Origin of the sequence: Maritimibacter sp. UBA3975, from assembly GCF_002384975.1 — a bacterium.
In the GTDB taxonomy this organism is placed as follows: Bacteria; Pseudomonadota; Alphaproteobacteria; order Rhodobacterales; family Rhodobacteraceae; genus Maritimibacter.
Genome location: NZ_DGCP01000017.1, coordinates 1 through 56,191, shown reverse-complemented (window position 1 = coordinate 56,191; position 56,191 = coordinate 1). Strand labels below are relative to the sequence as shown.

Genomic DNA, 56,191 nt, shown 5'->3' with positions numbered 1-56,191 from the left:
TGCCTCGACCCGCATCCGGCTTGCCGGGACGCAGGACGTCATCGCGGTTGCCCAGATGGAAGACGGCAGCTTCATCCAGACCGCCAAGACCGTGAAGGTCACCATCGGCGGCTGCGGCGGCTAATCAGCGGAAACAGGAGTAAATACAATGGCATCTGGTGTTAAACCCCGCGTCAAGTCTCCCAAGTCCGCATCCGCGGGCGAGGTCGTGACGCTCAAGACGCTTATCAGCCACCCGATGGAATCGGGCCAGCGCAAGGACAGCGACGGGAACACGATCCCGCGCTCGATCATCAACCGCTTCACCTGCGAATTGAACGGCAACATGGTCGTCGACGTGACGCTGGAACCGGCGATTTCGACCAACCCGTATTTCGAATTCGAAGCGCGTGTCGACGAGGCCGGTGAGTTCAAGTTCACCTGGTACGACGACGACGGCGACGTTTACGAAGAAGCCAAGGCGATCGAGATCGCCTGAGTGAAGCGGTCAGGGAGGAACACAATGAAAATGAAACTGCTTCACGGTATCGCGGCAGCCGCGCTTGCACTTGGTGCAGGCACGGCGATGGCCGACGAGGATGCCGAGCTGGTTATCAACGGCGATCTCGAGATCGTCACCAAGACCGACGCGCCCGCGCACCTTGAGGGTGCGGTGGGCGAGATCATGTCGGGCTGGCGGTTCCGCGACTCGACCACACAGGTCATGCAGATGGATGATTTCGACAATCCCGGCATGATCTTCGTGGACGATGCGCGCGACATGTGGGCGACGGCAGAAGGCTCCGAGGGCAAGTCCTGCATGGATTGCCACGGCGAGCCGGAAGACATGGCCGGCGTCAAGCCGGTCTATCCCAAGTGGAATGAAGCCGCGGGCGAGGTCCGGACGCTGCAAATGCAGATGAACGACTGCCGTGAGAACCGCATGGGTGCGGAGACGTGGAAATACGACGCGGGCGATGCCGTCGCGATGGAGGCACTGCTTGCCTCCGTGTCGCGCGGGATGCCGGTCAACGTCGCCACCGACGGCCCGGGTCAGTCGACCTGGGAGCAGGGAAAGGAGCTTTACTACACCCGCACCGGGCAGCTCGACCTGTCATGCGCGTCGTGTCACGAGCTCAACTACGGCAACATGATCCGCGCCGACCACCTGTCGCAGGGTCAGGTCAACGGGTTCCCGACCTATCGCCTGAAGAACACCAAGCTCAACGGCATCCACAGCCGGTTCAAGGGCTGCGTGCGCGACACGCGTGCCGAGACGTTCAGCGCGGGTTCGCCCGAGTTCGTGGCGCTCGAGATGTATGTCGCTTCGCGCGGCAACGGTCTGTCGGTCGAAGGTCCGTCGGTCCGCAACTGATCCAAGACCCCGCGCGGGAATGCCTCGCGCGGGGTTTTTCACTTCAAACACATTCCGTTTTTCGAATGAAAGGCGGAGCCGCATGGAGAGCCACATGATTTCTCGCCGCGATTTCCTGCAGGTCGGGATGGCCGCAAGCGCGATGGTCGGCGCGTCCGGCTTCGGCAACTGGGCGCGTCTCGCCGCCCAGCAGACGCTGACACAGGATCAACTGCTTGAGTTCGAGACCTTCGGGAACGTCTCGCTGATCCACGTCACCGACATTCACGCGCAGATGAAGCCGATCTATTTCCGCGAGCCGGAGATCAACCTCGGCGTCGGCGCGAACAAGGGGCAGGTGCCGCATGTCACCGGCGCCGAATTCAAGGCGCGCTACGGGATCGAGGATGGCTCCCCGTCGGCTTACGCGTTGACCTACAACGATTTCACGGCGCTCGGGCGCGAATACGGCAAGGTCGGCGGGCTGGACCGCGTGGCCACCGTGGTCAAGGCGATCCGCGCCGCGCGTCCGGATGCGCTGCTGCTCGACGGTGGCGACACATGGCACGGCTCCTACACCTGTTACCGCACCGAGGGGCAGGACATGGTGAACGTGATGAACGCGCTGAAGCCCGACGCGATGACCTTCCACTGGGAGTTCACGCTGGGCTCGGACCGGGTGCGCGAGCTGGTCGAGGGGCTGCCGTTCGCGGCCCTGGGCCAGAACATTTTCGACGCCGAGTGGGACGAACCCGCGGACAGTTTCGAAAGCTACAAGATGTACGAGAGCGGCGGCGTGCAGATCGCCGTCATCGGGCAGGCCTTCCCCTACATGCCGATTGCGAACCCCGGCTGGATGTTCCCGGAATACTCCTTCGGTATTCGTGACGAGCGGATGCAGGAGATGGTGGACGAGGCGCGGGGCGCGGGGGCCGAACTGGTCGTCTGTCTCAGCCACAACGGGTTCGACGTGGACAAGAAGATGGCCGAACGCGTGACCGGCATCGACGTGATCCTGTCGGGTCATACCCATGACGCGCTGCCCGAGCCGGTGCTGATCGGCGAGACGATCATCATCGCGTCGGGTTCCAACGGGAAATTCGTGAGCCGCGTCGACCTCGACGTGCGCGACGGGCGCATGATGGGCTTCCGGCACAAGCTGATCCCGATCTTCTCGGACGTGATCGAGCCGGATGCGGAAATGACCGCGCTGATCGACGAACAGCGTGCGCCCTATGAGGCGGAGCTGTCCGAAGTCATCGGCACGACCGACGTGGAGCTTTACCGGCGCGGCAACTTCAACGGGTCCTGGGACGATCTGATCTGCGATGCGCTTCTGTCCGAACGCGAGGCGGATATCGCCATGTCGCCCGGCGTGCGCTGGGGGCCGAGCCTGCTTCCCGGCGACGACATCACCCGCGAGGATATCTGGAACGTCACGTCGATGAGTTACGGCAAGGCGTATCGCACGGAAATGACGGGCGAATTCATCCACACGATCCTCGAGGACGTGGCCGACAACCTGTTCAACCCGGACCCCTATTACCAACAGGGCGGCGACATGGTGCGCATCGGTGGCATGGGCTACCGCATCGACATCACCAAGCCGCAGGGCAGCCGGATCACCGACATGACGCTGCTCAAGACCGGCGAGGGGATCGACCCCGCGAAGACCTATCAGGTCGCAGGCTGGGCCAGTGTGAACGAGGGCACCGAGGGCCCGCAGATCTGGGACGTGGTGGAGAGCCATGTCCGCAAACAGGGCACCGTGACGCTCGACGCGAATGCGTCGGTCGAAGTGGTGCAGGGATAAGACGCGAAGAGCAGGAGGCAAGTCGATGGACGATCTCAAGACCTCGCGCCGCGGATTTCTGATGAGCAGCGCCGCCGCCGGTGGCGCGCTTCTCACCACGGGCGCGGCACAGGCACAGGGCGGGCCCGATCCGCTCATCACCGAGGTGCAATACTGGGCGAGCGGGCTGGGCGACGGCGTGGATGCCACGCCCTATGGCCTGCCGATCGAATACGAGGCGGACGTGATCCGGCGCAATGTGCCGTGGCTCACGGCCGATCCGATCAGCTCGATCAACTTCACGCCGATCCATGCGCTGGACGGGACGATCACCCCGCAGGGCTGTGCGTTCGAGCGGCACCATTCGGGCGCCATCGAGCTTCGGAAAGAGGATTTCCGTTTGATGATCAATGGTTTGGTGGACAAGCCGCTGGTCTTTACCTACGCCGACCTCGAACGGTTCCCGCGCGAAAACCACGTCTATTTCTGCGAATGTGCCGCGAATACCGGCATGGAATGGGCGGGCGCGCAGCTGAACGGCGCGCAGTTCACGCATGGCATGATTCACAACATGGAATATTCCGGCGTGCCGCTTCGCACCCTGCTGGAAGAGGCCGGGATCGAGGCTGCCGGGGATCTGTCGGACAAGTGGGTCTATGTCGAAGGCGCGGATGCGTCGTCGAATGGCCGCTCGATCCCGATGGAGAAAGCGCTGGACGATGTGCTCGTCGCCTTCAAGGCCAACGGCGAGGCGCTGCGCATGGAGCATGGCTATCCCGTCCGGCTCGTCGTGCCCGGCTGGGAAGGCAACATGTGGGTCAAATGGCTGCGGCGGATCGAGGTCACGGACCACGCCGTCGAAAGCCGCGAGGAGACCTCGAAATACACCGATACGCTGGCCGACGGCACGTCGCGCAAGTGGACCTGGGTGATGGACGCCAAATCGGTCGTCACCAGCCCGAGCCCGCAATCGCCGATCACCCACGGCCCCGGCCCGCTGGTCATCACCGGGCTCGCCTGGTCGGGTCACGGCGCGATTACAGGCGTGGACGTGTCGCTTGACGGTGGGGCGAACTGGCAGAAGGCGCGGCTTGCCAAGGAAGGCGAGTCCAAGGCGCTGACGCGGTTCTACCTCGATATCGACTGGGACGGCTCCGAAATGCTCCTGCAAAGCCGGGCGCATGATGAAACCGGCTATGTCCAGCCCACCAAGGCGCAGTTGCGCGAGGTGCGGGGGCTGAACTCGGTCTATCACAACAACTGCATCCAGACATGGCATGTGAAGGAAAACGGAGAGGCCGAGAATGTCGAAGTTTCCTAAGCTGATCGCGGGCACGGCGCTCGCCACCCTGATCGCGGCGCCAACGCTGGCCGAGCCCTTTGGCCTCGGTCGCGAGGCGCTGCCGGAAGAAATCGCGGCCTGGAACCTCGATATTGCGCCCGATGGCTCGAACCTGCCGGTCGGGTCCGGGTCGGTCGAAGACGGCGAGATGATTTTCTCGGACAACTGCGCGGCGTGCCACGGCGAATTCGCGGAAGGGTCGGGGAACTGGCCCAAGCTCGCCGGTGGTGACGACACGCTGGCCAATGAAGACCCGCTCAAGACGGTGGGGTCCTACTGGCCGTATCTGTCGACCGTCTATGACTATGTCCGCCGGTCGATGCCCTTCGGTGCGGCGCAGACGATCTCGGACGACGATGTCTATGCGATGGTCGCCTATATCCTCTACTCCAACTACCTCGTGGAGGACGATTTCGTCCTGTCGAACGAGAACTTCATGGATGTGGAGATGCCCAACGCCGACGGGTTCATCGTGGATGACCGGGCCGAGACGGAATACCCGCACTGGACCGAGGCGAACGCCTGTTACGAGGACTGCAAGGACGACGTGCAGATCACCATGCGCGCGACCGTGCTGGACGTGACGCCGGAAGAGACCGAGGAAGCCTCGGTCGAAGAGGCCGCGGATGACGGCACGACCGAGATGGTGGCCGCCGAGACCACGGAGGAAGCCGCGCCCGAGATGGCCGCGCCGGACCCGGAACTGGTCGCGGCCGGTGAAAACGTCTTCAAGAAGTGCAAGGCCTGCCACAAGGTCGGCGAGGGCGCCAAGAACGGCACCGGGCCGATGTTGAACGGCGTGATGGGCCATCCGGCCGGACAGGTCGACGGTTTCCGCTATTCCAGCGCGCTCGAAGACGCGGCGGCCGGTGGGCTGGTCTGGGATGAGGAAAGCCTCGCGGCCTTCCTCGCCAAACCGCGCGACTTCATCAAGGGCACCAAGATGTCCTTCGTGGGACTGCGCAAGGACGAGGATATCGCGGCGGTGTCCGCCTATCTCTCGACCTTCAAGTAAGGTCGACGGATCTCGCCAGAATACATGAACCCGCCGGGAGTATCCCGGCGGTCCAACCCGGAGGATCACATGCGTTCCATTCTGATAGCGGCGGCCATGACCGCGCTCGGTGCCTTTGGCGCCCAGGCCGAAAGCCACGGCGCAAGCCTGGCCACCACCTATGACTTCGACGGGAGCTTCGACGACGCGACCTTCGCCGTCGAAAGCGCCATCGTGGGGCAGGGGCTGGTGATCGACTATGTCTCTCACACCGGCGAGATGCTGAACCGCACCGCGGGCGATGTCGGCTCGGACGTGCAGTTGTTCGAAGCGGCGGACGTGTTCCTGTTCTGCTCGGCGGTCCTGAGCCGGAAGGTCATGGAGGCCGACCCGATGAACATCGCCCATTGCCCCTATGGCATCTTCGTGGCGGACCGTGAGGGCACGGTGATGATCGGGTATCGCAACTATCCCGAAGGTCCGATGCAGGAGGTCCAGGCACTTCTGGACGGCATCGTGCAGGAGGCGCTGGGCAACTAGGCCGGGCGTAGCTACGGGAAATTTGTTCTGAAATGCGGGACTGGCGGCGGCGCGCGCAAAACAGGGCGCGCCGCAGGTCACAGATTTCGGAACGATGTTCCGGGATAGTCTGCACTCACAGAAAATACTCATTTTTTTGAATGTATTCTTGTGAACCCTTGGCCGGCCCATTACGTCGGCATTCAAAGACGACATGCACGAGTGAGGCGAACATGGAAGTCATCGAAACGGCCTTTACCCCCTGGGCCTCTCTCATCGGGGGCCTGTTGATCGGTCTGGGCACGGTTCTGCTCATGGCGGTGCGCGGCAATGTGCTGGGCGCGACCGGTATTCTCGCGGGGTTCATGACGCCGTCTTCGTCCTCCGACTGGGCGTGGCGGGCGGTCATCATCGCGGGGATGCTGACGGCACCCATCGCAATCCTGCTGTTCACCGGGGGCTTTCCGGTGATCGAAGTGCCGGTGACGCGGGGGATGATGATCCTGGGCGGTGTCCTGGTGGGGATCGGCGTGACTTACGGGTCGGGCTGCACCTCGGGCCACGGTGTCTGTGGTATCGCGCGGCTGTCGCCGCGGTCGATCACCGCGACCTTGACCTTCCTGCTGACCGGCGGGATCACCGTCTACATCCTGCGCCATGTGATCGGAGGCTGACCCATGCAAAAGCTGCTTATCTACATTTCCGGCCTTCTCTTCGGCCTCGGTGTCTCCATCGGGGGCATGGCGAACCCGGCGAAGGTTCAGAACTTCTTCGACGTTGCCGGGGCGTGGGACCCGTCGCTCATCCTCGTGATGGGCGGGGCGCTTGCCGTTACCGCGCCGGGCTACTGGCTTCTGTTCCAGCGTGGCAAGCCGATGTTCGCCTCCGGTTTCAGCGTGCCGACGAACCGGACGATCGACACCAAGCTCGTCGGTGGCTCTGCCGTCTTCGGCATCGGCTGGGGCATCGCGGGGTTCTGCCCGGGTGCGTCGATCCCGGTGCTGTCGACGTTGAACGCGGACGTGCTGATCTTCACCGCCGCTTTGATCGCGGGCATCCTGATCGCCAAGGGCATGATGAAGGTCACGGCAAGCCGCAAAGGCGCCGCGCAGGCCGCCTGATCCGGACAGCCAGACCGACCCGAAGGGCCACGTCGCAGGACGTGGCCCTTTTCGTGCTGTCAGGTGTTCCCGAAAAAATAAATTCAAAAAAAGGAATATGAGGGTTTACGCATCGGGCCTGCCCGCCTATCTCATCTTCAACGGCTTGAATACGTGCATCGGATACGAATTCAGGGCAAACTGCACCCCGCCGGGCGATCCGCGAGTCACCCGGTCAATCTGGAGGGAGTTATGAAGGACATGAAAGACAGCTATCCCGTGGATACCTCGGTCAAACCGGACGTGAAGGCGTTCTTCGACCCGGCCACCAACACGATCTCGTACATCGTCAAGGACCCGGCCTCCAACGCCTGCGCCATCGTGGACAGTGTGATGGACATCGACTACGCCGCCGGGCGCATCACCTATGACAATGCCGACGAGATCATCGCCTACGTTCAGGAAAACGACCTGAAAGTAGAGTGGCTCATCGAGACCCACGTTCATGCCGACCACCTCTCGGGCGCGCCCTATATCCAGCAGAAGCTGGGCGGGAAGATCGGGATCGGCGAGAATATTACCGTCGTGCAGGACACGTTCGGCAAGGTCTTCAACGAGGGCACCGAGTTTCAGCGGGACGGCTCGCAGTTCGACCGGCTCTTCAAGGAAGGCGACACCTATCAGATCGGGGGCATGACGGCCTTCGCGATGCACACGCCGGGCCACACGCCCGCCTGTATGACGCATGTGGTGGGTAACGCGGCTTTCGTGGGCGACACGCTGTTCATGCCCGACGGCGGCTCGGCCCGGGCGGACTTCCCCGGTGGGGACGCGGGGGTTCTGTACGACTCGATCCAGAAGGTGTTGTCGATGCCGGACGAGACGCGGTTGTTCATGTGCCACGACTACGGCCCCAACGGACGCGACATCGCGTGGGAGACCTCGGTCGCGGAAGAACGCGAGCACAACATCCACGTCGGCGCAGGCAAGACGAAAGAGGATTTCGTCAAGTTCCGCACCGAGCGGGACGCGCAGCTCGACATGCCGCGGCTGATCATTCCGTCCTTGCAGGTGAACATGCGAGCGGGTCAGATGCCCCCGAAGGACGAACAGGGCGACGTGTTCCTGAAGGTCCCGGTCAACAAGCTCTGATCCAGGGCGAAGGGGAGAGGCACGATGGATATGTCGAAACTGGATGACCATGTGACCGTGGCGCCGCAGATCGCGGTGGCGGACGTGGCCGAGATCAAGGCGCTGGGCTACACCGGCCTGATGTGCAACCGCCCGGACGGCGAAGATCCGAGCCAGCCCGCCTGGGCCGAGATCGAGGCGGCCGCGCAGGAGGCGGGTCTCAAGACCTACTTCCTGCCGGTCCAGAGCCGGCCCGAGGCTGAGATTGCCGCCGAAGGGTTCGCCAAGGCGATGGAAGAGAACGACAAGCTCTTTGCCTACTGCCGCAGCGGCACACGCTGTCAGCTTATCTATCAGGCCGCCAAGGCGCGGGCCTGACGGGGCAGGGCCGGGGCGACCCGGCCCGCCGCCACGCAGAACACGAAAACGAAGGGTCAGGGCATGTCGCTTCTGAACACAGGCGACCGGGCGCGTTCCGTCCGGCGGTATTTTCCTATTCTCGAATGGGGTTCGGACTACCGGCGCGATACGCTGGTCTCCGACCTCGTGGCCGCCGTGATCGTCACGATCATGTTGATCCCGCAGTCGCTGGCCTATGCGCTGCTCGCGGGGCTGCCGCCGGAGATGGGGCTTTACGCCTCGATCCTGCCGCTGGTGGCCTATGCCATCTTCGGCACCTCCCGCGCGCTCGCCGTGGGGCCGGTCGCGGTCGTGTCGCTGATGACCGCCGCCGCCATCGGCAAGCTGGGGCTCGCCACGCCCGCCGAATATGCCGCCGCCGCGATCACGCTGGCCTTCCTGTCGGGTCTGATCCTGACGGTGATGGGGGTGTTCCGCCTTGGTTTCCTCGCCAATTTCCTGTCGCATCCGGTGATCGCCGGGTTCATCACCGCCTCGGGCCTGCTTATCGCGACCTCGCAGATGAAGCACATTCTGGGCGTGCCCGCGCATGGCGAGGCTCTGTTCGACAGGCTCGCCACGCTGATATCGCATGTGGGCGACACCAACCTGATCACTCTGGCCGTGGGCGCCGGGTCGATCGCGTTCCTGTTCTGGGTGCGCAAGGGACTGAAACCCCTGCTTCTGAGCTTCGGTTTGAAACCGCGCATGGCCGATATCGTCGCCAAGGCGGGGCCGGTGGCCGCCGTGGCCGTCACGACGCTCGCCTCCTTCGCCTTCGACTTCGCGGGCAAGGGCGTGGACATCGTGGGCGACGTGCCGCAGGGACTGCCGCCGTTCACCATGCCGAACTTCGACCTGGGTCTCATGGGCGACCTGATCGGCCCCGCGATCCTGATCTCGATCATCGGCTTCGTGGAATCGATCTCGGTCGCGCAGACGCTGGCGGCCAAGCGGCGCCAGCGGATCACACCTGACCAGGAGCTTGTGGGTCTGGGTGCCTCGAACATCGCGGCGTCCTTCTCGGGCGGCTACCCGGTGACGGGCGGTTTCGCGCGGTCGGTCGTGAACTTCGATGCCGGCGCCGAGACGCCGGCTGCCGGGGCGTTCACCGCCGTGGGCATCGCGCTCGCCGCGCTGCTGCTCACGCCGCTTCTGTTCTTCCTTCCCACCGCCACGCTGGCAGCGACGATCATCGTCGCGGTGCTGAGCCTTGTCGACTTCAGCATCCTCAAGCGGACTTGGACATACTCCAAGACCGACTTCGCCGCCGTGGCGGCGACCATCCTCCTCACGCTCACCTTCGGGGTCGAGGTCGGGGTGTCGTCGGGCGTGATCCTCTCGATCGTGCTGTTTCTTTACAAGACGTCGCGCCCGCATATCGCGGAAGTGGGGCTTGTTCCGGGGACCGAGCATTTCCGCAATCTCGACCGGCACCGGGTGCTGACGCATCCCGAGCTTCTGACCTTGCGGCTGGATGAGAACCTCTATTTCGCCAACGCGCGTTTCATCGAGGATTACATCCTCGACCGGCTCGCGCAGGGTCAACCGGTGAAGCATGTCGTTCTCATGTGTCCGGCGGTCAACGTGATCGACCTGTCGGCGCTCGAAAGCCTTGAGGAGTTGAACCGGCGCATGGACGACATGGGGATCAAGCTGCACCTGTCAGAGGTGAAGGGTCCGGTCATGGACCGGTTGCAGCGGACCCATTTCCTCGACGAGCTGACCGGACAGGTGTTCCTGTCGCAATACGGGGCGATGATGGCGCTTGGTCCGGTCGACGGGATGAAGCCCAGGCTGGCGGGGGAATGACCCCCGCTGGTCAGGCCGTGGCCGGGGCCGCGCGCAGGGTGACCATCGCGAGGCCCAGCGACAGGGCCGCACAGATCGCGATGGCGCCGAGCATGGGGAGCGCGGTGCCGTCGAAGAACGGCCCCGCCACCACGACGGCCAGCCCGCCCACGAGCATCTGGAGCGTTCCGCCAAGCGAGCTTGCCAGCCCGGCGATGTCGCCGTGATCGTCCAGCGCCATGACCATCGACGTCGGGATCACGAGGCCGAGACCGGCATTGCCGAAAAACAGAAGCGCCGTGATCGCGGCGAGCGTCGCGCCGCCTGCCGTTCCGAGGACGAAGAGCGCCGTCGTGAATCCTGCGAAGACGAAACAACCCCAAAGCATGACGCGCCGCGCGGTGAAGCGCTGACCCAGGGGTCCGGCCAGTTGCGACGCGCCGAAAAATCCGCCCGCGTTGATCGCGAACATGAGCGAGAACTGGGTGGGCGTCAGGTTGAAGGCCTGGACATAGACGAAGGGCGCGAAGGAGATGAAGACAAAGAAGCTCGCCATCCCGAAAGCGCCGATGAAGGTCAGCCCCATGAACGGCCCGGAGCGCAGGAGGATCTTCGCCCCGGCCCAGAGCGCGCGCAGGTTCACCGGCACTCGGCGTTCGGGCGGCAGCGTTTCCGGCTGCATGAGCGCGGCCATGGCGATACAGGCGAGCGTTGCGGCGGCCATGAAGACGAAGACGCCGCGCCAGCCGGTGAGCGCGATAACCCCGGAGCCCGCGAGCGGGGCGAGCAGGGGGGAGACCGAGATCACCAGCATGATGAGCGACATGAGCCGCGTCGCCTCGTGCCCCGTGTACATGTCGCGGATGATCGCGCGGGGGATGACCATCACGGCAGCGCCGCCGACCCCCTGCACGAAGCGCGCGGCGGTCAGCGCCTCGATCGTGCCGGCCAGCGCGGCCCAGACGGAGCCGACCGCGAAAATCGTCAGGCCCACATAGATCGGCAGTTTGCGCCCCACCATGTCGGCCCAGGGACCGTAGATGAGCTGCGACAGGCCGAAGGCGAGGAAATAGAAGATGATCGTGTTCTGCGCCACGCTTTCGGACACGCCGAGGTCATCGGCGATGGTCGGAAGGGCGGGCAGGAACATGTCGATGGCGAAGGGGCCGACCATCGACATGAGGGCAAGGACGATGGCGGTCCGCACGAGGCTCGATTGCATGGTGGGTCTCCGATGATCCGGCCCGGTCCGGGCCCTGTTCGCGGCGATACCCATACGCCTTTGGTCGCGCCCGTCAATGCACAGGTGGCGCGGGCGCTGTGCATCGGCTAAGGGGGCACGAAGGGGACCGGGCATGGACATGACGCAACTCGCCGCGATGGCGGCGCTTCTTTTGGTGATCGGGGCGTTCGCGGGTGTGCTTGCGGGTCTGCTTGGCGTGGGCGGGGGCATCGTGCTGGTGCCTGCGTTTTTCTACGCCTTCGCGGGGCTTGGCTACGAGGGGCCGGAGCTGATGCAGGTCTGCCTTGCGACATCGCTGTCGACCATCATCGTCACCTCGGTCCGGTCGGTCCTGTCGCACAACCGCAAGGGGGCGGTGGACTGGTCGATCCTGCGGGCCTGGGCGCCCGGGATTGCGGTGGGCGCGGTGATCGGGGTGCTGGTCGCCGCCGGTTTGCGCACCGCGACGCTTCAGGCGATCTTCGCCTGCGTGGCCTTCGTGATCGCGCTCTACATGCTGTTTTTCAAAAGCGAATGGCAGGTCGCGCAACAGATGCCCGGCGTGCTTGGCCGGTCGATCCTGTCGCCGCTCGTCGGGTTCCTCTCGGTCCTCATGGGCATCGGTGGCGGCAGTTTCGGCGTGCCGGTCATGTCGCTGCATGGCGTGCCGATTCACCGGGCGGTGGCGACGGCGGCGGGCTTTGGCCTGCTCATCGCGGTGCCCTCGGTCATCGCCTTTCTGTTCGTCGACGTGGTCAATGCGCCGCCCTACACCGTGGGCGCGGTCAATTTCCCGGCCTTCCTGCTGGTGATCGCAATGACGCTCACTACCGCGCCGCTCGGGGTGCGGATCGCGCATGCGATGGACCCCAAGCCGCTCAAACGGGCCTTCGGGGTGTTCCTGTTGCTGGTGGCGGCCAATATGCTGCGCAAGGCGCTGGGCGCCTGAGGCGCGACGACCGGGCGCATGGCACGCGGGGTGGCCCGCGCGCATAGGACAGGCATCAAGGAGTGAGCCCATGAAACCGCCCGACTTCGGCGTTCCGCCCAAGAAACCCGGCCTGTGGCGCCGCACGCCCCCGGCGCTCTTCACCCCGGTCTTCGGTCTGTTCGGACTGGCCGTTGCGTGGCGGCGGGCGGCGGGTGCCTTCGCGATGCCGTATTGGCCCGCGGAGCTGGTGTTCGGCGCGGTCACGCTGCTTTTCGTGTTCGTGCTCGTGGCCTACGGCGCCAAGGTGCTGCGCCGCCCAGGTGTGGTGGTCGAGGATCTGAGGGTCCTGCCGGGTCGTGCGGGGCTTGCCGCGATGGCGCTGTCGGGGATGCTCATGGCGCTGGGCCTGATCCCGATGGGCGAGGCGCTGGCGGCGGTGGTCCTTGCTCTCGCCGTGGCGGTACATGCGATCGTGCTGCTTCTGGTGATCCGGGCGCTCGTGACCGGGCCGCAAGAGGGGCGCGTCGTCACGCCGGTCTGGCATCTGACCTTCGTCGGGTTCATCGTGAGCCCGATTGCCGCGGTGCCGCTGGGCTGGGACATATTCTCGGCGGTGGTGTTCTGGGGGTCGCTGGCGCTGGCCACGGCGATCTGGGGCGCGTCTGTGGCGCAGTTCGCCCGGCGTGACGTGCCGGCGCCGCTGCGCCCGCTGCTGGCGATCCACCTCGCACCGGCGAGCGTGCTGGGCTCGGTCGCGCTGTTGCTGGGATACCAGACGCTTGCGCTGGGGCTGGGGTGCTTTGCCGTCCTGATCCTCGCGGTGCTGCTGTTGCGGTTGCGCTGGGTCCTCGAGACGGGCTTCTCGCCGCTCTGGGGCGCGTTCACCTTTCCGCTCGCCGCGTTCTCGTCGCTGATGCAGATGCTGGGGTCGGTGGGCGCGGGCGAGGTGTTTCGCGTGTTGGGCGGGCTTGCGCTGGTGGCGGCAACGCTGACCATTCCGGTCATCACCTGGAAGATCGTGCAGCTCTGGGCCAAGGGGCAGTTGGCGGTGAAGACGAACGCGGCGGAGGCGTGAGGGAGAGGCCGGTAAAGGTCGATTGTGGGTGAGGCCTGCGCCCTAAAGCGATGCCTGCACCTTCTTGGGCAGTTTCGACCGGATCGTGTCGTAGGACACGGCGAGGCGATGGCGAAACTCCTCTTCGCTGGTTGGGCCGAACGGCAGGTGCACCCATGACTTGTGGAAATACGCCGCCTTTTGCGCCACGCCCGCGTCCTTGAGCATGTCGGCGGTTTCGACATCGGGGCATTTCACCGCGACGCCGGTGCCCATCGCGCCGATGCAGGCGAACATCTTGTCGGCTACCTTCCACGCGTCATGGCCGCCACCCCAGGGGTCCGATTTCTCGGCCCCCGCGAAGTCCTTGCAGATCTCGTTCACCAATTCGCGCGACATGGGGGCAGGTTAACACGCTTGGCAGGTGGCGCGAAGACTGCTATCACCGCGCCATGAACGGAAACTGCATCATCATCTGCTGCATTACCCACTGACATCGTCAGGCGGGCCGTTCTTCTATTCCTCAATCAGATCGAAGTTGGTAAGCCCGCCGCGGGAGAACTGCGTGAGGACGCCATGGTCGAGATCAAACTGCACAACACCGCCACACGGTCGAAAGGGGTCTTCACGCCCATCGACCCGGACAACGTGCGGATGTATGTCTGCGGGCCGACCGTGTATGACCGCGCCCATCTGGGCAACGCGCGCCCGGTGGTGGTGTTCGACGTGCTCTACCGGCTGCTGCGGGAGGTCTATGGCGCCGATCATGTGACCTATGTGCGCAACTTCACGGACGTGGACGACAAGATCATCGAGCGGGCGAACCGCGACGGCAAACCCATCGACCAGATCACGTCGGAGACGACGCAGTGGTATCTCGACGACATGGCCGCGCTGGGCGCGCTGGAACCGAACCAGATGCCGCGTGCGACGCAGCATATCGGTGACATGGTGACGATGATCGCGGGGCTGATCGAGGCGGGTCATGCCTATGAGGCCGAGGGCCATGTGCTTTTCGCGGTGGAGAGTTACGACGACTACGGCAAGCTTTCGGGCCGCTCGGTGGACGACATGATCGCCGGGGCGCGGGTCGAAGTGGCACCCTACAAGCGCAACCCGATGGATTTCGTGCTGTGGAAGCCTGCCAAGGACGGCGAGCCGGGATGGGACAGCCCGTGGGGCCGCGGTCGGCCCGGCTGGCATATCGAGTGCTCGGCCATGTCTTATGAGCTGCTGGGCGAGACGTTTGACATTCATGGCGGTGGCAACGACCTGATGTTTCCGCACCACGAGAATGAAATCGCGCAAAGCAAATGCGCCCGTGCGGGGGCGGGCTTTGCGAATGTGTGGCTGCATAACGAGATGTTGCAGGTCGAGGGCAAGAAGATGTCCAAGTCGCTTGGCAACTTCTTCACCGTGCATGACCTGCTCGAACAGGGCGTGCCGGGTGAGGTGATCCGCTTCGTGTTCCTCGGGACGCACTATCGCAAGCCGATGGATTGGACTGAGAAGAAGCGGGAGGAGGCCGAGGCGACCCTGCGCGGCTGGCGTCGGCTTCTGGCGGACGCCGAACCGATGGGGGCCGACACGGACGTGGTGGCGAGTGTCGCGGATGACCTGAACACGGCAGGTGCGCTGACGCGGCTGCACGCGATGGCGAAGGAGATCGCGGCGAACCCGCAGAAGGATTGCTTTTACGAGAAGGGCGTGATGCTCGGCTCGGCGCGGTTCCTCGGTCTGCTGACGGATGAACTGGGCGGCTGGGATGCGACGGTCGATCTTTCCGCCTTCGCGTCGAAACTCACGGACCTTCGCGCTTCGGCAATGGAAACCAAGGACTTCTCGCAGGTCGACGCGATGAAAACCGCGCTGACCGAGGCGGGGGTCGAGGTGCGCATGTCCAAGGCGGGCGTGGATCTCGTGCCCGGTGCCGGGTTCGATGCGGCGAAGCTGGAGGGGCTGAAATGACCCAAGTCCCAACCAAGACCCAAATGAACGAGGCCCGTCATGGCTGAACGTCTCTACCTTTTCGACACCACGCTGCGCGACGGGCAACAGACGCAGGGCGTACAGTTCTCGACCCCCGAGAAGATGGCGATTGCCGAGAGCCTCGACGCGCTGGGCATCGACTATATCGAGGGCGGCTGGCCGGGGGCGAACCCGACCGACAGCGAGTTCTTCGAGACGCGGCCCGAGACCCGCGCGACCTTCACCGCCTTCGGGATGACCAAGCGGGCCGGGCGCTCGGCCGAGAATGACGACGTGCTGGCGCAGGTGTTCAATGCCAATACGCCCGCCGTCTGCCTTGTCGGCAAGACACATGATTTCCACGTCACGACGGCGCTGGGGATCACGCTGGAGGAAAACCTCGAAAACATCTCGGCCTCTATCGCTTATCTCAAGCGCGAGGGGCGCGAGGCGCTGTTCGATGCGGAGCATTTCTTCGACGGCTACAAGGCGAACCCGGATTATGCGCTGTCTTGTGCGAAGGCGGCTTATGAAGCAGGGGCGCGTTGGGTCGTGCTGTGCGACACCAACGGCGGCACGCTCCCGCGTGAGGTAGAGGCGATCACGCGGGCGGTCATCGCGGCGGGCATCCCCGGCGACCATCTGGGCATCCACACCCATAACGACACGGGCAACGCGGTGGCCAATTCGCTCGCCGCCGTGGATGCCGGCGCGCGCCAGATTCAGGGGACGCTGAACGGGCTGGGGGAGCGGTGCGGCAATGCCAACCTCATCACCCTGATCCCGACGCTGATGCTGAAGGAGCCGTATTGCTCGGCCTACGAGATCGGGGTGCCGACCGAGGCGCTGGTCACGCTGACCCGCGTATCGCGGCAGTTGGACGACATCCTGAACCGTGTCCCGACGAAGAGCGCGCCCTATGTCGGCGGCTCGGCCTTCGTGCACAAGGCGGGGCTGCATGCGAGCGCGATCCTCAAGGACCCGACGACATACGAACATATCGACCCGGCGCTGGTGGGCAACGAGCGGGTCGTGCCGATGTCGAATCAGGCGGGGCAGTCGAACCTCAAGACCCGGCTGGAAGCCTTTGGAATCACGTTGGAAAAGGGCGATTCTCGGCTTGGCGAAATCCTTGACGCCGTGAAGGCGCGCGAGGATGCTGGGTTCGCCTATGACAGCGCCGAGGCGAGCTTCGAGCTGGTCGCGCGTGAGATCCTCGGCTCTCTCCCACGCTATTTCGATGTCGAGCGGTACCGCGTCATTTCCGAGCGGCGGCGCAACGCAAAGGGGCGCATCGTCGTGGAATCCGAGGCGATGGTGACGGTCCGCTATCCTGACGGCAACGAGCGCACCTCGTTTTACAAGAACGAGCATCCACATGAGATGCAGGATAACGGGCCCGTGAACGCGCTGTGGCAGGCCTTGCAGGCCGATCTTGGCCCGTACCAATCGGCCGTGGAGCCGGTGAAACTCACGGATTTCAAGGTGCGCATCACGCAGGGTGGCACCGAGGCCAAGACCCGTGTCATGATCGATTTCACCGACGGGGTGAAACAATGGTCCACTGTGGGCGTTTCGGCCAACATCGTGGACGCGAGCTTTGCCGCGCTGCTCGATGCGGTCGTATGGAAACTGGTGGCTGACGGACGGACCCAGGCATAGGCGGTGGCATGATCTACAAACTACTGATTTCGGGCGGTATTTCCGTCGTCATCTATTTCGTTATCGCGTTCGGGTTGATCCTGTCGCAGCCGGTGCGCGCGCTCGACACGGCACAGGGCGCGGGGTTGGATTTCGAGCGGATCGTCGGTCAGGATGCCACGGAGCCCGTGGAGCAGGTGAGCTATTCCACACCTGATGGCACCGCACTCACCTACGGCTGGGTCCACGAACCGGGCAGCGAGGCGAAACCTCTGGTCGTCATGGTCCACGGATCGGGGTGGTATGGCGGGCAGTTCGACCGGCTGGCGCGGGCGCTGAGCGACGTGGCCGAGGTCAAGACGGTGACCCTGCGCGGCCACGGGCCGGACCCGGTGCGGCGCGGTGACGTGGACTATATCGGCCAGCTCGAGGACGATCTGGTCCCGCTGTTCGAGGGGGCCGAGGGGCGGCGGCGTATCCTGCTTGGCCATTCCTCGGGCGGCGGGCTGGTCACGCGGTTCGCGGGTGGCGCGCATGGCGACCTGATCGACGGGGCGATCCTGCTTGCGCCATTCCTGCAATACGACGCGCCGACGACGCGGGCCAACTCCGGCGGGTGGGCGCATACGCTGACCCGGCGGATCGTCGGTCTGTCGATGCTCAACATGGTCGGCATCCACGCGCTCGACCACCTGACGATGATCCAGTTTGCCATGCCGCAGGCGGTGCTGGACGGTCCACGCGGCGACCATGCGACCACGGCCTATTCCTGGCGGCTCAACACCAGCTACGCGCCCCGGCGCGACTACCGCGCCGACATTGCGGCGCTGCCGCCGTTCCTGCTTGTCGCCGGGGCCGGGGACGAGGCGATGAATGCGGCGGCCTATGAGCCGCTGATGGCGCCGGTCAACGGGCAGGGGCAGTATCACGTCATCGAGGGGGCCGGGCACCTCGACATCGTCGACGATCCCCGCACGCTGGACCTGATCCGGGCGTTTCTGGAATGACCGTTCAGGCCTGTGCAGAGATCGTGGAGCGTGGCGACCCCGACCGGCTTCTGGCCGCGATGACCGCGCCGGTATCGGACCGGGAGGTTCTGTTCCCGCTCTATGCCTTCAACCTCGAAATCGCGCGGGCGCCTTGGCTGACGCAGGAGCCGTTGATCGCGGAAATGCGGCTTCAGTTCTGGCGGGATGCGCTGGACGAGATCGAGCAGGGGCAGCAACCCCGGGCACATGAGGTCGTGGAACCGCTCGCGGCGGCGATCCACGGGCGGGCCATCCCGCTGGCCCCGCTGCGGGGCATGATCGACGCGCGCCGGGCCGATATCGCCCGCGAGCCCTTCGTCGCGCCTGCGGATCTGTGGGATTACATCAACGCCGGGGCCGGCGGCCTGATGTTTGCCTCGGTCGCGGCGCTCGGGCGCACGGACGGGGCGCAGGCGCGGGTGCTGGGCCGGGTGCAGGGCTTGGCGGCCTGGCTGGAGGCGCAGCCGGAACTCGAGGCGCACGGCTGGCGGGCTTTCGATCCGGCGTTCTACCCGGAGATGATCGACATGGCGCTTGACGAGCTTGCCTCGCTCAAAGGCCACGACTTCGGGGCCGCTACCCCAGCGGCGCGGGCCGCGAGCCGGGCGGGCGCCATCCTCAAGCGGGCGAAAGCTGACCCGGCGGCCATCACCGAGGGCCGGGTGTCCGAGAGCGAATTCGTCCGGCGGGGCCGCTTCCTGTGGAAGACGCTGCGCGGGCGGTGGTGACGGCCGTCAGCGCTCGCCGTAGATGCGCACGATGCCGGCCTTGGCGCTGCCGTCCTGCGTGACGGTGAGAAGCCCGGCCGTCGACGTCGTGGTGTAGAACGACGTCGTGGCGGCATCCGGTCCCGCGAAACTGCCGCGCCCGGTGCCACCCAGAACGATCTCCTTGCCGAAATGGTCGATGGTGCCCGCGATGTCGGCCGCATAAAGCTCGCCCGTGATGCGGCCGTTGGTGACCTCGATCTCGCCGTCGATGCTTTGGGTCGTGCCGATCACGCGCTCGACCTCCGCTTCGTTCTGGGCACCGGACGCGGCCCAGAATTCAGCCGCGCTGACGTTTTGCGCGCCGACGAGGTTGGTCACGGTGCCGCTGATCGTGCCCGCACCGAAATTGGCCATGAGCATCGCTTCGCCCGCGAACATGCTGGCGTCGCCGCTGGTGATCGTATCGCCGACGAGGCCGTAGGCCCCCCCTTTGAAGGTGGCCGATCCGGTGTCCGGGATCGTGGTGTTGCCGGCGGCGTGTGCCTCGGCAAAGGCGCTGTTGGAGGACACGATCAGTTCGGCGACAGAGTTGTATGATCCGCCCGCGGTCGTGGTATTGAGACAGCCGGAGACGGCGAGGCACACGACCAGAGCGGCGTGGGCGCGGACGATGGTTCGGGTTTTCATGTGAGGGGAGTCCCTGTGATACGTCGATAGTATGTCCGGAGATCCCGATGCGCCCTATCCCCTGAACCGGGGGCTTCGCGTCTCTGGATGCCGCGCGACCGAAATGGGCCCGCACCTTGACGATGCGGGCCCACTGCCGATTGGCGGTCCGGCCGTGCGCGGCCTATTTCGTCGCGTTGATGTAGATCTGACCCTCTTGCGCCGTGCCGTTCTCGGTCAGGGTCGATTGCGTGCCGAAGCCGTTGAGCGTCGTGCCGCCATAGATCTTGACCCCGTCCGCATCGGCCCCGACGAACTGGCCTGCGCCGGTGCCGCCGACCATGATCGTGTCGCCGTCCTGCGTGAGCGTGCCGCTGAAGCCGACCGTGAACCGTTCGCCGGTGGACGTGTCGCTGGTCACGTCGATCTTGCCGTCGACCGGGGAGAAGTCGGCCAGTTGCGCTTCGACATCGGCGACGGTGCCGGAGTAAACGGCGGTGTTGAACGCCTGCATGTTCACGTCCTTCGCGCCTACGAAATTCTGGAGGGTGCCGCTTACCGCACCGCCCGCAGCGCTGAAGCTGGCGTCGAGCGTCGCTTCGCCCGCCATGACACGCTGGTTCGTCGTCGTGGCGCTATCGGCCATCTGGATCAGGGCGGAGCCCGTGTAGCTGGCGGTGCCGCCGGTGGGCATGACGGTGGTCTGGCTCTCAAGCTCGCCGACCTCGGTGATGGAGTCGTAAACGACCTCGGCCAGCGACCCCTGAAGCCCCGTGCCCTTGAGGCAGCCGGACAAGGCGAAAACGGCGCAAATCGACAGACCGGTGCGCAGCATGTTTTTGGTATTCATGAAAAACCCTCACTAGATGTGAGGGATGTAGTCTCGAAACCCGCGGGCCGCCTACACCCTGAACAGGGGGTCAATCCTCCTGCGGGCGCATGACGAGCCAGATGAGCGCGGCGCCGGCGAGGGCGAGGAAGGGGACCATCGCGATGTTCACGGCGGTCCAGCCGTCCTGCGGCGTGCCGCCGGAGCAGTTCATCAGACCGCCGGAGGCGAGCGAGGCCAGCGTCACGCCGCCGAAGACGATCATGTCGTTCATGCCCTGGATGCGGCCGCGCTCATGAGGCGCGTGGCTGGAGGCGAAGAGCGTGGTGGCGCCGATGAAGCCGAAGTTCCAGCCGATGCCAAGCAGGACGAGGGCGATGAAGAAGTTCTCGAGCTCGACGCCCTGAAGCCCCACGAGTCCTGCGGCGGCGAGGATGACGAGGCCGGTCGCCATGATTTTTTTCGTGCCGAAGCGCGCGATCAGGTGGCCGGTGAAGAACGACGGAATGAACATGGCCAGGACGTGGGCCGAGACGACATCGGCGGCGCGCGCCTCGCCAAAGCCGCAGCCGACGACGGCGAGCGGGGTGGAGGTCATCACGAGGTTCATCAGCGAATAGCTCACCATCGCCACGATGATCGCGACCGCAATGGTCGGGGTCGTGAGCAACTGCCAGACCGTGCGGCCATGGGGCGCGTCCTTGTCCGGCACCGGCGGGCGGGGGATGTCGAGCGCGAGGAAGAGGAGCGAGCCGACGAGGTTGATGATGATGATCGCGCCGTAGACGCCGAGGAAGGAGATGACGCTCACGTCCACCGTTGCCTTGACGAGCTGCGGTCCGATGATGGCCGAGACGAGCCCGCCCGCCATGACGTAGGAGATCGCCTTGGGCCGGAAGTCGTCGGAGGCGGTGTCGGCGGCGGCGAAGCGGTAAAACCCCTGCGCCGACATATACATGCCGGTGAAGGCCGAGCCGATGATGAACAGGGTGAAGCTGGCCTGCGACAGGCCATAGGCCGCGATTGCCGCGCCGATCGTGCCGCCCAGCGTTCCGGTCCAGAACCCCGCGCGGCGCCCGAACCGCTGCATGATCCAGCTCATCGGATTGGCCGAGAGCATCGAGACGAGCACGATGGCCGAGATCGCGAGGGTCGCGAAACAGGGGTTCGGCGCAAGCGATTGCCCCGCCAGCCCGCCGACGGTGAAGATCATGGGCATCTGTGCGCCCAGCAGCGCCTGCGCCATGACGAGAATCGCCACATTGCGCTTGGCCTTGCGGTCGTCGGTCTGGGGGAGAACGGCATCGGTCATGGGGCGGACTTATCCTGACACATTCAAAAAGGGAAGACTGTTAAACATGGTCGATGATATGGGCGAAGGATCCGGCCACGCGGCCCTCGATCAGGCCCATCGGGGGGAGTTGGGTGCCTTCCGCGTCCTGTGCCTCGAACAGCGGTGTGCCATCGGCGGCGAGGGTGGTGGCGTAGTGGAACTCATGCGCCATGTGCGTGCCGGGGAGGGCGTTCCATCGGCTGGTGAGACGGCGGTAGCCGAGATGCAGCTTGCGTTGTGCGAAGGACGTGCTCAGGCCAATGAGCCCGGCCATCCTGTGCGCCGTTCCGCCCGCGTCGGTCAGCGACTCGCCGAGGACCATGTAGCCGCCGCACTCGCCGTAAATGTCCGTCGTGCGCGCGACGTCGCGCAGGCTGCCAAGAAACGCGGTGTTCGCGGCGAGGGTGGCCGCATGCAGTTCCGGGTAGCCGCCGGGCAGGTAGACGAGGTCGGCCTCCGGTACAGGCTCATCCGCAAGCGGGGAAAACGACAGGAGCGTGCTGCCCGCGCGGGTCCAGTCCGCGATCTGGTGCGGGTAGGTGAAGCTGAAGGCCGCGTCGCGCGCGATGGCGATCCGGGCCGGGGCCTTGGCCGGGGCGCGCGCTGGGGCCGTTGCGGTGGCGCATGCGAGGGCGGTAAGCGCGTCGAGGTCCACCTGGGCGGCCACCGCTTCGGCGGCGCGGTCGAGAAAGCCCGTGAGGTCCGGGTGTTCCGAGGCTTGGACGAGGCCTAGGTGGCGGTCTGGAAGGGCGAGCGCCGGGTCGCGGCGCAGGGCTCCGAGGACCGGAAGGCCGAGCGGGGCGAGGGCGCGGCGCAACATCGCCTCGTGCCGGGGGGAGCCGACATTGTTCAGGATCACGCCCGCAACGCGCACCTCCGGGTCGTGGCTCGCGAAGCCACGCACGAGCGCGGCCACCGAGTGGGACATATGGCCCGCATTCACCACCAGCACGACCGGCAAGCCGAGGATGCGCGCGAGGTCTGCCGTGGCCCCGTCGCCATCGGGCGGTGCGCCGTCGAACAGGCCCATCGCGCCCTCGATCAACAGGAGGCCGTCGCCGTCCGCCAGCGCGCGGATGCGGTGTTTTGGCATGGCCCACGCGTCAAGGTTCATCGATACCTGACCACACGCGGCCTCGTGAAACCGGGGGTCGATGTAGTCCGGTCCGGATTTGGCGCCACGAACGGCCTCGCCGCGCTGCGTGAGCGCCCGGAGCAGCCCCAGCGTTACCGTGGTCTTGCCGCTGCCCGAGGTGGGCGCGGCGAGGATCAGGCCCTTGCCGCTCATCCGTCTTCGACAGGCCGCCCGAGGGCGAGCGGGTCGAGGTTGCGGGGCGGGGTGCCCATCGCCAGCGACTGCCAGTCAAGCGCTTGACGTAGCAGAGCGGCGCGGCCCACGCAGATGACCGCGGGGGCGCCGACGCCCGCCGTTACCGCATCTGCGGCGCAGGTGGCGAGCGTGGTTTCCAACACCGTCTGGCCGGGAAGGGTGGCGTCGGACACGATGGCCACCGGCTCATCTCCGCCCCGCCCGGCGGCCATGAGGTCGGCTGCGATGGCGGGGAGGTGCTTCATCCCCATGTAGATCACGATGACGCCGGAGCCCTTTGCGACGCTCTCCCAGTCGACGCCCGAAACCTGCCCGCGCCGGTCGTGGCCGGTGACGAAGGTCACGGCCTGATTCACATCGCGGTGGGTAACGGGGATGCCCGCATAGGCCAGCCCGCCGATGCCCGCCGAGATGCCGGGAATGATGCGGATCGGAACGCCGTGCTGAACGAGGGTCTGCCCCTCTTCACCGCCGCGCCCGAAGACGAAGGGATCGCCGCCCTTGAGGCGCAGCACCCGCTTGCCGTCGCGGGCGAGGTCGATGAGCTGGAGCGAGATGTCCTTTTGCTTGGCCGAGGGTTTGCCGCCGCGTTTCCCCGCATAGACGACGTCGGCCTGCGGACCCGCCCAAGCGAGGATGCGGTCGTCCACCAGCGCGTCATGCACGATCACGTCGGCCTGGCCGAGCGCGTTCAGTGCGTGGAGTGTGAGCAACCCCGGATCGCCCGGCCCCGCGCCGCAGAGCCAGACCCAGCCGGGCTGCATCCTGGGCCAGTCGCCAGGGGGAAGAAGGGTCGAGTCGGTCATGGACGCGTTATGCCCGCGACGTCGGGCGATGGGAAGCGCGCGACCGGCTTTCGCCGCCCGCAAACTCGCCTATAGTCGCGGCGATGGACGACACGCCCGCAACAGATCTGCGCCGGGGATGGACCACCGGGGCCTGCGCCACCGCCGCGACGCGGGCGGCGCTGATGCGGCTGTGGGGCGGGGCGTTTCCGCGCGAAGTGACGATCACGCTGCCACGCGGCGAGACGCCGACCTTCGCGCTGGCCCACAGCGCCGAGGGCGACGGTTGGGCCGAGGTGGGGATCACCAAGGACGCGGGCGACGACCCTGACGTGACGCATGGCGCGCTCATCGTTGCGCGGGTGACGCCGGGGGGCGACGGTGTGCGCTTCGCCGCCGGGCCGGGTGTGGGGACGGTGACCAAGCCGGGCCTGCCGATCCCGCCGGGGGAGCCCGCGATCAACCCGGTCCCGCGCGAGATGATGTGGGGGCAAGTGGAGGCGCTCGCGGCCGAGTTCGGACACGCGCCCGACGTGGAGATCAGGGTGTCGATCCCCGGGGGGGAGGCACTGGCGGCGAAGACATGGAACCCGCGCCTCGGCATCACCGGGGGCCTGTCGGTTCTGGGCACCACGGGCATCGTGCGCCCGTTCTCATGCGCGGCCTGGATCGCCTCGATCCATCGCGGAATCGACGTGGCGCGGGCCGAGGGGCTGACCCATGTGGCGGGCTGCACGGGGGCCACGTCGGAGCGTGCGGTTCAGGCGCTTTATGGGCTGTCGGATGGGGCGATGCTCGACATGGGGGATTTCGCCGGGGGGATGCTGAAATACCTCGCGAAACATCCGGTCGGGCGAGTCACGATCGGGGGCGGGATCGGCAAGATCACGAAACTCGCGCAAGGGGCGATGGACCTGCACTCCAAGCGGGCGCAGGTGGACCTTGCCCTGCTCGCGGAACTGGCGGGCGACGCGCGGGTGCGGGACGTGAATACGGCGCTGGAAGCTTATGAAATCGCGGGAAAAACTCTCGCAATGGCTGTGGCGGACAGGGCGCTCGGCGTCGTGCGGGAACGGTTCGGGGCCGAGATGGTGTTCGACGTGGTGATCGTGGACCGTGACGGTGCCGTGATCGCGCGGGCGGGCCCATGAGAATCCTTTTGCTCGCCGGGACTTACGAGGCACGGCAGATCGCGCTTCGGCTGGGGCGGGATGGGCGGATCGACCTGACCGCTTCGCTCGCCGGGGTAACGCGGGAGCCTTTGCCGCAGGGGGCTGAGACGCGCGTGGGTGGGTTCGGCGGGCGAGAAGGTCAGCAGAAATTCATGTCGAACAAGGGCTTCGATGCCGTTCTTGACGCAACGCATCCCTTCGCCAATCGCATTTCCTATCGCACACAGTCGATTTGCGCTGCGCTTGGCGTGCCGTATCTGCAAGTGCTGCGCCCGGGCTGGTCGCCGGAGGACGGGGACCGCTGGACTTTCGTGCCGGATGAGGCGGCTGTCGCGCCGCAGGTGGCCGCCAACATGACCGTGTTCCTCGGGACCGGGCCGGGGTCGCTCGAGGCCATCGGCACGTTACCCGCCGCCAAGGTGATCTGCCGCCGGATCGACCCGCCGGACGGGCCGTTTCCCTGGGACAACGGAGCGTGGCGGGTGGGGCGGCCGCCGTTCACCGTGGACGACGAGATCGCGTTCTTTCGGGAGGAAGGCGTCGACCTCGTGGTGGTCAAGAACGCGGGCGGGCGCGGGGGTTGGGCCAAGCTGGAAGCCGCGCGCGCCTTGGGCCTGCCGGTGGTCCTGATCGACCGCCCGATGCAGCCGCCGGGCGAGAAGGCCGAGACGGTCGAGGCCGCGCTCGACTGGATCGAACGGCTGTGAGCGTCGGGCGCATCATCCACGGGCCGGAGGACGTGGCTGAGGGCGCGGACTGGCTCGCCCGTCATGAGCCACGGTTCGCGCTGGCGCTCGACCAGACCGGCGCGCTGCCGCTCCGGCGCAAGCCCGAAGGGTTCGACCAGCTTCTGTCGGCCATCGTGAGTCAGCAAGTCTCGACCGCCTCTGCCGCCGCGATCTGGGCGCGGGTGGTGGCGGCGGGGCTGACCACGCCCGAAGCGGTGGCACGGGCCAGCGAGGATGATTTGCGCGCGGTTGGGCTGTCACGGCCCAAGATGCGCTATGCCCGGGCGTTGGCGGAGGCAGGGATCGATTTTGACGCCCTGCGCCACCAGTCGGACGAGGACGTGGTCGCCACGCTCGTCGCCGTGCCGGGGATCGGGCGGTGGACGGCGGAGATCTACGCCATGTTCTCGCTGGGCCGGGCGGATGTCTTCGCGCCCGGCGATCTGGCGTTGCAGGAGGCCGCGCGGGTCCTGTTCGAATTGCCGGAGCGTCCGCGCGAAGGCGCGTTGCGCGAATTGGCCGGGGCGTGGTCGCCGTGGCGCGGCGTTGCAGCGCGGGCGCTGTGGGCCTATTACCGGGTGGCGAAAAACAGGGAAGGGGTGCGCTGATGGCACGGGAATTGGCCTACAAGAAACGGGATGCGGCATCGGGGACGGCTGACTCGGTCGTGGTGTTCCTGCACGGCTACGGGGCCGATGGCGCGGACCTGTTGGGACTGGCCGATCCGCTGTCCGATCACATGCCCGACACGGCGTTCTACGCGCCGGATGCGCCGGAGAAGTGTTCGGGCAACCCTTTCGGTTTCCAGTGGTTCCCGATCCCGTGGCTCGACGGGTCTAGCGAGGAGGCGGCAACACAGGGCGCGGCGCGCGCGCATGAGGATATCGACGCCTTCCTCGACAAGGTTCTGGCCGAGACCGGGCTGACCCCGGACCGGATGATCGTCTTCGGCTTCAGCCAGGGCACGATGATGTCGCTGCGTGTGGTCCCGCAGCGCGATGCCGAGGTGGCCGGGATCGTGGCGTTTTCGGGCCGTATTCTGGAGACCGAGACCTACGGCGAGGCCGTGAAGGTGCGCCCGCCCGTGCTGCTCGTTCATGGCGACGCGGACGAGATGGTGCCGGTCGCGCATTTCCAAGAGGCCGGACAGGTGCTTCAGGACGCGGGCTTCACCGTTTACGGGCATGTTCAGGAGGGCACGGGCCACGGAATCGCGCCCGACGGGCTGTCGGTCGCGCTGTCCTTCATGGCCGACCGTTTGGGAATCGCCCCCAAGGCAAGTTAGTCGGGGCGCGTGATGTGCGGGCGGTCGGGATCGGCCGGATGCGTGTCGAAGCGGCCACTGGAAAGGTTCGTGAAAGCGCGCAGCATGGCTGCACAAGATGGGGTGTTTCGCGTCGGCGCGTTCGGTGGTCTGAGCCTTGGTGTTGAACGACCTTGGGTGGGCAAGCGCCGCATAGCTGAAAGTCCGCGTGTTCGCGCTTGCAGCTCAGATAAAAAATCCCTTTTCGTCAATGGGTAAGGCGCGCGTCCTGATAGCAGCTGCGACGCCCCAGGGCGTCCAATACGCTCGCCCCAACCGGAGCCTTGGAGGCAGCGGTATTTCCGTTTGTGATCGTGGCGATGACGGCCTGTGATGGAGCAGAATGCAAGGTGAACGTCGGCGGGTGTGTGGCCCGTCACAAGCCTGATACGAAGCGCTGGCAGGGTGCCTCCAGATCATGGGGCTTGTCAGGTTTCCTGACCCATATATAGTCCAAGATCAGAAACAGACGGGGCGGGTTGTCCCCGCCCTGCGAGCGAGGCACAGGGCGAGGGCGGAGTCACTCCGATGGACGGCGATTTCAGAACACATTTCGTGCGTGAGCACAGCAATCCCAAGGCGCATCCGGCTTTGGTACTGAATGCGGATTTCAGGCCCTTGTCCTACTATCCGTTATCGCTCTGGCCGTGGCAGGAGGCGATCAAGGCGGCCTTTCTCGACCGTGTGAACATCATCGCCGAATACGACGATGTGGTGCGAAGCCCGAGTATGGAGATCAGGATCCCCTCGGTGGTCGTCCTCAAGGATTACGTCAAACCCCAGAAGCGCGTGGCCTTCACGCGCTTCAATCTTTTTCTGAGGGACGAATTCCGGTGCCAGTACTGCGGGTCCAAGGGTGATCTGACCTTCGATCATGTCGTGCCGCGTGCGCGGGGCGGGGTGACGAGTTGGGAGAACGTGGTCGCGGCCTGCTCCAAGTGCAACCTGCGCAAGGGGTCGAAGCATCTGCACCAATCGGGCCTCGCGCTGCGCAAGCCGCCGCGCCAGCCCGGCGCCGAGGAGCTGCGCAACATGGGGCGCAAGTTCCCGCCGGGCCATTTGCATGAGAGCTGGATGGATTTCCTTTACTGGGATGCCGAACTGGAGGCGTAACACGCCGGGGGGTGCGGTTCCCAAAAAGTGCGCGCCTTGCGGCGCGCGCTTTTTTCCGGGTTGTCGTGGCGGTTCCACGGCCAAAGTGGCGATCAGGCGCGTTTTGCGAGGTGGGCCGGGCGCGGGCGCGCGCGGTGTCGGGCGCCAGACCAGGACAGCGGGACCGGCGCGGTTTCGGGCGCGTGGAGTTGATGCGTGTCGATCGCTGCGCGCGCCTCGGAGGTCGTAAGCAGGAGCCGGGCCGGCGGCGTGCCGGTGACGCGGCCATCGCGCCCGGCGAGGCGTAGCCAGTGGGAGCGGTCGATGCCATCGAGGCTCGCGAACACTTCTGGCCCGGGAAAGAGGCTTTCCACCGCGAGGCCGTCGGCGATGATCACCTCATGCCGGGGGAGAAGCAGCGTGAAATAGGTGATCGCGCGACGCCCGGCCTGCGGGCGCACGCCAGCGAGCCGGGTGAGGGCCTTGGCCGGGGCCAGCGCCCCCAGCGGATCATGGAGCGCGAACGTGGGCTGTGTGCGCATCAGGACGCGGTGGTTGGGCGAGACGATGAGGTCGCGCCACGGCAGGCCGGGCCCGAACGCCCCCTTGGCAATGCAGATCGGCTGACCGGGATGCGGGCGTGGGTCGAAACGCTGGCGGCGCTTGCCGATCCAGCGGATGGGCTGTGGCCCGCTGTCGAGCGTGGTCACAAGGTCTCCGCGTCGGAGCCGGTCCATTCGGACAGGGCCGTCCGGCGTGGCGATCCGTGCGCCCGGTGCGAGGCAGACGAAGTCGTGGTCGTTCAGGGCGAATTGCGAGACACCGGAGAAATTGGAGGCGGCCACCGAGGTGAATGTGATCGTGTCGAGGCCCTGGCTCGCGAGTTCGGGCTGATCGTCCATCACGAGCAGGAAAACGTTGCCGTTCGTGTCCTGAAAGACGCCGAACATGGAGGAATAGGTCGTGCCGTCGTGAAAGGTCGCGGTGCCCGTCAGCGCGGCCCCTGAGTCGATCGTTGCCGTTTGCGGCCCTGCGCCAAGATCATATTGGATGTAGTCGGACGTCCCGGTGTTGTCCGCCTGGACCGCGTTGTCGCCGCCGCCCCAAGTGTGGACGTCCACGATGGCGTTGGACAGCGCGTTGCCAGGACCGGCGCCAAAGGTCGTCAGCAGGGCCGAGGCATCCTCGACCGAATACGAGCCTTCGTTCGTGTCCATGTCGGAAAAATTGCCGAGGTAAATGGTAGACCATACGATATTGTCGGCCACGGAACGCGCCCCTTCGCTGAAACACGGTAGGGGCTTAGCGCACCGATATTTGAGAATGGTTAATGCCCGCTCACCCTGAGCAGGACGCGCCGCCCAGGACACAGAATTTCGCGCAATGGGGATGATTGAGCGCGACCGGTCCTTCGGCATCGGCGAGCGTCGGGCCGAGGTCGAAGTCATCCTCATAGGGCAGGAGCGTGCAGGAGACGACCGAGGGTGTGCGGCCCTTGCGTTTGACCACCATGCGCGAGGAGGCGCACATCACGTCGTCTGGTGACTTGTCGAGGATGCTCCAGCACGCGGTGGTGATCTCGGGCACTTCGACCGAGGTGTCCATTTCCGGAAAGATCACCAGCCGGGCGGGGTCGGACGCGTCCAGGTCCAGCCCGACCTCGTCGAACAGGGCAGCATAGCCCGCGCGCGCTTCGGCCTCGCTCTCTTTCCACCGGGCACGCCCGGCGATGTCGATGCGCGCGCCTGCTTCGGCAAGGAAGCGAAGTCCCGCCATCGTTCCCTCGAAGCTGCGCGGGCCGCGCACCTCGTCGTGGCCCTCGGCGGTCCAGTGATCGAGAGAGACCCGCAGGGTGAGCTTGTCGCCGAATGTCTTGATGAGCTGGGCCAGTTTGTTGCGCACAAGCGGGCGCAGCATCGGGGTCATCGCGTTGGTCAGCACGAGAGCGCTGTAGCCCGCCGAAAGCGCGTCGCGCAGCATGGCCGGAAAGTCGGGATTCATGAAGGGTTCACCGCCCGTGAAGCCAATCTCGCGCACCGGCCAGCCGCGCTGGTTGATCTGGTCGAGGTAGCCCGCAACCTCGCCCCGCGTCATGTAGGCGAGCGCGTCGTTCGTGGGGGAGCTTTCGATGTAGCAGCCTTCGCAGGCGATGTTGCACAGCGTGCCCGTGTTGAACCAGAGCGTCGTCGGTTGGGTCAGGGCGACCGTGGCGCGCGCGCTGCCGTCCGCCGTCGTTGCCGGGTCGACGAACTTGCCTTCATTGGCACGGGATACGCGCTGGTCCATGGTCGAATGCTCCTTTCGGATTGGCTAACCCATAGCTGCGACAACGAAAAGTCCCGGGACCGAAGCGTGACGTGGTTGTGATGCAGTCGAAGGATGGTAGACTCGCGATCTACGGAAGGGTATCAGGCGAATGCGCCTCGGTTAGCGCTAACACCGGCTTCGGGCCGGAACGGAGAGACAGATGGTATCGCGCGTCATCCCGGTCGACCCCTTCGACCTCGTCATTTTCGGCGGCACCGGAGACCTTGCCCGCCGCAAGATCCTGCCCGGCCTGTACCGGCGTTTCCACGACGGCCAGATGCCCGAAGGCGCCCGGATCATCGGGGCGGCCCGCAGCGAGATGGACGAAGCCGGCTACCGCGACTTCGTGCGTGGTGCGATTGGCGAATTCGTCCAGAAACGCAACGACAAGGACATCGTGGATGCGTTTCTCGAGCGGCTGACCTATGTCGCGGTCGACGCGAAGGGGACGGACGGCTGGGACGAACTTGCGCACGCCATGCGCCCGGATGTCATCAAGGCCTATTACTTCTCGGTCGGGCCGAGCCTGTTCGGCGATATCGCGGAACGGCTGATGAATCACGGAATCGCCGACGACGAGGCCCGGATCGTCGTGGAAAAGCCATTCGGTCACGACCTTGCGTCCGCGCGCGCACTGAACGAGACGCTGGCGCGGCACTTTGACGAGACACAGATCTACCGCATCGACCATTACCTCGGGAAAGAGACGGTCCAGAACCTCATGGCGGTGCGGTTCGGCAACATGCTGTTCGAGCCGCTTTGGAACGCGCAATACGTCGATCATATCCAGATCACCGTCGCCGAGACCGTGGGAGTTGGCGGGCGCGGGGATTACTATGACAAGTCCGGCGCGATGCGCGACATGGTGCAGAACCACCTCATGCAGCTTCTGTGCCTCACGGCGATGGAGCCGCCGTCGAAATACGACCCGGACGCGGTGCGTGACGAGAAGCTGAAGGTGATCCGGGCGCTGGAGTCCGTCGAATCCGATGACATCGTGCGCGGGCAGTACAAGTCGCAGGCTGAAAGCTACATCGACGACGTGGAGAATCCGCGCTCGATCACCGAAAGCTATGTCGCCATGAAGGTGCGGATCGCAAACTGGCGCTGGAATGGCACGCCGTTCTACCTGCGCACCGGCAAGCGCATGAAGGAGCGGGTGAGCGAGATCGTGGTGCGGTTCAAGGAGCCGCCCCATTCGATCTTCGAGGAAGATACCGGCCAGAGCGCCAATGAGTTGACCATCCGACTCCAGCCCAACGAGGGCATGGATCTGACCGTGACGATCAAGGAACCGGGGCCGGGGGGGATGCGGCTTATCGACGTGCCGCTCGACATGACCTTCGCCGAGGCGCTGGGCGAGGAGGCGGCGGATGTGCCGGACGCCTATGAGCGCCTCATCATGGACGTGATCCGGGGCAACCAGACGCTGTTCATGCGCGGGGACGAGGTGGAGGCGGCCTGGGCCTGGACCGATCCGATCATCGACAGCTGGACCGTGCGCGAAGATCGCCCGCACCCGTATGAACCCGGATCGACGGGGCCGGAGGAGGCGCTGATCCTCATGCACCGGGACGGTCGCCGCTGGCGGGAGTTGCGCACATGACCTATGAGCTCAAGGAATACCCGGACCGCGAGTTGATGATGATGGACCTCGCGGACCTGATCGCGACCGAGTTGCGCGGGACGTTGCGGCACGAGGACCGCGCGTCGCTCGCCGTGCCGGGCGGGACCACGCCGGGGCCGATCTTCGACACGCTGTCCGCGCTGCACCTCGATTGGGACAGGGTGGACGTGATGCTCACGGATGAGCGTTGGGTGCCCGAGGACAGCGACCGCTCGAACACGCGCCTTCTCAAGAACCGGCTGTTTCGTGACGCGGCGCAGGCGGCCCGGCTGGTGCCCCTTTATGGCGGCACCGATACGCCCGAAGAATCGCTCGATGCGCTCTCTGCCGGCGTGGAGGCGGCCTTGCCGCTGTCGGTCGTGCTGCTGGGCATGGGGGCCGACATGCATACGGCCAGCCTTTTCCCGGGCGCCGACCGGCTCGAAGAGGCGCTGTCGCCGCGCGCGCCGGCGCTTTTGCCGATGCGTGCAGAGGGGGCGCCTGAGCCGCGCATCACCCTGACGGCCCGCGTGCTGAACGGTGCCATGTCCAAGCACATCGTCATCACGGGGGATGCGAAGCGCGAAGCACTTGAAAAGGCCGCGAAAACGCGGGATTCGATGGAGGCTCCGGTCAAGGCCGTCCTGAAAGGGGCGGTTGTTCACTGGGCGCAATAAGCGTTAGCCTGATCACGAACGGAACGCGCGGCCGTTGAGTGTCCGCGTGGGGGATGAGGGCAAACCATGACGTGGAAAAAACTGGCGTCGCACCGGGCGAAGCAGGCGGACGTAACCATTGCGGCGCTGCTGGAAGACCCGGACCGGGCCACCGGATTTTCGCTGCGCATGGACGACATGCTGTTCGACTATTCCAAGACGACCATCGACGACACGGCCCGCGACCTGCTGCTTGGACTTGCTGAAAGCGCAGGCGTCGCGGCCCGGCGCGAGGCGATGTTCACGGGCGAGAAGATCAACGAGACCGAGGGGCGGGCGGTCCTGCACACCGCGCTGCGCGATCCGGGGCCGGAGGGCGCGTTGGTGGACGGGGAGCCCGTTTTGCCTGGCGTCCATGAGACGCTCGACCGGATGGAGGAGTTCGCCGAGGGGCTGCGTACCGGCAAGGTGCGGCCGGTGAACGGCGGTCGCTTTACAGATGTGGTGAACATCGGGATCGGCGGCTCGGACCTTGGCCCCGCGATGGCGACGCTGGCGCTTGCGCCATTCCATGACGGCCCGCGGATGCATTACGTCTCCAACGTGGACGGCGCGCATATCCATGACACGCTACAGGCGCTGGACCCGAAATCGACGCTGGTGATCGTGGCCTCCAAGACGTTTACGACCATCGAGACCATGACCAACGCCGAAACGGCGCGCGAGTGGCTGCGCCGGGGCATCGGGGAAAGCGTCGTCGGGCGGCATTTCGCGGCCCTGTCCTCGGCGGTCGAGAAGACCACTGCCTGGGGCATCGACCCGTCGCGTGTCTTCGGGTTCGAGGATTGGGTCGGCGGGCGCTATTCCGTCTGGGGCCCCGTGGGGCTTGGCCTGATGATCGCCGTAGGAGCCAAGCGCTTCCGGGAATTCCTGGCGGGCGGGCACGAGATGGACGTGCATTTCCGCGAGGCCGAGGGGGCCGAGAACATGCCGCTGATGCTGGCGCTTGTCGGGATCTGGCATAGGCAGGTCTGCGGCTACCCCACCCGCGCCGTGCTGCCCTACGATCAACGCCTGTCGCGGCTGCCCGCCTATCTTCAGCAACTGGAGATGGAGAGCAACGGCAAGTCGGTGGCGATGAATGGAACGACGCTGGACATCCCCTCGGGGCCGGTGGTGTGGGGCGAACCGGGGACGAATGGTCAGCATGCGTTCTATCAGCTCATTCATCAGGGGACCGAGCCGGTGCCGTGCGAATTCCTCGTGGCCGCCAAGGGGCATGAGCCGGACCTTGCGCACCAGCACGCGCTTCTGGTCGCCAATTGCCTTGCCCAGTCCGAGGCGCTGATGAAGGGCCGCACTCTGGAAGAGGCGCGGGAGATCATGCGCGAAAAGGGCGGCGATCCGGACGATCTGGAGCGGCAGGCGCTGCACCGGGTCTTTCCCGGCAACCGCCCGTCAACGACGCTCGCTTATCCGATGCTCACGCCCCGGATGCTGGGTCGCGTCATCGCGCTTTATGAGCACCGTGTGTTCGTGGAAGGAGTGATCCTTGGCATCAACTCCTACGACCAGTGGGGCGTGGAACTGGGCAAGGAGCTGGCCGTAGCGCTGGCCCCGGTCCTGTCGGGTGAGGAGGACAGCGCGTCGAAGGATCCCTCGACGCGCCAGCTTGTAAGTTTCGTGCAGAATAACCGCGACTAGCCCAGACGTTTCTGAAGCCGGTTACGAGCCGCGGTCAGTTCGTTTTCCAGCCGCGCCACGACCTGGGCCACGGGCGGAACGGAGCGGATCGCGCCGATCCCTTGTCCCGCGCCCCAGATGTCGCGCCAGGCCTTCGACTTTTCGCCTGCTGCAACGCTGGACACGTCTCCCTTGTCGTCGCCAAGCGCGGTCGGGTCGAGCCCGGCCCTGGTGATCGACGGGATCAGGTAGTTGCCGTTCACCCCGGTGAAGTGGTCGGTGTAGAGGATGTCGTCCGCGCCGCTGTCGCAGATCATCTGCTTGTAGCCGTCCGGCGCGTTCGCCTCCTCTGTCGCGATGAACATCGACCCGGCATAGCCGCCATCCGCGCCCATCGCGACGGCGGCGAGGATCGCATCGCCCGTGGCTTGCGCGCCCGACAGAAAGACCGGGCCATCGAACCATTCGCGGATTTCCTGAATGAGCGCAAAGGGCGACCATGTGCCCGCATGCCCACCAGCACCTGCGGCCACGGCGATGAGACCGTCGGCCCCTTTCTCAATTGCCTTGTGGGCGAATTTCACATTGATGACGTCGTGCAGCACGACCGCACCCACGGAATGTGCCGCCTCGTTGATCTCGGGCCGCGCGCCGAGCGAGGTGATCCAGATCGGCACTTCGTGCTTCACGAGGATCTCGACATCGCGGGCGAGGCGCGCGTTGGTGCGGTGTGCGATCAGGTTGACGCCGAAGGGGGCCGAAGGTGCGTCCGGGTGGGCCGCGTCGTATTCTGCGAGTTCCGCCTTGATGCGCACCAGCCATTCTTCGAGCTGGATCGGCTCCCCCTCCTTCTCCCGCGCGTTCAGCGCCGGAAAGGTGCCGACGATCCCCGCCTTGCACTGGGCGATGACCAGTTCCGGGCCGGAACAGATGAACATGGGCGCGCCGATCATGGGCAGACGCATGGTGTCGAAAATGGCGGGAAGGGTCATGTCAGGTGCCTGTGAAATTGGGTTTGCGTTTCTCGAAAAAGGCCGCGACGCCTTCGCGGGTGTCGTTCGCCTCGGCAAGCGCGGTCTGTTCCGTGCCCTCAGCGCCGATCGCGTCGGCATAGGACATGCCGTCGACGGCGCGCAGGAGGCGTTTGGCGGCAGCGGTGGCCAGCGGCGGGCCGGCCGCGATGCGGGTTGCGAGCGCGGTGGTGGCCTGTGCCAGATCGTCGTCAGGGTGCATCTCGTTTGCCAGACCGAGCGCGACGGCTTCGGACGCCGGGATGCGCCGGGCTTCGAGGATCGTCTGGAGCGCGCGCTTGTAGCCCAGCCCGCGTTGCAGGAGCCAGGTGTTGCCGCCGTCGGGGATCAGGTTGATCGCGGCGAAGGCCATGTAAATATTGGCGCTTTCGGCCATCACCATCATGTCGCAGTTCATCGCGAGCGCCGCGCCTATCCCGGCCGCGGAGCCGTGGACCTGCGAGATCCAGATTTTCGGAGACGCGCTGATCGACGCAAGGATGGGGCGGTATTCCTGTTCCAGAAACAGCCCCGTGTGGCGCGAGAGACCCTCTTTCAGGTCGGTGCCGGAGCAGAAACCCCGACCCGCGCCCGAGATGATCACTGTGCGCACGTCGGCGTTTTCGTGGACGTTCAGGATCGCCTCGCGCAGCCCTTCACGCAGCGTCGGGTCCATCGCGTTGAAGGCGTCTGGCCGGTTCAGGGTGATGCGGGCAATGGCGCCGTCGTTTTCGTAAAGGATGGGATCGTCGGACATGCGGTTCCTCTCAGGTCAGGACGCCGGCATCGCGAAGCTGCGCGATGGCGTCATCGTCATAGCCGAGGCTTTTGAGTACGGTGTCGGTATCGCTGCCGGGGGCCTGCGGTGGGGTTGGGGCAGACGGGGCCGAGCGACTGAATCGTGGGGCCGGGGCGGCCTGCGTGACGCCGTCGACCTTTGTGAAGGTGCCGCGTGCAGCCATGTGCGGGTGGTCCGGAGCCTCGCTCCAGGTCAGGACGGGTGACGCGCAAGCGTCCGAGCCGTCGAAGATCGCAGCCCATTCGTCGCGGGTCTTTTGCCTGAACACCTCGGCGTAGGCCGCGCGCCGGTCCGGCCAGTCGCCCATGGCGTTCTGGCTGGCAAGGTGGTCTTCCGTCAGGCCGGCGAGGCGCACGAGTTCGGCGTAAAACTGCGGCTCGAGCGGGCCGACGGCAAGGAATTTGCCGTCCGCGCATTCGTATGTGCGATAGAACGGGGCCCCGCCGTCCAGCAGGTTGGCCTGCCGGTCCTCGGTCCACTGGCCGCGCGCGATGAAGGTGTGGATCAGCCCCATCATCGCCGAAGCCCCGTCGACCATTGCCGCATCAACCACCTGACCCTTGCCCGAGGTCTGGCGCTCATACAGCGCGGCCATGATCCCGAAGAGAAGGAACATGGTCCCGCCGCCGTAATCCGCGCCGATGTTGAGGGGCGGGGGTGGGGTGCGGTCGGCCTCGCCCGTCGCGTGGAGGAAGCCGGTGAGGCCGAGATAGTTGATGTCATGGCCGGCCGTCTGGGCGAGGGGGCCATCCTGACCCCAGCCGGTCATGCGGCCATAGACGAGGCGCGGGTTGACCGCATGGCAGTCCTCTGGCCCCAACTCCATGCGTTCCATCACGCCGGGCCGGAACCCTTCGATCAGCACGTCGGCTGACTCGATCAGCGCCATCGCGGCGGAGACGCCTTTGGGCGACTTGAGGTTCAGGGCAACCGAGCGTTTGCCACGGTTGTTGATGTCGGTCTTGTCGGCAGGGCCGGATTTGCGGGTGACGAGCACCACCTCCGCGCCCAGATCCGCAAGGAACTGGCCCGCCAGAGGGGCGGGGCCAAGCCCTTGCATTTCGACGACTTTCAGACCTTCGAGCGGCCCGCTCATGCCGCCTTGGCCTCGCTCTCGCGCAAGCGGTCATAGATCGTATCGGGCACCGCGAACCGTTCGCCGTACTTGTCCGCGAGTTCCTTGGCGCGGCCCTTGAACGTGTCGATCCCTTCACCCTTGATGAACTGGATCGCGCCGCCGGTGTGATGCGGGAAGCCGATGGCCATGATGCCGCCGAGGTTGGCTTCGATCTCGGTGTTCAGCACGCCTTCGTCGAGGCAGCGCAGGGTCTCGATCGCCTGACGGTAGAGGATGCGGTCGATGGCGTCCTGCAAAGGAATGTCGGCATTGCCCTTGGCAAACTGGCCGAGCCCGTCCCAGAGGTGCCGGTTTCCGTCGCTGTCGTAGTCGTAGAACCCGCCGCCATATTGGCGCCCGCCACGGCCCATTTCGATCATCGGCTCGGTCACGTCGCGTGTTGCGGTGTTGTGGTGGCCGAACTGGCTGTCGACGCCCAGACGCTCGTCCAGAGCCTCATGCGTCTTGCGCACCTTCTGGCTGAGGATCAGCGACACTTCGTCGAACACCTGAAGCGGGCCGACGGGCATGCCGGCGAGCCATGCCGCGCGTTCGATCGCCGTGGGTTTCATTCCGTCCACCAGAAGCTGACAGCCTTCGTCCATGAAGGTGCCGAACACGCGGGAGGTGAAGAAGCCGCGCGAGTCGTTCACGACGATGGGCATGTATCCGATCTGCTGGACGTAGTCGTAGGCTTTGCGCAGCGTGTCCTGCGAGGTCTTTTCGCCCATGATGATCTCGACCACCTTCATCTTGTCGACGGGCGAGAAGAAGTGGAGGCCGATGAACCGGGTCGGGTCCGGGCAGCTTTCGGCGAGGATCGAGATCGGCAGGGTCGAAGTGTTGGAGCCGTAGATCCCGTCATCCGACAGCATCGGCCAGGTGTCCGCGATGACCTTGTCCTTGAGGTCGATGTCCTCGAACACCGCTTCGATGATGATGTCGACGCTGCCGGGAGCGGCATTCTCGGACACGGGTTCGATTCGTGACAGAAGCGCGGATTTCGCGTCTTCGTCCATACGCCCGCGTCCGATGGCCTTGTCGCATAGCTTCTCGGAATAGCCTTTGCCCTTTTCGGCACTGGCCATTTCGGTGTCCTTGAGCATCGTCTTCAGCCCGCGTTTGGCGTGGGCATAGGCGATGCCCGAGCCCATCATGCCCGCGCCCAATACGGCAGCGGATGTTGCTTTCCAACGATCCCCTTCGGGCCGGACCTTGCCGGACTTGATGCCTTGCATACCGAAAAAGAAGGTCGAGATCGCGGCCTTGGCCTCCTTCGAGGCCATGAGGCCGATGAACCGCCGCGTCTCCATCCGAAGCGCCGCGTCGAAGTTCATCTTCATCGAGGTCACGGCGACGTCGAGGATCTTCTCGGGGGCCGGGAGCAAACCGCGGGTTTTCTGGTAGAGCATGGCCGACGCGCCAATCATGGTCTGGCGGATGCGCGGGTGGAGCGCGTCGCCACCAGGGTAGCGGAAGCCCTTTTGGTCCCAAGGTTGGGTGTGGCTGTCCGGGTTCGCCTTGATCCACGCCTTCGCGGCCGGGATCAGGTCGTCACGGGTCGCGACGATCTCGTCCACCATGCCGATTTCGAGCGCTTTGCGCGGCGGGAGTTGCTTGCCCTCGAGCAGGAGGGGGAGGGCGGTTTCCAGCCCGAGCTTGGCGGTCATCCGCACGACGCCCCCGGCACCGGGAAGCAGTCCAAGCGTCACCTCCGGCAGGCCGGTGATCGCCTTGGGGTCGTCCACGACGATGCGGTGGTTGCACGACAGGCAAAGCTCATAGCCGCCCCCCAGCGCCGCGCCGTTGATTGCGGCGACCACCGGGACCGGGAGCTTTTCCAGGCGGCGGTAGGTCGCCTTGGAATTCTCGATCAGGGCGAACTCGCGCTCTCCGGCTTCCTTGGTGGCGAGAATGTCGTTCAGGTCGCCGCCTGCGAAGAAGGTCGATTTGGCGGATGCAAAGACGACACCGGTGAGGCCCTCTTCCGCTTCGAGCCTGTCGCACAGGGCGCGCATCCCCGGCTCGAACCGGGCGTTCATCGTGTTTGCGCCCTGACCTTGCATGTCCATCGTCACGGTGACGATGCCGTCGGCGTCTTTCTCGTAAATGAAGTCTTCCATGATCTCTTCCCTCACAGACGCTCGATGATGGACGCGATGCCCATGCCGCCGCCGACGCACATGCAGATCAGCGCGCGCTTCAGGTTTCGCCGCTCCAACTCGTCGAGCATGGTGGAGACGAGGCAGCCCCCTGTCGCCCCCAGCGGGTGACCCATCGCGATGGCACCGCCGACGACGTTGAGCTTTTCGTCCGGCACATCGAGGTCGCGTTGGAGGCGCAGGGCGACCGACGCGAAGGCCTCGTTGATTTCGACGAGGTCGATGTCGTCCATGGTCAGGCCCGCCTTGGCGAGCGCTTTTCTGGACGCAGGGCCGGGCCCCGTCAGCATGATCGTGGGTTCTGTTGCCGTGAGCGCGATGGAAACGACGCGGCCACGCGGATTGAGGCCGAGGTCTTTGCCGGCCTGGGCGTTGCCGACCATGATGAGCGAGGCGCCGTCGACGATGCCCGACGAATTGCCGGGCGTGTGGACGTGGTTGATCCGCTCGACTTCCGGGTATTTCGCGAGGGCCACGGAGTCGAAGCCCATCGCGCCGGGCTTTTCGAACGAGGCACGCAGGGCGCCGAGTTTCTGCATGTCCGTGTCCGGCTTGATGAAATCGTCGCGTTCCAGAACGACGATCCCGTTCTCGTCGCGCACCGGGATGACCGAGCGGTCGAACCAGCCGGAATCGCGGGCATGGGCCGCGCGTTTCTGGCTTTCGAGTGCGAAGGCGTCGACATCGTCGCGGCTCCACCCTTCGATGGTGGCGATCAGGTCGGCCCCGATGCCCTGCGGTACAAAGCCGGTGTCGAGCGCGGTTTCCGGGTCTTCGGCGAAGGGGCCGCCGTCGGCCCCCATCGGGACGCGGCTCATCGATTCGAACCCGCCGGCGCAGACGAGGTCTTCCCAGCCCGAGGCCACCTTGGCGGCCGCGGTATTAAACGTGTCGAGGCCGGAAGCGCAGAAGCGGTTGACCTGTGCGCCCGGCACGCTGTCGTCCCAACCGGCCTTTTGCAGCGCGATTTTCGGCAGCACCGCGCCCTGTTCCATGACCGGGGCCACGCAGCCCAGCATCACATCGTCCACCCGGGCGGTGTCGAAGTCGTGCCGGTCGGTCATTTCATTCAGAAGCGAGGTGACGAGGTGGATCGGCTTCACCTCGTGCAGGGTGCCGTCCGCCTTGCCCTTGGAGCGGGGCGTTCGGATCGCATCGTAGATATAGGCTGCTTCAGCCATGGCTTTGTCCTCCCATGAGATCCCGTCCGGTCAGGCTGCGTCGAAGACGGCGAGCCGGGGCAGGGGATCAAGTTCGCGTTGAGTGATGGCGCGTGCTTCGGCGGGGTCAAGTCCGACGCCGCGTAGCATGATCTCGGCCGTGTCCGATCCGGCCTGTCGCCAGGTGCGTCGGCCGTCGAGGACGAGGCTCATCGCGCCGAAGGTCGCGCCCCCTGCCGTGGCCGTGATCGAGGCCACCTGATCGCGCAGAAACGTGAACCGGCCCGAGATCAGGCCGCTCCGCAATTCCTCGGCCGGCATTTCGGCCCAGAAGCTGCCGAGCCGGGGTTCCAGCATGGCGTAGCGCGCGATGAAGCGGCCCCAGTGCGGGTCGTCATGGACGCGCCGCACGCAGAGGCGAATCGAGGCCGATACCTTTTCGGCCGGGTCGTCCATGTCGGCGCAGGCGGCGTTGATCGAGCTTCGAAATTCGGTCGCCACCGTTTCACACACCGATGTGAAGAGGTCATGCGGGTCGTCGAGGTTATTGTAGATCGTGCCGCGCGAGAGTCCCGCTTCGCGGGCGAGGTCGCTGACAGCCACAGTCTTTCCGCCTTCGGTGGCAAAGATGCGCATGGCGGCCTCGTGAATGCGCGGGGTGGCGGTATTCATCTTTCGTGTCCGTCCCGAAAAATCGTTGTTGACTGAAATTGAACACGAGTGTTTAAATCGTGTCAACAGCGTTCATTGCCGATGGGAGGAGACGGCCATGATAGACTGCATGAGGGGCGCAATTGCGTCCGGGCTCCGCTGATGGAGTTTCTGCAGCTGATTATCGGAGGACTGGCGAACGGGTGCATCTATGGCCTCGTCGCACTTGGCTTCGTCATGATTTACAAGGCCAGCGAGGGCGTGAACTTCGCCCAAGGCGACATGATGATGCTGGGCGCCTTCGTCGCGCTCGGGATCGGAAACACCGACCAGATGGGGCTTCCGTTCGGGATCGCGGTGATCCTTGCAATGGCGATCATGTTCGCCGTCGGATGGGGGGTCGAACGGGTCGTGGTGCGCCAGATCTTCGGCCAGCCGCAATTCGCACTCGTCATCCTGACCATCGCGATGGGCTTTGTCTTCCGCTTCGTGGCCGGGTCGATCTGGGGCTATACGCCGCTGGTGCTGGAAACCCCCTTCGCCGGGCAGAATTTCAGGGGCGGAGGGCTGGTCGTCGGCCTTGCCGATCTCGTCACCATCGGGGTGACGCTTGCACTGACGCTGGCGCTCTGGGCTTTCTTCGCGTTCACCAAGATCGGGCTGGCCGCACAGGCGGCGAGCCAGAACCAGATGGCGGCCTATATCGTCGGCGTGCCGGTGATGCGGATCAACTCGCTCATCTGGGGCCTCTCGGGTGCCGTGGCGACCGTGGCCGGCGTGCTTTACGCGACCAAGGGCGCCATCGACCCGAACATCGGCCTTCTGGGCATCAAGGCCTTTGCGGCGGCGGTGATCGGCGGCATGGGGTCGCTTCCCGGCGCGCTTCTGGGCGGGCTGATCATCGGTGTGATCGAGCCGGTGGCGGGGCGCTATGCCCCCGGTGAGCTGGCCAAGATGTCGCCGTACATCATCATGCTCGTCGTGCTGGTGCTGCGGCCCGGCGGCCTGTTCTCGCAGATCCAGATGAAGAAGGTCTGAGTATGCGCTACGTCTTCAAGACCACCTACGACCGCGACATCGACCTGCATCAGCATGGCTGGAGCCGGGCCAAGGTCGCGGTGCTGGCCGGTTTGATGATCGTCCTTCCGTTTCTCGTCGGTGAATACTACCTCGCCGAGGCGACCAACACGCTCATCTGGGCGCTGGCTGGGATGGGGCTGATGATCGCCGTGGGGCACACCGGTCAGGTGAGCCTCGGCCACGCCGCGTTTCTCGCCATCGGGGCCTATGCCAACTCGGCGTTGATGAACGTGGGCGTGCCGTTCCTGATCTCGTTCCCGCTCGCCGGTCTCATCACCGGGCTGTTCGGCGCGGTCATCGCCATTCCGGCGGTGCGGATGTCTGGCATTTACCTCGCCATCGCCACGCTCGCGGTCTTTGTCATCGTCGAGGAGATGGTCATCCTGCTCGAGCCGATCACCGGCGGGGTGGGGGGCATCATGGCGCCGTCGATCCAGTTCTTCGGCATCAGCTTCGACCGCTACGGCGCGCTCGAGAACTTCTACTGGCTGTGCCTCGCCATCGTGATCCTGGTCACATGGGGATATGCCAACCTGATGCGCTCGCCCACGGGCCGGTCCTTCCTCGCCGTGCGTGACAGCGAAGTTTCTGCCCGGGCGCTGGGGATCAACGTGACGCGGACCAAGTCGCTGGCCTTCGGGCTGTCGACCGGCGTCACGGGCCTCGCGGGGGCCCTGATGGGGCACTACATCGGGTTTTACAATTACGAGCTGTTCTCGATCTTCATCTCGATCAACCTGCTGCTCGTCGTCACGATTGGCGGGCTCGGCTTCATTCAGGGGGCCTTCCTTGGCGCGATCCTGATTACGGCCGTGCCGCAGGTCATCGCGATCCTGCGCGACGGGCTGAACGCGAATTTCGGGATCAACCTCGGGTCGATCCCGGGGCTCGATACCATGATTTTCGCGGCGATCCTGATCCTGTTCATCATCTTCGAGCCGGCCGGGCTTTACGGTCGCTGGCTCAAGATCCGGACGTGGTTCGACATCTTCCCGCTCGCCCGGCGTGACATGTTCCGCCGCCAGAAGAGCTATCTCAAGACGGAGCGCATGAAATGAGCCTGCTGGAGGTGAACGATCTGGCCGTGCATTTCGGCGGCGTGAAGGCGGTGGACGGGATGTCGTTTTCGGTCGAGCCGGGCGAGGTTTTTGCCATCATCGGGCCGAACGGGGCGGGGAAGTCGACGATCTTCAACCTGATCAGCCGGATATACGAGCCGACACGGGGCACGATCCGTTTTGACGGGAAGGATCTAACCGCGCAGAAGTCGCATGACATCGCCCGGTTGGGGATCGCGCGGACGTTCCAGAACATCGAGCTGTTCGACCATTCGACCGTGCTCGCCAACCTGCTGATGGGGCAGCATACCCACCGTTCCACCAATTTCGTGCAGGACATCCTGTTCTTGGGCAAGGTGCGCCGGGCCGAGCGCGAGCACCGGCATCGGGTGGAAGAGGTGATCGAATTCCTCGAACTCGAAGCCTACCGCAACAAGATGATCGCGGGACTGCCCTATGGCGTGCGCAAGGTGGTCGAGATCGGTCGCGCGCTCGCCCTCGGCCCGAAGCTCATTCTGCTGGACGAACCTGCCTCGGGCCTGTCCGTCGAAGAGACGCAGGACGTGGCCTTCTGGATCGAGGACATGCGCCGGGACATGGGGTTGACCGTTCTGATGGTCGAGCATGACATGAGCCTTGTGAACCAGGTGTCCGACCGCGTTCTGGCGGTGGCCAACGGTAGGCCGCTGGCCATGGGCACGCCGCAAGAGGTGCAGGCGGACCCGCATGTGCAGGCGGCCTATCTTGGCACGCCCGAGGAGGATGCGGCATGACCGTTCTGTCCGTTCGCAATCTGGAGACCTTCTACGGCGCGATCATGGCGCTGCGCGGCGTGTCCATCGACGTTGAAAAGGGTGAGATCGTCACGATCCTCGGTGCCAACGGGGCCGGGAAGACGACGCTGATGAAGACCATCGCGGGGCTCATGGACCCGGAGAAGGGTCAGATCACCTTCATGGGCGATACCATCGGCGGGCTGGACCCGGACCGGGTCGTCTCCAAAGGCATCAGCCTTGTCCCCGAGGGGCGAGAGGTGTTTCCGTACCTGTCGATTGAGGAGAACCTCAAGCTCGGGGCCTACACGCGCCGGGGCGACCTCTCGAACGATCTCGACCTCGTCTACACCTACTTCCCCATTCTCAAGGAGCGGCGGCGCCAGGCGGCGGGGTTCCTGTCGGGCGGGCAGCAGCAGATGCTGGCGATCGGCCGGGGCCTCATGGCCGAACCCAAGCTGATGATGCTGGACGAGCCGTCGCTGGGCCTGTCGCCGCTGCTGACGCAGGAGATTTTCGGAATCATCGCGCGGCTCAATGCGGAAGAGGGCGTCACCATGCTCCTCGTCGAACAGAACGCCCATATCGCGCTGGAGACCGCGCACCGGGGGTATGTCCTTGAGATGGGGCGGATCGTGATGACCGGGCCGTCGGCGCAGCTCAAGGCCTCGGACGATATCCAGGAATTCTACCTGGGTCGCACCGAGGAGACGGAGCGCGGGCAGAAACGGTGGAAGAGGCGCAAGACATGGAGATGAGCCGGGTGACATCCGACGACACCATCGCCTTCGAAGGGCATACCACGATCGTTTCGCTCTGGGCGGATCGCTGCGCGAAATACGGTGCGCGCACCTGCCATCGCGAGAAACAGCTGGGCATCTGGAAAAGCTATTCGTGGAGCGACTACTACGAGACCTCAAAGAAGATAGGGCTCGCTCTGTTGGAGCTAGGCGTGGCCAAGGGGGAGCCGGTGCTGATCCTCGCCGAGGACCGGCGTGAGTGGATCTACTGCGATATTGCGGCTGCTGCCATCGGGGCGATCCCGGCGGGCGTCTATACCACCGACAGCGCGGGGCAGTTGGCCTATCTCGCAAACGATTCCGGCGCGCGGGTGCTGTTCGTCGAGAACGACGAGCAACTGGACAAGTGGCTTCAGGCCCGTGACGACATGCCAGGCATTGAACATGTCATCGTTTTCGACCGCGAGGGGCTTGCCACCTTTTCCCACGACAAGGTGATGTTCCTCGACGAGCTGCTCGAAATAGGCGCCAAGGCCGCCGACCCGGGCCGGTTCGAGGCGGCGCTTAAGGCGGTGAAGCCGGGTGACCCCCGGATGCTGATCTATACCTCCGGGACGACCGGCCCGCCCAAGGGCGCGATCCTGTCGCACCGCAACATGGTGTTCCAGCTGGTCGCGGGCGAGCAGATGCTCGATTTCTATGAAACCGACAATCAGCTGTGTTTCCTGCCGCTCTGCCACGTCCTTGAACGGCTCGTCTCGGTCGAGGCGCCCATCGCGAACGGTTGCACGGTGAATTTCGCCGAAAGCCCCGAGACGGTGTTCGAGAACCTTCAGGAGGTCTCGCCCGACACCTTCGCCGGTGTGCCCCGGATCTGGGAGAAGATCTATTCCCGTGTGACCATCATGCGGTCCGAAGCGGGGCCGGTCGGCGCGAAAGCGTTTGATTGGGCGATGCATGTCGGCCAACGCTACGCGGCGGCCGAGACTCCGGGCGCGGGCCTGAAACTGGCGCATTGGGTGGCCGAGGCGACGGTGCTGCGCAACCTGCGCCGGATGCTGGGCCTTGCCAGCGCGCGCCGTGTGACCTCGGGCGCGGCCCCGATCTCGCCCGACCTGATCGACTGGTTCGCCGCCCTTGGCGTGCCGCTGGTCGAGGGCTTCGGGATGACCGAGACGGGCGGCGTGGCCACAGTGAACACGGTCGACGACAACAACATCGGCACGGTGGGCAAGCCCCTGCCGGGTGTCGAGTTGCGGCTGGACGAGACGGGCGAACTGCTCGTCGGCGGCCCCTGTGTTTTCGCCGGATACTGGAAGAAGCCCGAGAAGACAGCGAAAACGATCGACGAAGACGGGTGGCTGCACACCGGCGATATCGGGCGCATCGGAAACGATGGCGCGCTGACAATCACCGGCCGGATGAAGGACATCATCATCACGGCGGGCGGCAAGAACATCACGCCGGCCGAGATCGAGTCCAAGCTGAAATTCAGCCCTTACGTCTCGGATGCGGTCGTGATCGGGGACAAGCGCAAGTATCTGACCTGCCTCATCATGATCGACCAGGAAAACGTCGAGAAATTCGCGCAGGACCGACAGATTCCGTTCTCTGACTTCGCCTCGCTCACGCGGGCGCAGGAGGTTCGCGACCTGATCGGAGAGGTGGTGGCCGAGACCAACAAGCAATTCGCGCAGGTCGAACAGATCAAGGATTTCCGCCTGATCGACATCCTGCTTACGGCGGAGGACGAGGAACTGACGCCGACGATGAAACTCAAACGGAATTTCGTCAATGATCGCCACGCCGGGCTCATTGACCAGATGTACTGAAGACAAGGCTTTAACAGGGAGGAAAACATGAAACAACTCAAAGCCTTGGCAGCCGTTGCTGCCATGACCACAACGGGGGCGGCCTTTGCCCAAACGCAGGGCGTTACCGAAGACGAAATCAAGATCGGGGGCGCGCACGACCTGTCGGGTATTTTCGCGCCCTTCTCGGTGCCGGCCGTGACCGCGGCCAACCTGGTCTTCGAGGAAGTGAACGCCAACGGCGGCATTCACGGGCGCAAGATCACCTACATCACCGAGGATCACGGCTATCAGGTGCCGCGCGCGGCACAGGCGGCCAACAAGCTGATCAACCGCGACCAGGTGTTCGCGATGCTCCTGAGCCTCGGGACGCCCCACAACCTTGCCATGTTCCAGCTGATGGAGCCGAAGGGTATCCCGAACGTGTCGCCGATCACCGCGGCGCGTCAGATGATCGAGCCGCCGGCACCGTGGAAGTTCGCGGGCACGTCGTCCTACTACGAAGCGATCAAGGCGACCGCGGAGTACATGGTCGCCGAGGAAGGCGCGCAGAAGTTCTGCCTGATGATCCTGCCCACCGACTTCGGCAAGGAAATCGAGGCGGCCGTGCATGAACTGGCCGAGGCGGGCGAGATCGAGATGGGCGCGGAAATCGCGCACAAGCCCGACGAGTCCGACTTCACCGGTGCGCTTGGGCGGGTCAAGGAGTCCGGCTGTGACACGGTGGGCATGGCGCTTGGCGTCAGCCAGCAGATCAACGCCATCGCCACGGCGAACAAACTCGGCATGGACGTGAACTTCATGGTGTCGGGCGCTGGTTTCCACACCGTCGTCGCCAAGGGCCTCGCCGCCCAGGGCGTGATGGACGGCGTTTACGCCGGTGCCGGCTGGCAGGATCTCGAAGCGCGTGCGGGCGAGCCGGAAGTGGCTGAATGGATCGCCAAGTACAAGGAAGCCACGGGCGAAGACCTTCCGTCCACCGGCGCCCTGCTGGGCTATGGCGGCGCGACGACGATGGTCAAGGCGCTCGAAGCGGCGGGTCCGGACCTGACGCATGAGAGCTTCATCGCGGCGATGGAAAGCCTCAACTACGACGACGCGATCGGTGGCAACACTGTCGATTATTCCGCCGAAGACCATGTCGGCGCGGATGAGGTGTTCGTGAGCCGGATCGAGAACGGCTCCTGGACGCTGGTTCAGACGCTCGAGTGATCTGACCTCAGGCGGGGCGCGCGTCGCCCCGCCAACTCCCTGTTCTTACAACCAAAAAATACACAATCAGCCGGAGGGTCCGATGCTGAAACGCACGATCTATGACGAAGAGCACGAAATTTTCCGCAAAAGCGTCCGGGCCTGGGCGGAAAAGGAAGTGTTCCCCAACTCTGAGACATGGCGCGAGGAAGGCTGCGTTTCGCGCGAAATCTGGAAGCGCGCGGGGGAAGAGGGCTTTCTGTGCATGTATGCCGACGAGGCATATGGCGGCCTCGGGCTGGACGATTTCCGCTATGACATGATCCTCGTCGAAGAGATCGGGACGCGGGAGGCGGGCTTTTTCCTCGGCCTGCACAACCGGATCGCCGGGCCCTACCTGCAACACTACGCAAATGACGAGCAGCGCGCGCGCTACATGCCCGGCTGCGTCTCGGGCGATACGATCCTCGCCATCGCCATGACCGAACCGGGAACCGGCTCCGACCTCGCAGGGATCAAGACGCGGGCCGTCGAGATGGAGGATCACTGGGTCCTGAACGGGTCCAAAACCTATATCTCGAACGGGTTCCTTGCCGGTCTGGTGATCGTCGCGGCCAAGACCAACCCCGAGGCCAGCCACGAGGTCGGCCTGTTCCTTGTCGAAGACGGGATGGAGGGTTTCTCGCGTGGTCGCAACCTCAAGAAAATGGGTCTGGAGAGCCAGGATACTGCCGAGCTGTTCTTCGACGATGTGAAAGTGCCGAAGAACAACGTGATCGGCGACCCGCGGGGCGGGTTCAAGACCATGATGCGGAACCTTGCCGAGGAGCGGCTGAACGGGGCCGTCGGATTTGTGGCGCGCGCCGAGCGGGCGTTCGAGATCACGATGGAGTTCATCATGGAGCGCCGCGCCTTCGGCAAGCCGATCGGCACGTTCCAGAACTCGCGTTTCAAGATGGCCTCGATGCGCACCGAGATCGACGCGGCGCAGGCGCTGGTCGACCATTGCGTGCGCGAGCATCTGAAGGGGGAGCTGTCGGCCGAAATGGCGTCGGAGGCCAAGCTTTTCACCTCCGAGGTCGAGGGGCGCGTGGTGGACGAATGTGTCCAGCTTCACGGTGGCGCGGGCTACATGGAGGAATTCGAGATCAGCCGGCTTTACCGTGATGCGCGCATCAGCCGGATCTATGCCGGAACGAGCGAGATCATGCGCGAGATCATCGGGCGCGGCCTCGGCCTCGACGAGCGCAAGCGCAACTGAGGGCGGCCAGGATTCAGCGCCTGAGCGACAGGGCCACGCCGCCGGTAACGAGGAGCGTGGCGAGGGCAAAGGTCGGGGTGAGCGGTTCGGACAGGAACAGGATGCCCCCGGCGACGGCGAGGATCGGAACGGCGAGCTGCGCGATGGCCGCCGTGGTCGTGGCCAGTCGGGGCAGCACCGTATACCAAAGCGCGTATCCGAGGCCCGAGGTGATGGCGCCCGAGACAATGGCGAGGAGCACGCCGTCCGGGGTGAGGAGGGCCGGATGACCGCCCAGCCGGACCGCGAGCGACAGCAGCAGGCCCAGCGGCGCGGCCAGCACGAAACTGGTCATCGTGGCGCCAAGCGGGTCTGTGGTCCGGCGTCCGTTGAGTGTATAGAGGCCCCAGCCGATCCCGGCAGCGACGAGGCAACCGCTTGCGATCAGGTCGAGCGTCACGCCGCCGCTTGGCCAGAGGACAAGCGCGAGACCGGCGAAGGCGATGGCGGTGCCGAGCTTGCGAGCCAATGTCACCGTTTCGCCCGCCCGGATCGCGGCGGTGAAAAGGGTGATCTGCACGGTGCCGAAGAGGATGAGCGCGCCCAGCCCCGCATCGGTCGCGACATATCCCAGGCTGAAGCCGAAGATATAAATGAGGAGCGCGGCCACGCTAGCCCACCGCCCCGGTGCGGTGAAGGACAGGGAGCGGCGGGAGGCGAGCACCAAAAGCGCGAGGATCGCCGCGCCGGAGACGAGCCGGATCGTCCCGAAACTCACCGCGTCGATTGTCCCGGCAGCGAGCGCGAGCCGGTTGAGGATCGAGTTCGCCGCGAAGGCGATCATGGTGAGAGCGGTGAGGAGGACGAGGCGCATGTCGCTGCGTGACCGCTCCGGCTGCCGGTGTCAAACCGCATTGACGGGACGGGCCGTGGGTCCTACCTGCGCTCAGAGGTGGCGCTGCGGCCCCGAACGGGGTATCAGGTGCCTTCCGACCCGCAACCGACCGACAGCCGACCCGCCGCCATGCAGATCGACCGCCACGCCCGTCTCTCCGTCGCGCCCATGATGGACTGGACCGACAGCCATTGCCGTGTGTTTCACCGGCTGATGAGCCGTGAGACGTTGCTTTACACCGAAATGGTCACCGCGCCGGCGCTGGTGCGGGGCGGGGCGGCGCATCTGCTCGACTTCGACCCGTCGGAGCATCCGGTGGCGCTGCAACTCGGCGGGTCGGACCCTGCGGAACTCGCCGAGGCCACGCGTATGGGGGTGGCGCGCGGGTATGACGAGATCAACCTCAACGTCGGTTGCCCGTCGGACCGGGTGCAGTCGGGCACCTTCGGCGCGGTGCTCATGCGTGAGCCTGAACTGGTCGCGCGCTGCACGGCTGCGATGATCGCGGCGGCGGGGGATGTGCCGGTGACCGTGAAATGCCGGATCGGCGTGGACGATCAGGACCCGGAGGCGGTGCTCCCCGCCTTTCTCGACCGCGTCGCGGATGCGGGCGTGCGCCGGTTCACGATCCATGCCCGCAAGGCGTGGCTCAAGGGGCTTAGTCCCAAGGAGAACCGGGACATTCCACCGCTCGACTATCCGCTCGTCCACCGGATGAAGGCCGAGCGCCCGGACCTGCACCTGTCGATCAACGGCGGCATCGCCACGCTTGAGGCCGCGCAGGAGCATCTCGACGCCGGGATGGACGGGGTGATGATCGGGCGCGCGGCCTATCACCAGCCCGCCGATATCCTCATGCAGGCCGACAGCCGCATATTCGGCAGCACCGATGCGATGACGGACCCGCGCGACGTGGCGCGGGCGATGCAGCCGCATATCGAGCGCCATCTGGCAGCGGGGCGGAAGCTGTCTCAGGTCACCCGGCATATGCTGGGCCTGTTCGCGGGACGGCCCGGCGCGCGGCACTGGAAACGGGTGCTGTCGGAGAACGCACAGCGCGCCGATGCGGATGCGCGGCTGCTCGAAGAGGCGATGGGCGAGCTCGTCTGACCGCTCAGACGGGCGTGTCCCTGAGGTCGACCGCGCCGTCGCGCAGGAAGGCCGCGCGCGCATCGTCCGGGAGCGGGCGTTTGGTGGCGACATCGGGACCGAGACAGACCATCGCCGCCTCGCCGGTCGTCGCAAGCTGTCCGTCCACATAGATCGCGTATTCGGTGGTGAACGAGGTGGTGCGGAAACTCGTCGCGCGCACGCAGACGATGTAGCTGTCGCCCAGGTGGATCGGGCGGAGGTAGCGCAGGGATGTGCTGATGAGGACGAGGCGGATGTCGCCGCTCCGGTCAAAGCCGATATGGTCGAAATAGCCGACGCGGGCGGTTTCCATCCAGCCCGGGTAGGTGGCGTTGTTGACGTGGTTGAGTGGGTCGAGTTCGCCAAAGCGCACCTTGTCGGCGCGGCCGAAGGCCCAAGGCTCAGGGATACCCTGAGCCGCGAGGTCGGCGCGGGTGAGCGGCGTGAGATGGGAGAGCGTCATGCGGGGTCCATTTCGTCGTTTTCGCCAAGGGCGCGACGGGCGAGGGCCACGAAGGCCGCGCGCTCGCCGGGGTCCAGCCGGTTGAGGATGTCGGCTTGTAGGTCTTCGACCACGGGGGTCATCACGGCGAGCCGGTTCTCGCCCGTCTCGGTCAGGGTCAGGACGCGGGCACGGCGGTCCTTGTCGCTCACGCTGCGTGCAACGAGGCCCTTTTGCTCCAGCCGGTCCACCACGCCGCCGATCGTGGCGCGGTCATAGGCGATGAGGGCGGACAGGCGGGCCTGATCGATGCCCGGATTATTTGCGAGGGCGGAGAGGGCGGCGAACTGGACGGATGTGAGGTCGAATCCCTCGGCCTTCATCCGGGCCTGGAACACCTGCGTCGATTGCTGGTTGAGCCGCCGGATCAGGTGCCCGGCCATCCGTGTCGTTTCCATCCTGTCCTCGGTTTCTCGCAAGATCAAAGGCTTGGGATTGATAGCGCGGAGAGAATGATTTGCATACATATTATTTCTTGACGGGGTGCTCGTGAAGATAATATGCATACATATCAAATTCTGGCGCTCTGCGTATTGGGAGGACGAGACATGCAATTCCACCTGAACGGCTTTCGGCCCGGTGACCCGGACATCCATGACCTCGCGGCGGGGCGGGTAGACCAGGGTGACCGGCTGCCGGACACGGTCGATGTGCTGATCGTCGGCAGCGGTCCTGCGGGCCTCACGCTTGCGGCGCAGCTTGCTGGCTTTCCGGACATCAGCACGCGCCTCGTCGAGCGCAAACTCGAAGCGATGGAGAAGGGGCAGGCGGATGGCATATCCTGCCGGTCGATGGAAATGTTCAACGCCTTCGGCTTCGCCCACAAGATCATGCGCGAGGGCTGCCATGTGAATCAGGTGACCTTCTGGAAGCCCGATCCCGAGAACCCCGGACAGATCACCCGCAACGGGCGTGTTGACGACGTGGAGGAGGGGCTGTCGGAGATGCCCCACATGATCCTCAACCAGGCGCGGGTGCAGGACATGTACCTCGACATCATGCGCAATTCGCCCTCACGCCTGGAACCGGATTATGGCCGCGAAGTCGTCGATCTGACGGTGGACGAGAGCGCCGAGGACTATCCGGTCACGGTGACGCTCCTGCGCGTGGACCCCGGCCACGAGGGCGAGCGCGAAGTGGTGCGCGCCCGCTATGTGGTCGGGTGCGACGGCGCACGCAGTGTCGTGCGCACGTCGATCGGGCGTGAGCTTCACGGCGATTCCGCCAATCAGGCCTGGGGCGTGATGGACGTGCTCGCGGTGACGGATTTCCCCGATATCCGCTACAAATCCATCATCAAGTCCGAAAAGGACGGCAACATCCTCATCATTCCGCGTGAAGGCGGCTACCTCGTGCGGATCTATATCGAACTCGACAAGCTGGAAGAGGGCGAGCGGGTGCGCGGTCGCAACATCACGGTGGACCGGCTGATCGAAGCCGCGCAGGGCGTGTTCAAACCCTATTCTCTGGATGTGAAAGACGTCGTGTGGTGGTCGGTCTACGAGATCGGACAGCGCGTGACCGACAAGTTCGACGACGTGCCGGTGGGTTCGGACCGTACGCCTCGCGTCTTCATCGCGGGCGACGCCTGCCACACGCACAGCCCCAAAGCCGGGCAGGGGATGAACGTCTCGATGGGCGACACGTTCAACCTTGGCTGGAAGCTCGTCACCGTGCTTCAGGGCCGCGCGGCGCCGGAGCTGCTCCACAGCTACTCCGCCGAGCGGCAGGCGGTGGCGCAGGACCTTATCGACTTCGACCGGGAGTGGGCCCGGGTCATGAGTGCCCCTATTTCCGAGGAAGGGGCGGCTGGGGCCGACCCAATGTTCCAGCAGGCGTTCATCAAGAACGGGCGCTACACGGCGGGTATGCAGGTGACCTATCAGCCATCGGCCCTGACCGGAGCGGCGGTTCATCAGGCGCGTGCATCCGGGTTCGAGATCGGGACGCGGTTCCACTCCTGGCCGGTCACACGTCTCGGCGATGCCATGCACCTTCACCTTGGGCATACGATCGAGGCCAACAACCGCTGGCACCTGTTCGCCTTCGCGGGCGCGGGCGATACTGGGCAGGCGGGGGGCGAGGTTGACCGGCTTTGCCGCTATCTTGTCGATGACCCCGAAAGCCCGTTGCGCAGGTTCACGCCCGAGGGGGCCGATCCTGACACGGTGATCGACCTGCGCGCGGTGTTTCAGGAGGCCCACGATACCCTTGAGATGGACCAGATGCCGGCTGCGCTGCGACCCTTGAAGGGGCGCTTCGGCCTGCCGGATGCCGAGAAGATATTCTGCGCGCCGCTCAAGACCGGGGCAGATATCTTCGACGCTCGCGGTGTCGACCGGACGCAAGGCGCGCTGGTCATCGTGCGGCCCGATCAATATGTGGCCCATGTCCTCCCGCTCGAAGATCACGCGGCGCTATCGGCCTTTTTCGAGGGTTTCCTGCTGCCTTTGGGCGCCGATGAGGCAGTTCGCGTTCCGGAAAACGCCTGACCTTTGTGTTGGCCCGTGGCGCTGTCGCCGCGGGCCTTCAGGCCTAACGGTCGCCGAACATGTCGCCAAGGCCGCCCAGCACCGAGCCTTCGCCCTTGTTGCCGCCCGGACCCGCCGCGCGCAGGACGCGGTCGGCGAGGCGCGAAAACGGCAGGCTTTGCAGGTACACGGTGCCGGGACCGCGCAGGGTGGCAAGGAAGATACCTTCGCCACCAAAGACCATAGATTTCAGGTTCCCGGCGCGTTCTATGTCGTAATCCACGCCGCTGGTCATGGCCGCGAGACAGCCGGTGTCCACCCGAAGCACCTCGCCCGCCGCCAGCTCGCGCTTGATGACGGTGCCGCCGATATGGATGAAGGCCATTCCGTCGCCGTTGAGGCGCTGAAGGATGAAGCCTTCGCCCCCAAAGAACCCGGCCCCGAGCTTGCGCTGAAAGGCGATGTCGGTGGTGGTGCCGAAGGCCGCGCACAGAAAGGCATCCTTCTGGCAGATGAGTTCCTCGCCGACTTCGGCCATGTTGATGGGCATGATCTTGCCCGGATAGGGCGCGGCGAATGCCACGCGTTTTTTGCCCTGACCGTTGTTCGTGAAATGGGTCATGAAGATGGACTCGCCCGTCAGGACGCGTTTTCCGACGTTCAGGAGCGAATCCATGATCCCGCCCGAGGGCCGAGCGCCGTCACCCATCCGGGTCTCGAAGCCGATGCCGTCGTCCATGTAATTCATGGCCCCGGCTTCCGCGATCACGACCTCGGAGGGGTCGAGCTCCACCTCGACGACCTGCATGTCGTCACCGAAAATCTCATAGTCAACTTCATGGCACCGCATCTCAAATCTCCCTGATGAATATCCGCGCGAGAACTGCGTGCAGCGTAAACCAGGCGGGGCCGCGATGGCCAGATGCCGCGCCGGGTTTGCGAGCGGTTCGGAGGCGTGTGGGAGGAGAGGTTTGGAGCGGGTGAAGGGAATCGAACCCTCGTCGTCAGCTTGGGAAGCTCAGTCACCACTTTTAATTTTCAATACTTTACCGGAATCTGTGGCAGAAAGTGTGGCAGGACGTACCGCGTATGCGCTGAGAGCCTGTTCCAAATCATCGTCCAGAACGTGTGCGTAACGCATGGTCGTTTCAAGGCTCTTGTGACCCAATAGGCGGCTAACCAGCTTGAGATTGCCGGTCTGCCGGAGCATCCGGGTTGCGAAGGTGTGACGTAGATCATGGAAGCGGAAGTCCTCGATGCCGGCGTCACGAACGGCGTCTCTCCATTTCATCCAGATATGCCCACCCGACGGATTGATTGGGTGAGGCTGGCCATCTTCGCCGAGGAAGGTAAAGACGTAGCGGCGAGTTGCCGGTGTACGTGCCTGGGGGATGGATTGGAGAAGCTCGCGAGTCTCTTCGGTCAGGGGGAACCTTTGGGTGCCGCCGCCTTTGATACGGAAGATCATGCGTCCTTCATCGAAATCGATATCCGACCAGAGCAGACCGCAGATTGTCCCCTGCCTGGCTCCCGTGAGCAGCGCGAAATGCACCAAGGGGTGGAGGTCATTGCGCAGGTGTTCAAAGAGCGCGTTCTCTTCGGCACGTGTCAACTCCCTCACGCGTTCCTCTGGTTCTTTCTTTTTGAGACGGGTCCAATTGATTTTTGCCGGGAGCTTGGCGTCGTAAGTTTCTCCCATGTGATTGATGGCGCGTTTGAAGTTGTCGAGGCAACGGTTGACAGTGGCCGCGCTCCGCTCCTCCAGCAGAGCCGAGACGGCTCTTAACATCTGGGCTTGGGTCAACTCGTGAAGATTGGTCATGGGATCCACCACTTCCATGATGGTCCGCGCTTGGCTGCGTGATGTCCGAGCGGAAGACTTCCCCTCCATCACCTGTTTCTGGTAGGTGCCCAAGGCTTGGGTGACCGTGAATGTCCGTCGTCAAATGATTTGG

At 65.1% G+C, this 56,191-nt stretch carries 55 protein-coding genes (1 of these 55 cut by a window edge); 35 read left to right on the top strand and 20 right to left on the bottom strand.

The genetic code is table 11. The features are described 5' to 3' along the window. From soxY to B2585_RS16850, 12 genes are all read left to right on the top strand, one after another. Positions 1-124, top strand: the end of a protein-coding gene (gene soxY, locus B2585_RS16905) for a thiosulfate oxidation carrier protein SoxY (protein WP_292025109.1). 293 nt of this gene lie to the left of the window's left edge; the window shows 124 of its 417 coding nt (coding positions 294-417); its start codon lies off the left edge, out of view; its stop codon occupies positions 122-124. Between the two features lie 24 nt (positions 125-148). Next, on the top strand, positions 149-478 hold the full coding sequence (gene soxZ / locus B2585_RS16900) for a thiosulfate oxidation carrier complex protein SoxZ (RefSeq protein WP_292025108.1): 330 nt from the start codon (positions 149-151) through the stop codon (positions 476-478). Between the two features lie 24 nt (positions 479-502). Next, positions 503-1,354 carry a sulfur oxidation c-type cytochrome SoxA gene (gene soxA, locus B2585_RS16895; RefSeq protein ID WP_292025107.1) on the top strand — a complete coding sequence of 284 codons (852 nt, stop codon included), beginning with the start codon at positions 503-505 and terminating at the stop codon, positions 1,352-1,354. A 94-nt stretch (positions 1,355-1,448) separates the two neighbouring features. After that, positions 1,449-3,146, top strand: coding sequence for a thiosulfohydrolase SoxB (gene soxB / locus B2585_RS16890; RefSeq protein ID WP_292025106.1), 1,698 nt, complete (start codon positions 1,449-1,451; stop codon positions 3,144-3,146). A 25-nt stretch (positions 3,147-3,171) separates the two neighbouring features. Continuing rightward, the gene (gene soxC / locus B2585_RS16885; protein WP_292025105.1) at positions 3,172-4,446 is read left to right on the top strand and encodes a sulfite dehydrogenase; all 1,275 of its coding nucleotides are present in this window, start codon (positions 3,172-3,174) and stop codon (positions 4,444-4,446) included. After that, complete coding sequence (locus tag B2585_RS16880; protein WP_292025104.1) at positions 4,430-5,482, top strand: c-type cytochrome; 1,053 nt, start codon at positions 4,430-4,432, stop codon at positions 5,480-5,482. The genes soxC and B2585_RS16880 overlap by 17 nt, the downstream gene beginning before the upstream one ends. Positions 5,483-5,551: 69 nt before the next feature. Then, a complete protein-coding gene (locus tag B2585_RS16875) occupies positions 5,552-6,001 on the top strand; it encodes a DUF302 domain-containing protein (RefSeq protein WP_292025103.1) in 450 nt (149 codons plus the stop codon). 212 nt (positions 6,002-6,213) lie between these two features. Then, entirely contained in the window at positions 6,214-6,654 is a 441-nt protein-coding gene (locus tag B2585_RS16870) for a YeeE/YedE family protein (protein ID WP_292025102.1), read from the top strand. A 3-nt stretch (positions 6,655-6,657) separates the two neighbouring features. Beyond that, complete coding sequence (locus tag B2585_RS16865; RefSeq protein WP_292025101.1) at positions 6,658-7,101, top strand: DUF6691 family protein; 444 nt, start codon at positions 6,658-6,660, stop codon at positions 7,099-7,101. A 231-nt stretch (positions 7,102-7,332) separates the two neighbouring features. Beyond that, positions 7,333-8,232, top strand: coding sequence for an MBL fold metallo-hydrolase (locus B2585_RS16860; RefSeq protein WP_414674068.1), 900 nt, complete (start codon positions 7,333-7,335; stop codon positions 8,230-8,232). Positions 8,233-8,256: 24 nt separating this feature from the next. After that, entirely contained in the window at positions 8,257-8,589 is a 333-nt protein-coding gene (locus B2585_RS16855; protein ID WP_292025100.1) for a TIGR01244 family sulfur transferase, read from the top strand. A gap of 63 nt (positions 8,590-8,652) precedes the next feature. Further along, positions 8,653-10,422, top strand: a complete 1,770-nt coding sequence (locus tag B2585_RS16850; protein WP_292025099.1) for a SulP family inorganic anion transporter — start codon at positions 8,653-8,655, stop codon at positions 10,420-10,422. A gap of 10 nt (positions 10,423-10,432) precedes the next feature. Here B2585_RS16850 and B2585_RS16845 read toward each other — a convergent pair whose 3' ends face one another. Continuing rightward, the gene (locus B2585_RS16845) at positions 10,433-11,623 is read right to left on the bottom strand and encodes a multidrug effflux MFS transporter (protein WP_292025098.1); all 1,191 of its coding nucleotides are present in this window, start codon (positions 11,621-11,623) and stop codon (positions 10,433-10,435) included. Positions 11,624-11,756: 133 nt separating this feature from the next. Between B2585_RS16845 and B2585_RS16840 the strand changes: the two genes are divergently transcribed. Both B2585_RS16840 and B2585_RS16835 read left to right on the top strand, forming a co-directional pair. Continuing rightward, complete coding sequence (locus B2585_RS16840; protein ID WP_292025097.1) at positions 11,757-12,572, top strand: sulfite exporter TauE/SafE family protein; 816 nt, start codon at positions 11,757-11,759, stop codon at positions 12,570-12,572. Positions 12,573-12,642: 70 nt separating this feature from the next. Beyond that, positions 12,643-13,629, top strand: a complete 987-nt coding sequence (locus tag B2585_RS16835; RefSeq protein WP_292025096.1) for a tellurium resistance protein — start codon at positions 12,643-12,645, stop codon at positions 13,627-13,629. A 42-nt stretch (positions 13,630-13,671) separates the two neighbouring features. Here the strand turns inward: B2585_RS16835 and B2585_RS16830 are convergent, their stop codons facing one another. Further along, a complete protein-coding gene (locus B2585_RS16830) occupies positions 13,672-14,007 on the bottom strand; it encodes an MmcQ/YjbR family DNA-binding protein (RefSeq protein WP_292025095.1) in 336 nt (111 codons plus the stop codon). Between the two features lie 177 nt (positions 14,008-14,184). On the opposite strand from B2585_RS16830, the gene cysS reads away from it, so the two are divergent. From cysS to B2585_RS16810, 4 genes are read left to right on the top strand one after another with little or no spacing between them, the layout of a single operon-like run. Further along, positions 14,185-15,576, top strand: coding sequence for a cysteine--tRNA ligase (gene cysS, locus B2585_RS16825; protein WP_292025094.1), 1,392 nt, complete (start codon positions 14,185-14,187; stop codon positions 15,574-15,576). Between the two features lie 39 nt (positions 15,577-15,615). Continuing rightward, a complete protein-coding gene (cimA, locus tag B2585_RS16820) occupies positions 15,616-17,238 on the top strand; it encodes a citramalate synthase (protein ID WP_292025093.1) in 1,623 nt (540 codons plus the stop codon). Positions 17,239-17,246: 8 nt separating this feature from the next. Then, positions 17,247-18,224 (top strand): alpha/beta hydrolase, encoded by a 978-nt coding sequence (locus B2585_RS16815; RefSeq protein WP_292025092.1) that lies wholly within the window; start codon positions 17,247-17,249, stop codon positions 18,222-18,224. After that, the gene (locus B2585_RS16810; RefSeq protein ID WP_292025091.1) at positions 18,221-18,973 is read left to right on the top strand and encodes a squalene/phytoene synthase family protein; all 753 of its coding nucleotides are present in this window, start codon (positions 18,221-18,223) and stop codon (positions 18,971-18,973) included. The genes B2585_RS16815 and B2585_RS16810 overlap by 4 nt, the downstream gene beginning before the upstream one ends. A gap of 6 nt (positions 18,974-18,979) precedes the next feature. On the opposite strand, the gene B2585_RS16805 is transcribed toward B2585_RS16810, so the two are convergent. From B2585_RS16805 to cobA, 5 genes are all read right to left on the bottom strand, one after another. Continuing rightward, positions 18,980-19,642 (bottom strand): hypothetical protein, encoded by a 663-nt coding sequence (locus tag B2585_RS16805; RefSeq protein WP_292025090.1) that lies wholly within the window; start codon positions 19,640-19,642, stop codon positions 18,980-18,982. 163 nt (positions 19,643-19,805) lie between these two features. Further along, positions 19,806-20,471: a hypothetical protein gene (locus B2585_RS16800; protein WP_292025089.1), complete on the bottom strand. Its 666-nt coding sequence runs from the start codon at positions 20,469-20,471 to the stop codon at positions 19,806-19,808. 70 nt (positions 20,472-20,541) lie between these two features. Next, a complete protein-coding gene (locus tag B2585_RS16795; RefSeq protein WP_292025088.1) occupies positions 20,542-21,762 on the bottom strand; it encodes an MFS transporter in 1,221 nt (406 codons plus the stop codon). 40 nt (positions 21,763-21,802) lie between these two features. Beyond that, positions 21,803-23,071 carry a cobyrinate a,c-diamide synthase gene (locus B2585_RS16790; protein WP_292025087.1) on the bottom strand — a complete coding sequence of 423 codons (1,269 nt, stop codon included), beginning with the start codon at positions 23,069-23,071 and terminating at the stop codon, positions 21,803-21,805. Next, complete coding sequence (gene cobA, locus B2585_RS16785) at positions 23,068-23,919, bottom strand: uroporphyrinogen-III C-methyltransferase (RefSeq protein ID WP_292025086.1); 852 nt, start codon at positions 23,917-23,919, stop codon at positions 23,068-23,070. The genes B2585_RS16790 and cobA overlap by 4 nt, the downstream gene beginning before the upstream one ends. 83 nt (positions 23,920-24,002) lie before the next feature. Here cobA and B2585_RS16780 point away from each other — a divergent pair, with 83 nt between their 5' ends. From B2585_RS16780 to B2585_RS16760, 5 genes are all read left to right on the top strand, one after another. After that, on the top strand, positions 24,003-25,049 hold the full coding sequence (locus B2585_RS16780) for a cobalt-precorrin-5B (C(1))-methyltransferase (RefSeq protein ID WP_292025085.1): 1,047 nt from the start codon (positions 24,003-24,005) through the stop codon (positions 25,047-25,049). Beyond that, positions 25,046-25,777 carry a cobalt-precorrin-6A reductase gene (locus tag B2585_RS16775; protein ID WP_292025084.1) on the top strand — a complete coding sequence of 244 codons (732 nt, stop codon included), beginning with the start codon at positions 25,046-25,048 and terminating at the stop codon, positions 25,775-25,777. The genes B2585_RS16780 and B2585_RS16775 overlap by 4 nt, the downstream gene beginning before the upstream one ends. Next, a complete protein-coding gene (locus B2585_RS16770; RefSeq protein WP_292025083.1) occupies positions 25,774-26,406 on the top strand; it encodes a DNA-3-methyladenine glycosylase family protein in 633 nt (210 codons plus the stop codon). The genes B2585_RS16775 and B2585_RS16770 overlap by 4 nt, the downstream gene beginning before the upstream one ends. Continuing rightward, positions 26,406-27,083, top strand: coding sequence for an alpha/beta hydrolase (locus B2585_RS16765; RefSeq protein WP_292025082.1), 678 nt, complete (start codon positions 26,406-26,408; stop codon positions 27,081-27,083). The genes B2585_RS16770 and B2585_RS16765 overlap by 1 nt, the downstream gene beginning before the upstream one ends. Positions 27,084-27,629: 546 nt before the next feature. Next, positions 27,630-28,214 (top strand): HNH endonuclease, encoded by a 585-nt coding sequence (locus B2585_RS16760; RefSeq protein ID WP_292025081.1) that lies wholly within the window; start codon positions 27,630-27,632, stop codon positions 28,212-28,214. Positions 28,215-28,306: 92 nt separating this feature from the next. Here B2585_RS16760 and B2585_RS16755 read toward each other — a convergent pair whose 3' ends face one another. Together B2585_RS16755 and B2585_RS16750 are read right to left on the bottom strand one after the other, a co-directional pair. Further along, on the bottom strand, positions 28,307-29,461 hold the full coding sequence (locus B2585_RS16755) for a Hint domain-containing protein (RefSeq protein ID WP_292025080.1): 1,155 nt from the start codon (positions 29,459-29,461) through the stop codon (positions 28,307-28,309). Between the two features lie 70 nt (positions 29,462-29,531). After that, positions 29,532-30,479 carry a radical SAM protein gene (locus B2585_RS16750; protein ID WP_292025079.1) on the bottom strand — a complete coding sequence of 316 codons (948 nt, stop codon included), beginning with the start codon at positions 30,477-30,479 and terminating at the stop codon, positions 29,532-29,534. Positions 30,480-30,660: 181 nt separating this feature from the next. On the opposite strand from B2585_RS16750, the gene zwf reads away from it, so the two are divergent. The 3 genes from zwf (at position 30,661) to pgi (ending at position 34,466) form a co-directional block, all read left to right on the top strand. After that, a complete protein-coding gene (zwf, locus tag B2585_RS16745; RefSeq protein ID WP_292025078.1) occupies positions 30,661-32,106 on the top strand; it encodes a glucose-6-phosphate dehydrogenase in 1,446 nt (481 codons plus the stop codon). Continuing rightward, on the top strand, positions 32,103-32,783 hold the full coding sequence (gene pgl, locus B2585_RS16740) for a 6-phosphogluconolactonase (RefSeq protein ID WP_292025077.1): 681 nt from the start codon (positions 32,103-32,105) through the stop codon (positions 32,781-32,783). Before zwf ends, pgl begins: the two co-directional genes overlap by 4 nt. Positions 32,784-32,849: 66 nt before the next feature. Further along, positions 32,850-34,466, top strand: a complete 1,617-nt coding sequence (pgi, locus tag B2585_RS16735) for a glucose-6-phosphate isomerase (RefSeq protein ID WP_292025076.1) — start codon at positions 32,850-32,852, stop codon at positions 34,464-34,466. Here the strand turns inward: pgi and B2585_RS16730 are convergent. The 6 genes from B2585_RS16730 to B2585_RS16705 are packed head-to-tail and all read right to left on the bottom strand — an operon-like array spanning position 34,463 to position 41,365. Further along, entirely contained in the window at positions 34,463-35,437 is a 975-nt protein-coding gene (locus tag B2585_RS16730) for an NAD(P)H-dependent flavin oxidoreductase (RefSeq protein WP_292025075.1), read from the bottom strand. The two genes, pgi and B2585_RS16730, sit on opposite strands and share 4 nt — an antisense overlap. Position 35,438: 1 nt before the next feature. After that, positions 35,439-36,212 carry an enoyl-CoA hydratase/isomerase family protein gene (locus tag B2585_RS16725; protein WP_292025074.1) on the bottom strand — a complete coding sequence of 258 codons (774 nt, stop codon included), beginning with the start codon at positions 36,210-36,212 and terminating at the stop codon, positions 35,439-35,441. A 10-nt stretch (positions 36,213-36,222) separates the two neighbouring features. Then, the gene (locus B2585_RS16720; protein WP_292025073.1) at positions 36,223-37,350 is read right to left on the bottom strand and encodes a CaiB/BaiF CoA transferase family protein; all 1,128 of its coding nucleotides are present in this window, start codon (positions 37,348-37,350) and stop codon (positions 36,223-36,225) included. Continuing rightward, on the bottom strand, positions 37,347-39,494 hold the full coding sequence (locus B2585_RS16715; protein WP_292025072.1) for a 3-hydroxyacyl-CoA dehydrogenase NAD-binding domain-containing protein: 2,148 nt from the start codon (positions 39,492-39,494) through the stop codon (positions 37,347-37,349). The genes B2585_RS16720 and B2585_RS16715 overlap by 4 nt, the downstream gene beginning before the upstream one ends. A gap of 11 nt (positions 39,495-39,505) precedes the next feature. Then, complete coding sequence (locus B2585_RS16710; RefSeq protein ID WP_292025071.1) at positions 39,506-40,714, bottom strand: acetyl-CoA C-acetyltransferase; 1,209 nt, start codon at positions 40,712-40,714, stop codon at positions 39,506-39,508. 30 nt (positions 40,715-40,744) lie between these two features. Continuing rightward, on the bottom strand, positions 40,745-41,365 hold the full coding sequence (locus tag B2585_RS16705) for a TetR/AcrR family transcriptional regulator (protein WP_292025070.1): 621 nt from the start codon (positions 41,363-41,365) through the stop codon (positions 40,745-40,747). A 141-nt stretch (positions 41,366-41,506) separates the two neighbouring features. On the opposite strand from B2585_RS16705, the gene B2585_RS16700 reads away from it, so the two are divergent. From B2585_RS16700 to B2585_RS16670, 7 genes are all read left to right on the top strand, one after another. Continuing rightward, positions 41,507-42,382, top strand: coding sequence for a branched-chain amino acid ABC transporter permease (locus tag B2585_RS16700; RefSeq protein ID WP_292025069.1), 876 nt, complete (start codon positions 41,507-41,509; stop codon positions 42,380-42,382). A 2-nt stretch (positions 42,383-42,384) separates the two neighbouring features. Continuing rightward, positions 42,385-43,482: a branched-chain amino acid ABC transporter permease gene (locus B2585_RS16695; RefSeq protein ID WP_292025068.1), complete on the top strand. Its 1,098-nt coding sequence runs from the start codon at positions 42,385-42,387 to the stop codon at positions 43,480-43,482. Continuing rightward, positions 43,479-44,255: an ABC transporter ATP-binding protein gene (locus tag B2585_RS16690; RefSeq protein WP_292025067.1), complete on the top strand. Its 777-nt coding sequence runs from the start codon at positions 43,479-43,481 to the stop codon at positions 44,253-44,255. Before B2585_RS16695 ends, B2585_RS16690 begins: the two co-directional genes overlap by 4 nt. Beyond that, positions 44,252-45,013, top strand: a complete 762-nt coding sequence (locus B2585_RS16685) for an ABC transporter ATP-binding protein (protein WP_292025066.1) — start codon at positions 44,252-44,254, stop codon at positions 45,011-45,013. The genes B2585_RS16690 and B2585_RS16685 overlap by 4 nt, the downstream gene beginning before the upstream one ends. After that, the gene (locus B2585_RS16680; protein ID WP_414674067.1) at positions 45,004-46,827 is read left to right on the top strand and encodes an AMP-dependent synthetase/ligase; all 1,824 of its coding nucleotides are present in this window, start codon (positions 45,004-45,006) and stop codon (positions 46,825-46,827) included. Before B2585_RS16685 ends, B2585_RS16680 begins: the two co-directional genes overlap by 10 nt. A gap of 27 nt (positions 46,828-46,854) precedes the next feature. Beyond that, positions 46,855-48,018 carry an ABC transporter substrate-binding protein gene (locus tag B2585_RS16675; protein WP_292025064.1) on the top strand — a complete coding sequence of 388 codons (1,164 nt, stop codon included), beginning with the start codon at positions 46,855-46,857 and terminating at the stop codon, positions 48,016-48,018. 82 nt (positions 48,019-48,100) lie between these two features. Then, a complete protein-coding gene (locus B2585_RS16670; RefSeq protein WP_292025063.1) occupies positions 48,101-49,258 on the top strand; it encodes an acyl-CoA dehydrogenase family protein in 1,158 nt (385 codons plus the stop codon). Between the two features lie 13 nt (positions 49,259-49,271). Here the strand turns inward: B2585_RS16670 and B2585_RS16665 are convergent, their stop codons facing one another. After that, a complete protein-coding gene (locus B2585_RS16665) occupies positions 49,272-50,111 on the bottom strand; it encodes a DMT family transporter (RefSeq protein ID WP_292025062.1) in 840 nt (279 codons plus the stop codon). A 150-nt stretch (positions 50,112-50,261) separates the two neighbouring features. On the opposite strand from B2585_RS16665, the gene dusA reads away from it, so the two are divergent. Then, on the top strand, positions 50,262-51,242 hold the full coding sequence (gene dusA, locus B2585_RS16660) for a tRNA dihydrouridine(20/20a) synthase DusA (protein WP_292025061.1): 981 nt from the start codon (positions 50,262-50,264) through the stop codon (positions 51,240-51,242). Positions 51,243-51,246: 4 nt separating this feature from the next. Here the strand turns inward: dusA and B2585_RS16655 are convergent, their stop codons facing one another. Both B2585_RS16655 and B2585_RS16650 read right to left on the bottom strand, forming a co-directional pair. Continuing rightward, positions 51,247-51,726 (bottom strand): acyl-CoA thioesterase, encoded by a 480-nt coding sequence (locus tag B2585_RS16655; RefSeq protein ID WP_292025060.1) that lies wholly within the window; start codon positions 51,724-51,726, stop codon positions 51,247-51,249. Beyond that, on the bottom strand, positions 51,723-52,163 hold the full coding sequence (locus B2585_RS16650) for a MarR family winged helix-turn-helix transcriptional regulator (RefSeq protein WP_292025059.1): 441 nt from the start codon (positions 52,161-52,163) through the stop codon (positions 51,723-51,725). Before B2585_RS16650 ends, B2585_RS16655 begins: the two co-directional genes overlap by 4 nt. Before the next feature lie 150 nt (positions 52,164-52,313). Here B2585_RS16650 and B2585_RS16645 point away from each other — a divergent pair, with 150 nt between their 5' ends. Continuing rightward, a complete protein-coding gene (locus B2585_RS16645; protein ID WP_292025058.1) occupies positions 52,314-54,257 on the top strand; it encodes an FAD-binding monooxygenase in 1,944 nt (647 codons plus the stop codon). Between the two features lie 43 nt (positions 54,258-54,300). On the opposite strand, the gene B2585_RS16640 is transcribed toward B2585_RS16645, so the two are convergent. Both B2585_RS16640 and B2585_RS16635 read right to left on the bottom strand, forming a co-directional pair. Continuing rightward, on the bottom strand, positions 54,301-55,086 hold the full coding sequence (locus tag B2585_RS16640; protein WP_292025057.1) for a TIGR00266 family protein: 786 nt from the start codon (positions 55,084-55,086) through the stop codon (positions 54,301-54,303). A 168-nt stretch (positions 55,087-55,254) separates the two neighbouring features. Further along, positions 55,255-56,151 (bottom strand): tyrosine-type recombinase/integrase, encoded by an 897-nt coding sequence (locus tag B2585_RS16635; RefSeq protein ID WP_292025056.1) that lies wholly within the window; start codon positions 56,149-56,151, stop codon positions 55,255-55,257. Between the last annotated feature and the right edge of the window lie 40 nt (positions 56,152-56,191).

Coding starts and splice junctions, on each gene's coding strand:
- dusA (WP_292025061.1), top strand. CDS start 50,262: ATGCAGATCGACCGCCACGCCCGTCTCTCCGTCGCGCCCATGATGGAC.
- B2585_RS16800 (WP_292025089.1), bottom strand. CDS start 20,471: ATGAATACCAAAAACATGCTGCGCACCGGTCTGTCGATTTGCGCCGTT.
- soxC (WP_292025105.1), top strand. CDS start 3,172: ATGGACGATCTCAAGACCTCGCGCCGCGGATTTCTGATGAGCAGCGCC.
- pgl (WP_292025077.1), top strand. CDS start 32,103: ATGACCTATGAGCTCAAGGAATACCCGGACCGCGAGTTGATGATGATG.
- cobA (WP_292025086.1), bottom strand. CDS start 23,919: ATGACCGACTCGACCCTTCTTCCCCCTGGCGACTGGCCCAGGATGCAG.
- soxZ (WP_292025108.1), top strand. CDS start 149: ATGGCATCTGGTGTTAAACCCCGCGTCAAGTCTCCCAAGTCCGCATCC.
- B2585_RS16880 (WP_292025104.1), top strand. CDS start 4,430: ATGTCGAAGTTTCCTAAGCTGATCGCGGGCACGGCGCTCGCCACCCTG.
- B2585_RS16720 (WP_292025073.1), bottom strand. CDS start 37,350: ATGAGCGGGCCGCTCGAAGGTCTGAAAGTCGTCGAAATGCAAGGGCTT.
- B2585_RS16870 (WP_292025102.1), top strand. CDS start 6,214: ATGGAAGTCATCGAAACGGCCTTTACCCCCTGGGCCTCTCTCATCGGG.
- B2585_RS16780 (WP_292025085.1), top strand. CDS start 24,003: ATGGACGACACGCCCGCAACAGATCTGCGCCGGGGATGGACCACCGGG.
- B2585_RS16700 (WP_292025069.1), top strand. CDS start 41,507: ATGGAGTTTCTGCAGCTGATTATCGGAGGACTGGCGAACGGGTGCATC.
- B2585_RS16715 (WP_292025072.1), bottom strand. CDS start 39,494: ATGGAAGACTTCATTTACGAGAAAGACGCCGACGGCATCGTCACCGTG.
- B2585_RS16705 (WP_292025070.1), bottom strand. CDS start 41,365: ATGAATACCGCCACCCCGCGCATTCACGAGGCCGCCATGCGCATCTTT.
- B2585_RS16810 (WP_292025091.1), top strand. CDS start 18,221: ATGACCGTTCAGGCCTGTGCAGAGATCGTGGAGCGTGGCGACCCCGAC.
- cysS (WP_292025094.1), top strand. CDS start 14,185: ATGGTCGAGATCAAACTGCACAACACCGCCACACGGTCGAAAGGGGTC.
- B2585_RS16840 (WP_292025097.1), top strand. CDS start 11,757: ATGGACATGACGCAACTCGCCGCGATGGCGGCGCTTCTTTTGGTGATC.
- B2585_RS16675 (WP_292025064.1), top strand. CDS start 46,855: ATGAAACAACTCAAAGCCTTGGCAGCCGTTGCTGCCATGACCACAACG.
- B2585_RS16750 (WP_292025079.1), bottom strand. CDS start 30,479: ATGGACCAGCGCGTATCCCGTGCCAATGAAGGCAAGTTCGTCGACCCG.
- B2585_RS16670 (WP_292025063.1), top strand. CDS start 48,101: ATGCTGAAACGCACGATCTATGACGAAGAGCACGAAATTTTCCGCAAA.
- B2585_RS16760 (WP_292025081.1), top strand. CDS start 27,630: ATGGACGGCGATTTCAGAACACATTTCGTGCGTGAGCACAGCAATCCC.
- B2585_RS16650 (WP_292025059.1), bottom strand. CDS start 52,163: ATGGAAACGACACGGATGGCCGGGCACCTGATCCGGCGGCTCAACCAG.
- B2585_RS16860 (WP_414674068.1), top strand. CDS start 7,333: ATGAAGGACATGAAAGACAGCTATCCCGTGGATACCTCGGTCAAACCG.
- cimA (WP_292025093.1), top strand. CDS start 15,616: ATGGCTGAACGTCTCTACCTTTTCGACACCACGCTGCGCGACGGGCAA.
- B2585_RS16875 (WP_292025103.1), top strand. CDS start 5,552: ATGCGTTCCATTCTGATAGCGGCGGCCATGACCGCGCTCGGTGCCTTT.
- B2585_RS16855 (WP_292025100.1), top strand. CDS start 8,257: ATGGATATGTCGAAACTGGATGACCATGTGACCGTGGCGCCGCAGATC.
- B2585_RS16835 (WP_292025096.1), top strand. CDS start 12,643: ATGAAACCGCCCGACTTCGGCGTTCCGCCCAAGAAACCCGGCCTGTGG.
- B2585_RS16805 (WP_292025090.1), bottom strand. CDS start 19,642: ATGAAAACCCGAACCATCGTCCGCGCCCACGCCGCTCTGGTCGTGTGC.
- B2585_RS16775 (WP_292025084.1), top strand. CDS start 25,046: ATGAGAATCCTTTTGCTCGCCGGGACTTACGAGGCACGGCAGATCGCG.
- pgi (WP_292025076.1), top strand. CDS start 32,850: ATGACGTGGAAAAAACTGGCGTCGCACCGGGCGAAGCAGGCGGACGTA.
- B2585_RS16790 (WP_292025087.1), bottom strand. CDS start 23,071: ATGAGCGGCAAGGGCCTGATCCTCGCCGCGCCCACCTCGGGCAGCGGC.
- B2585_RS16830 (WP_292025095.1), bottom strand. CDS start 14,007: ATGTCGCGCGAATTGGTGAACGAGATCTGCAAGGACTTCGCGGGGGCC.
- B2585_RS16665 (WP_292025062.1), bottom strand. CDS start 50,111: ATGCGCCTCGTCCTCCTCACCGCTCTCACCATGATCGCCTTCGCGGCG.
- B2585_RS16725 (WP_292025074.1), bottom strand. CDS start 36,212: ATGTCCGACGATCCCATCCTTTACGAAAACGACGGCGCCATTGCCCGC.
- B2585_RS16850 (WP_292025099.1), top strand. CDS start 8,653: ATGTCGCTTCTGAACACAGGCGACCGGGCGCGTTCCGTCCGGCGGTAT.
- B2585_RS16640 (WP_292025057.1), bottom strand. CDS start 55,086: ATGCGGTGCCATGAAGTTGACTATGAGATTTTCGGTGACGACATGCAG.
- B2585_RS16690 (WP_292025067.1), top strand. CDS start 43,479: ATGAGCCTGCTGGAGGTGAACGATCTGGCCGTGCATTTCGGCGGCGTG.
- soxB (WP_292025106.1), top strand. CDS start 1,449: ATGATTTCTCGCCGCGATTTCCTGCAGGTCGGGATGGCCGCAAGCGCG.
- B2585_RS16815 (WP_292025092.1), top strand. CDS start 17,247: ATGATCTACAAACTACTGATTTCGGGCGGTATTTCCGTCGTCATCTAT.
- B2585_RS16655 (WP_292025060.1), bottom strand. CDS start 51,726: ATGACGCTCTCCCATCTCACGCCGCTCACCCGCGCCGACCTCGCGGCT.
- B2585_RS16845 (WP_292025098.1), bottom strand. CDS start 11,623: ATGCAATCGAGCCTCGTGCGGACCGCCATCGTCCTTGCCCTCATGTCG.
- B2585_RS16645 (WP_292025058.1), top strand. CDS start 52,314: ATGCAATTCCACCTGAACGGCTTTCGGCCCGGTGACCCGGACATCCAT.
- B2585_RS16865 (WP_292025101.1), top strand. CDS start 6,658: ATGCAAAAGCTGCTTATCTACATTTCCGGCCTTCTCTTCGGCCTCGGT.
- B2585_RS16710 (WP_292025071.1), bottom strand. CDS start 40,714: ATGGCTGAAGCAGCCTATATCTACGATGCGATCCGAACGCCCCGCTCC.
- soxA (WP_292025107.1), top strand. CDS start 503: ATGAAAATGAAACTGCTTCACGGTATCGCGGCAGCCGCGCTTGCACTT.
- B2585_RS16795 (WP_292025088.1), bottom strand. CDS start 21,762: ATGACCGATGCCGTTCTCCCCCAGACCGACGACCGCAAGGCCAAGCGC.
- B2585_RS16765 (WP_292025082.1), top strand. CDS start 26,406: ATGGCACGGGAATTGGCCTACAAGAAACGGGATGCGGCATCGGGGACG.
- B2585_RS16685 (WP_292025066.1), top strand. CDS start 44,252: ATGACCGTTCTGTCCGTTCGCAATCTGGAGACCTTCTACGGCGCGATC.
- zwf (WP_292025078.1), top strand. CDS start 30,661: ATGGTATCGCGCGTCATCCCGGTCGACCCCTTCGACCTCGTCATTTTC.
- B2585_RS16730 (WP_292025075.1), bottom strand. CDS start 35,437: ATGACCCTTCCCGCCATTTTCGACACCATGCGTCTGCCCATGATCGGC.
- B2585_RS16680 (WP_414674067.1), top strand. CDS start 45,004: ATGGAGATGAGCCGGGTGACATCCGACGACACCATCGCCTTCGAAGGG.
- B2585_RS16695 (WP_292025068.1), top strand. CDS start 42,385: ATGCGCTACGTCTTCAAGACCACCTACGACCGCGACATCGACCTGCAT.